At 41.3% G+C, this 54,202-nt stretch carries 65 protein-coding genes, 1 tRNA gene, 3 pseudogenes and 2 other annotated features (1 of these 71 only partly in view); of the genes and pseudogenes, 55 read left to right on the forward strand and 14 right to left on the reverse strand.

The genetic code is table 11. The features are described 5' to 3' along the window. Window positions 1–155 precede the first annotated feature (155 nt). The gene (locus M1F74_RS01970) at window positions 156–1,490 is read left to right on the forward strand and encodes an Nramp family divalent metal transporter (protein WP_213988422.1); all 1,335 of its coding nucleotides are present in this window, start codon (window positions 156–158) and stop codon (window positions 1,488–1,490) included. A 296-nt stretch (window positions 1,491–1,786) separates the two neighbouring features. On the opposite strand, the gene M1F74_RS01975 is transcribed toward M1F74_RS01970, so the two are convergent. The 5 genes from M1F74_RS01975 to M1F74_RS01995 form a co-directional block, all read right to left on the reverse strand. After that, window positions 1,787–2,140, reverse strand: coding sequence for a type II toxin-antitoxin system RelE/ParE family toxin (locus tag M1F74_RS01975; RefSeq protein ID WP_084972165.1), 354 nt, complete (start codon window positions 2,138–2,140; stop codon window positions 1,787–1,789). Further along, the gene (gene relB, locus M1F74_RS01980) at window positions 2,130–2,414 is read right to left on the reverse strand and encodes a type II toxin-antitoxin system RelB/ParD family antitoxin (RefSeq protein ID WP_247946140.1); all 285 of its coding nucleotides are present in this window, start codon (window positions 2,412–2,414) and stop codon (window positions 2,130–2,132) included. The genes M1F74_RS01975 and relB overlap by 11 nt, the downstream gene beginning before the upstream one ends. A 247-nt stretch (window positions 2,415–2,661) precedes the next feature. Further along, complete coding sequence (locus tag M1F74_RS01985; protein ID WP_432654174.1) at window positions 2,662–3,045, reverse strand: plasmid mobilization protein; 384 nt, start codon at window positions 3,043–3,045, stop codon at window positions 2,662–2,664. Between the two features lie 231 nt (window positions 3,046–3,276). Further along, complete coding sequence (locus M1F74_RS01990; protein ID WP_247946142.1) at window positions 3,277–4,122, reverse strand: replication initiation protein; 846 nt, start codon at window positions 4,120–4,122, stop codon at window positions 3,277–3,279. A gap of 328 nt (window positions 4,123–4,450) precedes the next feature. Further along, window positions 4,451–4,729, reverse strand: a complete 279-nt coding sequence (locus M1F74_RS01995) for a hypothetical protein (protein ID WP_015605376.1) — start codon at window positions 4,727–4,729, stop codon at window positions 4,451–4,453. A 147-nt stretch (window positions 4,730–4,876) separates the two neighbouring features. Between M1F74_RS01995 and M1F74_RS02000 the strand changes: the two genes are divergently transcribed. From M1F74_RS02000 to M1F74_RS02015, 4 genes and pseudogenes are all read left to right on the forward strand, one after another. Next, complete coding sequence (locus M1F74_RS02000) at window positions 4,877–5,413, forward strand: helix-turn-helix domain-containing protein (protein WP_247946143.1); 537 nt, start codon at window positions 4,877–4,879, stop codon at window positions 5,411–5,413. Between the two features lie 79 nt (window positions 5,414–5,492). Beyond that, a complete protein-coding gene (locus M1F74_RS02005) occupies window positions 5,493–6,347 on the forward strand; it encodes a tyrosine-type recombinase/integrase (protein ID WP_247946144.1) in 855 nt (284 codons plus the stop codon). A 180-nt stretch (window positions 6,348–6,527) separates the two neighbouring features. Then, the gene (gene tnpA, locus M1F74_RS02010; protein WP_247946145.1) at window positions 6,528–6,953 is read left to right on the forward strand and encodes an IS200/IS605 family transposase; all 426 of its coding nucleotides are present in this window, start codon (window positions 6,528–6,530) and stop codon (window positions 6,951–6,953) included. 140 nt (window positions 6,954–7,093) lie between these two features. Further along, a pseudogene (locus M1F74_RS02015) lies at window positions 7,094–7,405 on the forward strand (tyrosine-type recombinase/integrase); the annotation flags it as partial. Window positions 7,406–7,509: 104 nt separating this feature from the next. On the opposite strand, the gene M1F74_RS02020 reads toward M1F74_RS02015, so the two are convergent. Next, the gene (locus tag M1F74_RS02020) at window positions 7,510–7,752 is read right to left on the reverse strand and encodes a type B 50S ribosomal protein L31 (RefSeq protein WP_000710762.1); all 243 of its coding nucleotides are present in this window, start codon (window positions 7,750–7,752) and stop codon (window positions 7,510–7,512) included. 95 nt (window positions 7,753–7,847) lie between these two features. After that, on the reverse strand, window positions 7,848–8,783 hold the full coding sequence (locus M1F74_RS02025; RefSeq protein WP_247946146.1) for a DHH family phosphoesterase: 936 nt from the start codon (window positions 8,781–8,783) through the stop codon (window positions 7,848–7,850). 103 nt (window positions 8,784–8,886) lie between these two features. Here M1F74_RS02025 and M1F74_RS02030 point away from each other — a divergent pair, with 103 nt between their 5' ends. The 6 genes from M1F74_RS02030 (at window position 8,887) to M1F74_RS02055 (ending at window position 10,988) form a co-directional block, all read left to right on the forward strand. Beyond that, window positions 8,887–9,330, forward strand: a complete 444-nt coding sequence (locus M1F74_RS02030; RefSeq protein ID WP_247946147.1) for a flavodoxin — start codon at window positions 8,887–8,889, stop codon at window positions 9,328–9,330. A gap of 117 nt (window positions 9,331–9,447) precedes the next feature. Next, complete coding sequence (locus M1F74_RS02035; protein WP_247946148.1) at window positions 9,448–9,714, forward strand: chorismate mutase; 267 nt, start codon at window positions 9,448–9,450, stop codon at window positions 9,712–9,714. After that, window positions 9,711–10,085 (forward strand): fluoride efflux transporter CrcB, encoded by a 375-nt coding sequence (gene crcB / locus M1F74_RS02040; protein ID WP_247946149.1) that lies wholly within the window; start codon window positions 9,711–9,713, stop codon window positions 10,083–10,085. The genes M1F74_RS02035 and crcB (M1F74_RS02040) overlap by 4 nt, the downstream gene beginning before the upstream one ends. After that, complete coding sequence (gene crcB / locus M1F74_RS02045) at window positions 10,079–10,408, forward strand: fluoride efflux transporter CrcB (RefSeq protein ID WP_247946150.1); 330 nt, start codon at window positions 10,079–10,081, stop codon at window positions 10,406–10,408. The genes crcB (M1F74_RS02040) and crcB (M1F74_RS02045) overlap by 7 nt, the downstream gene beginning before the upstream one ends. A gap of 118 nt (window positions 10,409–10,526) precedes the next feature. Further along, the gene (gene rplS, locus M1F74_RS02050) at window positions 10,527–10,874 is read left to right on the forward strand and encodes a 50S ribosomal protein L19 (RefSeq protein ID WP_001068669.1); all 348 of its coding nucleotides are present in this window, start codon (window positions 10,527–10,529) and stop codon (window positions 10,872–10,874) included. A 42-nt stretch (window positions 10,875–10,916) separates the two neighbouring features. Then, window positions 10,917–10,988 (forward strand) — tRNA-Arg (locus M1F74_RS02055). Window positions 10,989–11,042: 54 nt separating this feature from the next. Here M1F74_RS02055 and yidA read toward each other — a convergent pair. Together yidA and M1F74_RS02065 are read right to left on the reverse strand one after the other, a co-directional pair. Beyond that, window positions 11,043–11,849 (reverse strand): sugar-phosphatase, encoded by an 807-nt coding sequence (yidA, locus tag M1F74_RS02060; RefSeq protein ID WP_247946151.1) that lies wholly within the window; start codon window positions 11,847–11,849, stop codon window positions 11,043–11,045. A gap of 12 nt (window positions 11,850–11,861) precedes the next feature. Next, entirely contained in the window at window positions 11,862–13,166 is a 1,305-nt protein-coding gene (locus M1F74_RS02065; RefSeq protein WP_247946152.1) for an HD domain-containing protein, read from the reverse strand. Between the two features lie 71 nt (window positions 13,167–13,237). On the opposite strand from M1F74_RS02065, the gene M1F74_RS02070 reads away from it, so the two are divergent. Further along, window positions 13,238–13,615, forward strand: coding sequence for a DUF1934 domain-containing protein (locus M1F74_RS02070; protein ID WP_247946153.1), 378 nt, complete (start codon window positions 13,238–13,240; stop codon window positions 13,613–13,615). Window positions 13,616–13,639: 24 nt separating this feature from the next. On the opposite strand, the gene M1F74_RS02075 is transcribed toward M1F74_RS02070, so the two are convergent. Together M1F74_RS02075 and M1F74_RS02080 are read right to left on the reverse strand one after the other, a co-directional pair. Beyond that, window positions 13,640–14,722 carry a DEAD/DEAH box helicase gene (locus M1F74_RS02075; protein WP_247946154.1) on the reverse strand — a complete coding sequence of 361 codons (1,083 nt, stop codon included), beginning with the start codon at window positions 14,720–14,722 and terminating at the stop codon, window positions 13,640–13,642. Further along, window positions 14,719–15,696, reverse strand: a complete 978-nt coding sequence (locus tag M1F74_RS02080) for a Gfo/Idh/MocA family protein (protein ID WP_247946155.1) — start codon at window positions 15,694–15,696, stop codon at window positions 14,719–14,721. The genes M1F74_RS02075 and M1F74_RS02080 overlap by 4 nt, the downstream gene beginning before the upstream one ends. 155 nt (window positions 15,697–15,851) lie before the next feature. Here M1F74_RS02080 and M1F74_RS02085 point away from each other — a divergent pair, with 155 nt between their 5' ends. From M1F74_RS02085 to rpmA, 4 genes are all read left to right on the forward strand, one after another. Then, window positions 15,852–16,538, forward strand: coding sequence for a YoaK family protein (locus M1F74_RS02085; protein WP_247946156.1), 687 nt, complete (start codon window positions 15,852–15,854; stop codon window positions 16,536–16,538). A 64-nt stretch (window positions 16,539–16,602) separates the two neighbouring features. Then, window positions 16,603–16,722, forward strand: a sequence feature (ribosomal protein L21 leader region). A 34-nt stretch (window positions 16,723–16,756) separates the two neighbouring features. Continuing rightward, window positions 16,757–17,071, forward strand: a complete 315-nt coding sequence (gene rplU, locus M1F74_RS02090) for a 50S ribosomal protein L21 (protein WP_000109141.1) — start codon at window positions 16,757–16,759, stop codon at window positions 17,069–17,071. A 15-nt stretch (window positions 17,072–17,086) separates the two neighbouring features. Next, a complete protein-coding gene (locus M1F74_RS02095) occupies window positions 17,087–17,431 on the forward strand; it encodes a ribosomal-processing cysteine protease Prp (RefSeq protein WP_000613705.1) in 345 nt (114 codons plus the stop codon). 16 nt (window positions 17,432–17,447) lie between these two features. Further along, the gene (rpmA, locus tag M1F74_RS02100) at window positions 17,448–17,741 is read left to right on the forward strand and encodes a 50S ribosomal protein L27 (protein WP_000916509.1); all 294 of its coding nucleotides are present in this window, start codon (window positions 17,448–17,450) and stop codon (window positions 17,739–17,741) included. 143 nt (window positions 17,742–17,884) lie between these two features. Here rpmA and M1F74_RS02105 read toward each other — a convergent pair. Then, window positions 17,885–17,980: pseudogene (locus tag M1F74_RS02105) on the reverse strand (AraC family transcriptional regulator); the annotation flags it as partial. Here M1F74_RS02105 and M1F74_RS02110 point away from each other — a divergent pair. The 16 genes from M1F74_RS02110 (at window position 17,973) to M1F74_RS02185 (ending at window position 31,456) form a co-directional block, all read left to right on the forward strand. Further along, a complete protein-coding gene (locus tag M1F74_RS02110; protein ID WP_009730007.1) occupies window positions 17,973–18,881 on the forward strand; it encodes a LysR family transcriptional regulator in 909 nt (302 codons plus the stop codon). The pseudogene M1F74_RS02105 and the gene M1F74_RS02110 overlap by 8 nt on opposite strands. Further along, the gene (gene lspA / locus M1F74_RS02115) at window positions 18,878–19,345 is read left to right on the forward strand and encodes a signal peptidase II (RefSeq protein ID WP_247946157.1); all 468 of its coding nucleotides are present in this window, start codon (window positions 18,878–18,880) and stop codon (window positions 19,343–19,345) included. The genes M1F74_RS02110 and lspA overlap by 4 nt, the downstream gene beginning before the upstream one ends. Further along, on the forward strand, window positions 19,329–20,219 hold the full coding sequence (locus M1F74_RS02120; RefSeq protein WP_084875449.1) for an RluA family pseudouridine synthase: 891 nt from the start codon (window positions 19,329–19,331) through the stop codon (window positions 20,217–20,219). Before lspA ends, M1F74_RS02120 begins: the two co-directional genes overlap by 17 nt. Before the next feature lie 110 nt (window positions 20,220–20,329). After that, a complete protein-coding gene (gene proB / locus M1F74_RS02125; RefSeq protein ID WP_247946158.1) occupies window positions 20,330–21,439 on the forward strand; it encodes a glutamate 5-kinase in 1,110 nt (369 codons plus the stop codon). A 9-nt stretch (window positions 21,440–21,448) separates the two neighbouring features. Then, the gene (locus tag M1F74_RS02130) at window positions 21,449–22,711 is read left to right on the forward strand and encodes a glutamate-5-semialdehyde dehydrogenase (protein WP_247946159.1); all 1,263 of its coding nucleotides are present in this window, start codon (window positions 21,449–21,451) and stop codon (window positions 22,709–22,711) included. Window positions 22,712–22,714: 3 nt separating this feature from the next. After that, window positions 22,715–23,512, forward strand: a complete 798-nt coding sequence (gene proC, locus M1F74_RS02135) for a pyrroline-5-carboxylate reductase (protein ID WP_247946160.1) — start codon at window positions 22,715–22,717, stop codon at window positions 23,510–23,512. A gap of 120 nt (window positions 23,513–23,632) precedes the next feature. Continuing rightward, window positions 23,633–24,271, forward strand: a complete 639-nt coding sequence (tmk, locus tag M1F74_RS02140) for a dTMP kinase (protein WP_009730013.1) — start codon at window positions 23,633–23,635, stop codon at window positions 24,269–24,271. Then, window positions 24,268–25,158 carry a DNA polymerase III subunit delta' gene (locus tag M1F74_RS02145; protein WP_247946161.1) on the forward strand — a complete coding sequence of 297 codons (891 nt, stop codon included), beginning with the start codon at window positions 24,268–24,270 and terminating at the stop codon, window positions 25,156–25,158. The genes tmk and M1F74_RS02145 overlap by 4 nt, the downstream gene beginning before the upstream one ends. Before the next feature lie 39 nt (window positions 25,159–25,197). Beyond that, entirely contained in the window at window positions 25,198–25,515 is a 318-nt protein-coding gene (gene yabA / locus M1F74_RS02150; protein ID WP_247946162.1) for a DNA replication initiation control protein YabA, read from the forward strand. Between the two features lie 2 nt (window positions 25,516–25,517). Next, on the forward strand, window positions 25,518–26,396 hold the full coding sequence (gene rsmI / locus M1F74_RS02155) for a 16S rRNA (cytidine(1402)-2'-O)-methyltransferase (protein WP_247946163.1): 879 nt from the start codon (window positions 25,518–25,520) through the stop codon (window positions 26,394–26,396). Between the two features lie 133 nt (window positions 26,397–26,529). Further along, the gene (trmFO, locus tag M1F74_RS02160) at window positions 26,530–27,864 is read left to right on the forward strand and encodes a methylenetetrahydrofolate--tRNA-(uracil(54)-C(5))-methyltransferase (FADH(2)-oxidizing) TrmFO (RefSeq protein ID WP_000083710.1); all 1,335 of its coding nucleotides are present in this window, start codon (window positions 26,530–26,532) and stop codon (window positions 27,862–27,864) included. Window positions 27,865–27,947: 83 nt separating this feature from the next. Beyond that, window positions 27,948–28,685, forward strand: a complete 738-nt coding sequence (gene pyrH / locus M1F74_RS02165) for a UMP kinase (protein ID WP_000002996.1) — start codon at window positions 27,948–27,950, stop codon at window positions 28,683–28,685. A gap of 8 nt (window positions 28,686–28,693) precedes the next feature. Further along, entirely contained in the window at window positions 28,694–29,251 is a 558-nt protein-coding gene (frr, locus tag M1F74_RS02170; RefSeq protein WP_247946164.1) for a ribosome recycling factor, read from the forward strand. Between the two features lie 59 nt (window positions 29,252–29,310). After that, window positions 29,311–30,165 carry a CvfB family protein gene (cvfB, locus tag M1F74_RS02175; protein WP_247946165.1) on the forward strand — a complete coding sequence of 285 codons (855 nt, stop codon included), beginning with the start codon at window positions 29,311–29,313 and terminating at the stop codon, window positions 30,163–30,165. Between the two features lie 8 nt (window positions 30,166–30,173). Further along, entirely contained in the window at window positions 30,174–30,389 is a 216-nt protein-coding gene (locus M1F74_RS02180) for a YozE family protein (protein ID WP_001232090.1), read from the forward strand. Window positions 30,390–30,469: 80 nt separating this feature from the next. Further along, window positions 30,470–31,456 (forward strand): PhoH family protein, encoded by a 987-nt coding sequence (locus tag M1F74_RS02185; RefSeq protein ID WP_247946166.1) that lies wholly within the window; start codon window positions 30,470–30,472, stop codon window positions 31,454–31,456. A gap of 57 nt (window positions 31,457–31,513) precedes the next feature. On the opposite strand, the gene ald is transcribed toward M1F74_RS02185, so the two are convergent. Continuing rightward, complete coding sequence (gene ald, locus M1F74_RS02190) at window positions 31,514–32,626, reverse strand: alanine dehydrogenase (RefSeq protein WP_247946167.1); 1,113 nt, start codon at window positions 32,624–32,626, stop codon at window positions 31,514–31,516. A gap of 176 nt (window positions 32,627–32,802) precedes the next feature. Between ald and M1F74_RS02195 the strand changes: the two genes are divergently transcribed. From M1F74_RS02195 to M1F74_RS02300, 22 genes and pseudogenes are all read left to right on the forward strand, one after another. Continuing rightward, window positions 32,803–33,372: a GNAT family N-acetyltransferase gene (locus M1F74_RS02195; protein ID WP_000443758.1), complete on the forward strand. Its 570-nt coding sequence runs from the start codon at window positions 32,803–32,805 to the stop codon at window positions 33,370–33,372. A 66-nt stretch (window positions 33,373–33,438) separates the two neighbouring features. Then, on the forward strand, window positions 33,439–34,089 hold the full coding sequence (locus tag M1F74_RS02200) for a helix-hairpin-helix domain-containing protein (RefSeq protein ID WP_000387314.1): 651 nt from the start codon (window positions 33,439–33,441) through the stop codon (window positions 34,087–34,089). Continuing rightward, window positions 34,073–36,313: a DNA internalization-related competence protein ComEC/Rec2 gene (locus M1F74_RS02205; RefSeq protein WP_247946168.1), complete on the forward strand. Its 2,241-nt coding sequence runs from the start codon at window positions 34,073–34,075 to the stop codon at window positions 36,311–36,313. Before M1F74_RS02200 ends, M1F74_RS02205 begins: the two co-directional genes overlap by 17 nt. Window positions 36,314–36,385: 72 nt before the next feature. After that, window positions 36,386–36,520: a sequence feature (ribosomal protein L20 leader region), on the forward strand. 15 nt (window positions 36,521–36,535) lie between these two features. Beyond that, window positions 36,536–37,066, forward strand: coding sequence for a translation initiation factor IF-3 (infC, locus tag M1F74_RS02210; RefSeq protein WP_000848184.1), 531 nt, complete (start codon window positions 36,536–36,538; stop codon window positions 37,064–37,066). Window positions 37,067–37,098: 32 nt separating this feature from the next. Continuing rightward, on the forward strand, window positions 37,099–37,299 hold the full coding sequence (gene rpmI / locus M1F74_RS02215) for a 50S ribosomal protein L35 (RefSeq protein ID WP_001125942.1): 201 nt from the start codon (window positions 37,099–37,101) through the stop codon (window positions 37,297–37,299). Window positions 37,300–37,350: 51 nt separating this feature from the next. Beyond that, entirely contained in the window at window positions 37,351–37,710 is a 360-nt protein-coding gene (rplT, locus tag M1F74_RS02220) for a 50S ribosomal protein L20 (RefSeq protein WP_000124830.1), read from the forward strand. Between the two features lie 57 nt (window positions 37,711–37,767). Further along, window positions 37,768–38,148 carry a lactoylglutathione lyase gene (gene gloA, locus M1F74_RS02225; RefSeq protein WP_000157150.1) on the forward strand — a complete coding sequence of 127 codons (381 nt, stop codon included), beginning with the start codon at window positions 37,768–37,770 and terminating at the stop codon, window positions 38,146–38,148. Between the two features lie 246 nt (window positions 38,149–38,394). After that, the gene (locus M1F74_RS02230) at window positions 38,395–39,195 is read left to right on the forward strand and encodes a dihydroorotate dehydrogenase electron transfer subunit (protein WP_057488996.1); all 801 of its coding nucleotides are present in this window, start codon (window positions 38,395–38,397) and stop codon (window positions 39,193–39,195) included. Next, a complete protein-coding gene (locus M1F74_RS02235) occupies window positions 39,158–40,144 on the forward strand; it encodes a dihydroorotate dehydrogenase (RefSeq protein WP_247946169.1) in 987 nt (328 codons plus the stop codon). The genes M1F74_RS02230 and M1F74_RS02235 overlap by 38 nt, the downstream gene beginning before the upstream one ends. A gap of 110 nt (window positions 40,145–40,254) precedes the next feature. After that, window positions 40,255–42,507: a glucosaminidase domain-containing protein gene (locus M1F74_RS02240; protein WP_247946170.1), complete on the forward strand. Its 2,253-nt coding sequence runs from the start codon at window positions 40,255–40,257 to the stop codon at window positions 42,505–42,507. 171 nt (window positions 42,508–42,678) lie between these two features. After that, window positions 42,679–43,722: a DNA/RNA non-specific endonuclease gene (locus M1F74_RS02245; protein ID WP_000735450.1), complete on the forward strand. Its 1,044-nt coding sequence runs from the start codon at window positions 42,679–42,681 to the stop codon at window positions 43,720–43,722. 91 nt (window positions 43,723–43,813) lie between these two features. Continuing rightward, entirely contained in the window at window positions 43,814–44,050 is a 237-nt protein-coding gene (locus M1F74_RS02250) for a DUF2829 domain-containing protein (RefSeq protein ID WP_247946171.1), read from the forward strand. After that, on the forward strand, window positions 44,043–44,741 hold the full coding sequence (locus M1F74_RS02255; protein ID WP_247946172.1) for a 3-oxoacyl-ACP reductase: 699 nt from the start codon (window positions 44,043–44,045) through the stop codon (window positions 44,739–44,741). Before M1F74_RS02250 ends, M1F74_RS02255 begins: the two co-directional genes overlap by 8 nt. Window positions 44,742–44,783: 42 nt before the next feature. Continuing rightward, on the forward strand, window positions 44,784–45,119 hold the full coding sequence (locus M1F74_RS02260; RefSeq protein WP_247946173.1) for a hypothetical protein: 336 nt from the start codon (window positions 44,784–44,786) through the stop codon (window positions 45,117–45,119). Between the two features lie 17 nt (window positions 45,120–45,136). Beyond that, a complete protein-coding gene (locus M1F74_RS02265) occupies window positions 45,137–45,559 on the forward strand; it encodes an SMI1/KNR4 family protein (RefSeq protein WP_084875422.1) in 423 nt (140 codons plus the stop codon). Between the two features lie 102 nt (window positions 45,560–45,661). Then, window positions 45,662–45,913: a DUF7716 domain-containing protein gene (locus M1F74_RS02270; protein WP_247946174.1), complete on the forward strand. Its 252-nt coding sequence runs from the start codon at window positions 45,662–45,664 to the stop codon at window positions 45,911–45,913. A 59-nt stretch (window positions 45,914–45,972) separates the two neighbouring features. Then, window positions 45,973–46,578 (forward strand): DUF6707 family protein, encoded by a 606-nt coding sequence (locus M1F74_RS02275; protein ID WP_247946175.1) that lies wholly within the window; start codon window positions 45,973–45,975, stop codon window positions 46,576–46,578. Between the two features lie 41 nt (window positions 46,579–46,619). Continuing rightward, window positions 46,620–47,525 (forward strand): annotated as a pseudogene (locus M1F74_RS02280) (putative PEP-binding protein). Next, window positions 47,467–47,907, forward strand: a complete 441-nt coding sequence (locus M1F74_RS02285; protein WP_000188804.1) for an ASCH domain-containing protein — start codon at window positions 47,467–47,469, stop codon at window positions 47,905–47,907. Before M1F74_RS02280 ends, M1F74_RS02285 begins: the two are co-directional and overlap by 59 nt. A 122-nt stretch (window positions 47,908–48,029) precedes the next feature. Further along, window positions 48,030–50,576 carry a M1 family metallopeptidase gene (locus tag M1F74_RS02290; protein WP_247946176.1) on the forward strand — a complete coding sequence of 849 codons (2,547 nt, stop codon included), beginning with the start codon at window positions 48,030–48,032 and terminating at the stop codon, window positions 50,574–50,576. 109 nt (window positions 50,577–50,685) lie between these two features. Then, window positions 50,686–51,360 carry a two-component system response regulator CiaR gene (ciaR, locus tag M1F74_RS02295; RefSeq protein WP_000590630.1) on the forward strand — a complete coding sequence of 225 codons (675 nt, stop codon included), beginning with the start codon at window positions 50,686–50,688 and terminating at the stop codon, window positions 51,358–51,360. After that, window positions 51,350–52,687, forward strand: a complete 1,338-nt coding sequence (locus M1F74_RS02300) for a sensor histidine kinase (RefSeq protein WP_007521609.1) — start codon at window positions 51,350–51,352, stop codon at window positions 52,685–52,687. Before ciaR ends, M1F74_RS02300 begins: the two co-directional genes overlap by 11 nt. Window positions 52,688–52,750: 63 nt before the next feature. Here the strand turns inward: M1F74_RS02300 and M1F74_RS02305 are convergent, their stop codons facing one another. Next, window positions 52,751–53,035 (reverse strand): DUF3270 domain-containing protein, encoded by a 285-nt coding sequence (locus M1F74_RS02305; RefSeq protein ID WP_084872933.1) that lies wholly within the window; start codon window positions 53,033–53,035, stop codon window positions 52,751–52,753. Window positions 53,036–53,421: 386 nt separating this feature from the next. Here M1F74_RS02305 and M1F74_RS02310 point away from each other — a divergent pair, with 386 nt between their 5' ends. After that, on the forward strand, window positions 53,422–54,202 hold the 5' portion of the coding sequence (locus M1F74_RS02310; RefSeq protein WP_247946214.1) for an ABC transporter permease. 275 nt of this gene lie beyond the right edge of the window; the window shows 781 of its 1,056 coding nt (coding positions 1–781); the start codon lies at window positions 53,422–53,424; its stop codon lies beyond the right edge, outside the window.

Raw genomic sequence — 54,202 nt, forward strand, 5'->3', positions numbered from 1 at the left:
GTGCCTTAAGAAAAATATTAAGGTGCCTTAAGAAAAATAATGAAAAAACTAAATGTTTTTCATATAGTTTTCATTGTTTTAATAGTTTAAAGTCAATCTTATTTTTCTCTAATAGAAAATAATGAAAAAGTAGGTTTAGAAAGAGGTAAGTATCTATGTCTTCTCATAAAAAAGTGTCACTCTCTGAGATTAATCAATCTATCGATACTCCAAATAACAACCATTTTTGGCAAAATCTAAAAGCATTTTTAGGACCTGGCGCTCTTGTAGCAGTTGGTTATATGGATCCTGGAAACTGGATTACTAGTGTGGTTGGTGGTGCTTCTTACAAGTATAGTCTCTTATTCGTCATTTTAATTTCATCCATCATCGCCATGCAGCTACAACAGATGGCTGGAAAGCTCGGTATCGTAACTAAGATGGACCTAGCACAGGCAACAGCTCATCATGCTCCCAAGTGGCTTCGTTATAGTTTATGGGTGATTTTAGAATTAGCTTTAATGGCGACCGACTTAGCCGAGGTTCTAGGCTCAGCGATTGCCTTAAATCTTTTATTTAAAATACCAATTATGGTCGCTATCCTCTTAACCGTTTTAGACGTATTTCTTTTGTTGTTGTTGATGAAATTTGGCTTCAAAAAAATTGAAGCCATTGTTACGACCCTTATTTTAACCATATTAGCCATCTTTACCTATCTGGTGGCTTTATCCAATCCAAGTATTCAGGGTATCTTTGGTGGTTATTTACCGACTCCAACATTATTTGAAACACCATTACCAGGTCATGAAAGCCAATTGACCTTGGCTCTAGGAATTGTGGGGGCGACAGTCATGCCCCATAATCTCTATCTTCATTCATCCCTATCCCAAACAAGGAAAATCAATCACAAAGATAAGAAGGATGTTCGAAAAGCCGTGCGTTTTATGACCTGGGATTCAAATCTTCAGTTGTCTCTAGCCTTTATTGTCAATTCCTTGCTTCTTATTTTAGGGGCATCTCTCTTTTTTGGTCATGCATCTGAAATTTCAGCTTTCTCTCAAATGTACAATGCTTTACAGGATTCGAAGATAGCAGGAGCTATAGCTAGTTCAACTCTGTCAACTTTATTTGCCCTTGCCCTCCTAGCAAGTGGTCAAAATTCGACCATTACAGGCACTTTGACAGGACAGATTGTCATGGAAGGTTTCTTACATCTAAGATTACCTCAGTGGATTATCCGTATCGGTACACGTATTTTTGCCTTGATCCCTGTGATTATAGTCGCCGTCTTGTTTGGACATCAAGAAAAAACCTTGGATCAGTTATTGGTCTATTCACAGGTCTTTCTTTCAATCGCTCTTCCGTTTTCAATTTTTCCCTTGATTTATCTGACCTCTAAGAAGTCACTGATGGGAGAATTTACCAATGCCAAGTGGAATACAATCCTAGGTTACGCAGTTTCAATCATCTTGACCATTCTCAATATCAAGCTTCTTTTCGATATTTTTTAAACTCGTTTGAAATCACTTATAGTGTCAGCGTGAAGGTTGACAAATAGAAAGTAGTAGTGATTGGTTCATAAAAACAAGTACAAAAAAAGAACAGTGGTAACTGTTCTTTTTTATCATTATTTGAGACCGTATTTTACAAAGATATACTCTATAGTGTTTAAATCCTTATTAAATCAACGTTTCTAAAGGGATATAGCTGTAAAATATTATATATATACCGTATTGTTAAACCAAGACGGTACCAAAAAGGTACCAAAAATTAAGGTTTCGGAGCTTATAAAATAATGAAAGTTGTCTCAATCAGTTGAGCTTTTTTTATTGCCTTTTTGTAGCAAAGTGACATAGTCACTTTTAGTGTGGAATAGGTGAGATAAAAAAACGGTGTTTCGATTTTGGTCAATGAAGTAAAGCAAAACATATTGGTCAATAATTTTTCCTCGTGTGGGATACTTACTGTTAATCTTTACTCCGATTTTCTCATCAGCGTCAAAACCTGCTTCAGGAAAAATTTCTAAACTTTTTAAGCTGTCTAAAATTTTAGCCACAGTATTTTTAGCAGATTGAGGAGATAGAAGCACCGTAGCTATATAGTCGTGTATATTGTCGATAGCTTCCTCGACTTCTTTTGAAGCAATCACTTTATAAGCCATAGCTTACCCTCATATTGTCTAGGGAAGTACCTTCTCCTGCCTCGTATTCTCTCAAGGCACGTTCAGATTGAGCTTGTAATTCTTCAATCAACTGTTCTCTATGTAGATCTTCGGCCGTCTTAATAGGCAAATCTTGCTCCAGGACTATTTGCTCTACAAAAAGGCTAATAGCCTCAGTCATGGTCATTCCTTTTTCCTTGATAATGGATCTAGCTTGCTCCATTGTTACTTCATTTATTTTAAAATTGTATTGCTTAGCAAGTGATGTAGTCATGGTATATCTCCAATCTATATCTTATATAGCTAGTATATATCTTTTATACTTTTTAGGCAAGAAAAAACTCTTGAATATAATCCAAGAGTGAAACGAACAGGACCAGTGGTGGCACGGGTTCTTTACAGCCTAAAGCTGAAGGCAGTACCTCACCTGTACTTGAAACAAGTACCTTTGAGCAAACTGTTACCAGTCACCCGACATCATCCTATCCTTATCCATAGTTTAGGATAAATAAGAGAGAATGTCAACAACAATTCTTATCACAACCATGCTCTTGTTCCTTTGTTTGCTTTTCTTGTTTTTGGATAAATTGATTGACTGTATCTTTCAAATATTTTTGCATCTCCAGAATCTGACTCAGCTCATTTAAGCTAACCTGGTCATCTTCATTTACCTTTTTTGCGATCTGATTGACATTGACTCCAATCCGATTGATAGCCTGACGCAATTCTTTTAATTCTTCAAAATTCAAAATTTTGACTTCGCCCATAATTAACATGATTCGGGCAAAGGAATTAAAATTTGTCATTCCAGACTCTGCAACTTTGTTCGAAATGAAGCGAGCCTCTTCGTCCGTTAGTCTGATAAGTTTTTGAACTGGCCTTTTCCGTTTTTCTCCATTTCCCAAAATTATTCACCTCCATTTTGGCATTTTTCGCTTGAGGCCCTCAAGGACCTATTCTTCTGGCAAGCATAGCACTTGGATATCCAAATGCTGTTTTTAAAAAGGTCAGAGATGGTCAGTTTCTAAAACTGACCATTCTTGACTTTTTAAATTTTTGGGGAAATCCCCAATCCCCTAATCCCTGCAAGCAAGAATGTTGTTCTATCACGAGGGAAAAGTTTTAATTAGAATTTCTTATCGTCCCCCATAATAAGCAAGCTGTTTTTCTAATATTGGTCGTTCATGTTTTAATAAATCTTTCATCAATTTCAGATAGTCAATATCAGATGTTTTATAGGTTTCTAAAATCTTTTTATATTTAGTTCTTGTATTTCTATGTAATTTTTGCCAAACATTTTTATTGCGTGTATATGCGACTAGATATATCTGAGTTTCAACTGGCAAATCATCAAATACAAAAGGTTTAAAGATAACAGAGTTAATGACCTCAAATATTTCTTCAACAGAGCGACTCCGGAGCTGAAATTCTAAGCGCCACCAATGCTGGAACTGCTGAGCAAATTTCTTGTCTTCCTCAGAGCCATTTTCTAATTGTTCAACTTTTTTGTTATAGAGTCTAATTTGCTTTTCTGACCTGGAGGCGCCTAGATATTTAGTTTCGAGTTTTCCATTCTGGTCTCTCCATTCTTTGGTAGCAGTAGGGCGGCCTTTCTTTTCAAGAATAAACTCACTACAATCAACTTCAAATATATCAAAAGCTAAATCGACTCGAGAGATTGCAATATCTTCAAGATATGGTATAAGTGTATCTAAGATATTAATATCAATCTGTCGGAGTTTATTGGGGTTAAACTCTATCCTGAAAGGGCGAGCATTAAAGGCTTGTCCTTTTAATTTGTCGTAGTCTAGGAGGAGTCTAACGTGACTTCCGTCCCGAGTGATTGCTCTAAACATATCAGTCATATCAGTCTGTACGATAATGGCTGTATGGTTTTCTATCAAACTTTTGAGATTAAGGAGTTTGATAGGTTTGATATAAGCTGTAATAGTGATGTTGTCCAAGATAACTTTTAATTCCAAATCAACCTCCTTTCTTGTAGAGATCGCCTATCGGCGCCTCTTTTTTGTCTGCGCAAAGACCTCCGTAAAATGACATTCTTGGGGGAGCAACCCCAAGCCGACTTCGTCGGACCATTTTCATTTTGCTACGGTCAAACTTGCCAAAAAACGGGTGCAGTAAATGCACATCAGATGTGCACATAGCGGGCTGTTAGAGGAGCCCGCGTTATAAATTTTGAGAAAGCTCAAAAATTTAGTCTCAAAATCTCATTTTCAAAATATTTTCACAACTATTTTCACAATTATTTTTTTGCAAAAAATTTTTATTAAATAAATTTCTATTTTACTCTCATCTCTCATATTGTTGTAGCCAGGCAGTAACCTTACGTTTATCATATAAGGTCACTCCATCAATCACCATGTGAGGCATGCCCTCACGTTGCCATTTGACAATAGTAGTGGTGGATACATCAAGCCAACGGCACAAGCCTGACATACGAATCATAGGTTTATAGAGTTCTCTATCTTCAAGGGCTTTTTCTATAGCCTTTTGAACCATGTTATCGTAGCGAGCGAGCAACTTCTTTTCAGTTGCTTTGGGTAAGTGGATAGTAAAATCTTCTGCCATATTCTGACCTCTTTCTTTATTGTATAAGTTCCGAAATTAAACAAATTTGTTTAATAATTGAATTTTATTAAACTTTTTTGTTTTTGTCAACTAAAAATATACATATTTGTTTAAAAATGATAAAATAATAGTCTGAAGGGAGTTTTTATGACTAATATTAATAATGTTTTTGGAAAACCACCTACTAGAATAAAAGAAATGATCAAAAAATCTGGAAAAAAGTTAAAGGAGATTAGTCAAGAGTCTGGTGTTCCTTATGGTGCTCTTAGTTCTTATAATCAAGGTACTAGAAAGCCAAAAGAAGAAAATGCAAAAAAACTTGCCGACTACTTCGGAGTCTCCATCCCTTTTTTACTAGGCATAGAACAATCTCCAAATAAGACTGTTAATAGCTGGGAGAATTTAACTGATGATGCAAAAATCACATATCTATACTTGTTAAATATGGCACAGTCTGTTAATGGAATAGAGTTATTAAGTCAAGAAGAGATTCAGAAACTACAGTCTATCCATGAGAAAAGAAGAAAGATTTTAAAGCAATTAAGTGACTTACAAAATCAACTATTCGAACTTGAAAATCAAGAAGAGTCATTACGAAATAGTCTTAATCACGATATTCAAGAATTATTTAATAGAATAGCCAATGAGGAGGGAGAAATAGAATTATCTATCAATGATTTATAAAACGATTTAAACAAATGGTTTAATCAGTAATTTCTTTATTTTATAAGTTCCGAAACCTTAAAAATAAAGGAGAAATTACATGTCTATTATTAAATATAAGGCTAAAAAGTCTAAATCAGGGTATCTTTATAAGGTCAGAATCTACAGGGTAATTGATGGCAAACGTCAGGACTTCTTTAAAAGCGGATTTAAGAGCCGTAGAGAGGCTAGACAGTATGAAGCTATGATTTACCACAAAAAAGCGTCAGGCGACCCCTCAGGGATTCTGAGAGCCTCTGAGAGACGTTTTGATGAAGTTTTTGAGGAATGGTTCAAAACTTATCAAAACACAGTAGAGAGGACGACAAGCGTCCGTACAGATGATTTGTTTAGAATTCATATCTTGCCAGTTCTTGGAAAGATGAAAATTTCCAAAATTACTCCTTGGCAATGCCAAGACTTTATTACCGAAAAAGGTCAGACTTTTAGAAATATCAAACAGGTAAAATCTTATACTAGCCAAGTGTTTGATTTTGCTTTGAAAATGAAATTGATTACAGACAACCCAATGAAGCAAACGATACTCCCCAAAAGAGAGCGGAAGAAGTCAGATAACTTCTTTAGCGTTGAGGAGTTGCATGAGTTTTTAGCTATTATTAGGGCAGAAGAGCCTTATAAAAACTATGCCTTATTTCGTTTGTTGGCCTATAGTGGTTTAAGGAAAGGGGAACTGTATTCTTTGAGGTGGTCTGACATCGATTTTGACAATCAATTACTTTCTATCAGCAAAAACCTAGGTAGAATCAAGGGGAAAGCAGTTGAGAAAAGCACCAAAAACAGGTTTTCAATAAGGCAAATTCCTTTAGATACTGAGACAGTCTTGATTTTGAAAGAGTGGAAACAAAAGAGCAGAAAAGAAAAGGGGCAACTGTCAGTTACCCCATTGATTATGTGACTATTAGTCCGTCTCGCTCCGTAAGGTGCGAGACAAATAAACCACCCGCTATGCGGGTGCGCGTCGAAGGTTATACCAAAAAACTCCAAACGCGATACAATAAAGGTGTTCAAGCCAATTGTAAAGCGAAAGGAGAAAAATATGGCACAAAAGGCACATAGTTTATAACACACAAAGTGGATGTGTAAATATCACATTGTGTTCACCCCTAAGTATAGACGAAAAGTCATTTATAATCAATATCGAAGTAGTTTGGGAGAAATATTCCACCGATTATGTAGTTATAAAGGTGTTGAGATTATCGAAGGACACTTAATGCCTGATCATGTACATATGTTAGTAAGTATTCCACCAAGGATAAGTGTTTCAAGTTTCATGGGTTATTTAAAAGGTAAAAGTGCACTCATGATGTTTGATAAACACGCCAACCTCAAGTACAAGTTTGGCAACCGGCATTTTTGGGCAGAAGGTTACTACGTGAGCACAGTAGGGCTTAATGAAGCCACAATTAAGAAATATATTCAGGAGCAGGAAAAGCATGATATAGCACTAGATAAATTGAGTGTAAAAGAATATGAGGATCCCTTTAGGGATAGTGGTAAGTAGTAGCAAGGCCTCTTTAAGAGGCAAGTGACGAGTCAAGAGCAATGAGGCTTGAACAACGTGAAAGCCAGCGTCTTTAGGCGCTGGCTGGTAATTTGGGCTTATAGCCCTGGTGCAAACCACCCGTTAGACGGGTGGTTATGATTGATAGTGATTACATGTTTACGTTTGTTGGCCGAGATGGAAAGATAGAGCCTTTATATCAGGACTATATTAATAGCGTACTCAAGCGGGTTATCAAAAAGCATAATCTGAAAAAAATTACTCCTCATGGCTTCAGACATACTCATGCTACCTTAATGATTGAAACGGGTGTTGACCCTGTTAATGCAGCAAAAAGGTTAGGTCATGCAAGTAGTCAGATGACCCTGGATACTTATAGCCATTCTACAGTAGCAGGAGAGAAGAAAGCTATCACAAAATTTGTAGATTACCTGGATAGTGCAAAAGGTTAGTTTTCCAAGACGGTACCAAAAACGGTACTAAAAACAAAAAAAGCCAATTCCAATTTCTTGGAAAGGGCTTTGTATCAACGCTTTTAAGCAATAAATGCGGTTGATTATTTGAGACCGTATTTTTTGTTGAAACGATCCACACGTCCATCTGCTTGAGTGAACTTTTGACGTCCAGTGTAGAATGGGTGTGAGTCTGATGAAATTTCCACACGGATCAATGGGTAAGTTTCGCCTTCGAACTCAACAGTTTCGTTAGAGCGTTTAGTTGAACCGCTAAGGAATTTGTAACCAGTAGTTGTGTCCATGAAGACAACTGGGCGATATTCTGGATGGATATCTTTTTTCATTTTGCAATATTTCCTTTCTGCCATGGTCTCTTTGCGAGCCATAGATTGTTACCTTACTAGTCTATCAGATTCTGAAAAGTTTGGCAAGTATTTTATCAGTTTTTAAGTAAGTTTTTTAACTTTTGGTAGATGATTTCGTTTTCTTCTAGACTATAGGAATTGGCGCCACTAGCTAATGGATGTCCTCCTCCGTCGTGTTCTTTGGCAATTTCATTGATAGGGGTAATTTTACTGCGCATACGCACACGGAAGTGACCGTCAGCTTGCTCAACAAAGATGGCCCAAGCCTTAACGGTATCAATTCGACCAGGTGCTCCGACAATCGCAGCCGTTTCAGCATCCGTAACCTTATATTTTTCCAGGATTTCTTGAGTAAGCAGAACGCGTGCAGCTCCATTCTCATCGACTTCTAAGTGATCATAAACATACCCTTGCAGTTTTGCAATCTTGAAGCTCATGGTATCCATTTGACGAGATAATCCAGCAAAGTCAAAATCAATTTCTCGGAGCTGGCCAGCTATTCTAAAGGTACGAGCACTAGTTGACGGGTAGAGAAAACGCCCTGTATCCCCGACAATTCCTGCATAGAGAAGTCGTGCCGCTTCACTAGACAAAGCTAGCTGATTTTCTTGAGCAAATAATGCAATCATCTCACTGGCACTGCTTGAACTTGTATCCACCCAAGATAGGTCACCATAGATATCATCGTTTGGATGGTGATCAATTTTGATGGTGAAAGCAGCTTGTTCGTAGCGTTTATCATCGATACGAGGACGATTCGCTGTATCACAAATAATAGCAAGAGCTCCTTGGTAGTCACTGTCTTGGACAGTATCCATTTCCGCCATCCAGGTTAGAGTGGGTTCGTTAAAACCGACCGCTTTGATAGTCTTTTCTGGGAAATGGTGTGTGAGAAGAGCTTTCAAGCCCACCTGACTCCCTAAGGCATCCGGATCTGGTTTCATATGACGGTGAATGATAATGGTATCGTATTCTTTGATTTTCTCTAAAATTTGCTGGCAAATGTCCATAAATAACCTCAATTCTTTCTCATTTCATTGTAGCATAAGAATTTTTATTTTTAAAATGAAAAAGATATGATATAATGGAGAAAGATAAATTGAGGAGGACGATATGGCATTAGCAAAAATTGTATTTGCCAGTATGACCGGTAATACCGAAGAAATTGCAGATATTGTAGCAGATAAATTGCGTGACTTGGGCTTGGATGTCGATGTGGATGAATGTACGACTGTTGACGCTTCAGACTTCTTGGAGGCGGACATCGCAATCGTTGCGACTTACACTTACGGGGATGGAGAATTGCCCGATGAGATGATGGACTTCTACGAAGACCTAGCTGATCTCAATTTGAATGGCAAAATTTACGGAGTGGTCGGTTCAGGAGATACCTTCTACGACGAATTCTGTAAGGCTGTCGATGACTTTGATCGCGTTTTTGTAGCAACAGGAGCAGAAAAAGGTTCAGAGTGTGTTAAAGTGGACCTTTCTGCTGAAGAAGAAGACATCGAACGTTTGGAACAATTCTCAGAAGAATTGGCTGCAAAAGTAGGATAAGAATCAAACTGCGCTGACTGGAAGAAGTCAGTGCGTTTTTTTATTAGTTTTTTTGGGATTTTACTAGCCTATTTAGAGGCTTTTTGATACAATAATTCAAATAAAGGAGGAGACACTATGGATTTAGATATTATTCGGCAAGAAATTGATCAAATCGACGACCAAATCGTCAAGCTCTTGGAAGAACGAATGCATTTGGTTGAGGGAGTAGTTGCCTATAAGAAAGCCTCAGGAAAACCTATTTTAGACACCAAGCGAGAAGAAGTCATTTTTGAAAAGGTAAGAAGTCGTGTAACCAATAAGAATTACCAAGAAACCATTGTTGCGACTTTTTCAGATATTCTTAAACGTTCGCGTGATTATCAGGAACAAAACATCAAATGAAAAAAGAACAATTGTATCCGCTAGGAATTTTTTTAGCTGCTATGTTGGGAGGCCTTGTCCGCTATTTTGTATCTAGTCAGTTGCCAGCCAGTCCTGACTTTCCATGGGGAACCCTCCTTGTCAATTATCTAGGAATTTTCTGCTTGGTCTATCTGGTAAAAGGCTATCTGGTCTATAAGGGAAGCAGTAAAGGTTTGGTTTTGGCGCTGGGTACAGGCTTTTGCGGTGGTTTAACAACCTTTTCTAGTCTAATGCTTGATGCTGTGAAACTGCTTGATACCGAGCGTTATCTTAGTTTGGGTATCTACCTACTTTTAAGTATTGGCGGAGGCCTGCTCTTGGCTTATTATCTAGGGAGGAAGAAATGGTAATCGTCTATCTTGCAATCGCCTGCGGACTTGGAGCCCTAGTGCGGTATTTCTTTTCCCGATACAATCAATCCTCTAAATTTCCCCTAGGAACTCTCATAGCCAATCTTCTCGGTTGTTTTTTGATTGGCTTGCTCTACAATCATGTGGAGTCTAAGGAAGTTTATGCTATCCTCGCGACAGGTTTCTGTGGTGGGTTGACGACCTTTTCAACTCTGAATGACGAGCTGCAAAGACTGTTAAGTGACAAGAAGGTATTTTATAGCTATTTTCTCTTAACTTACCTAGGCGGTTTTCTAGCGATTTTTTTAGGAATTCTGCTATAAATTTCTTTACTTTTAGGTGGAAATTTGGTAAACTGTATCTTGTGTGTAATGGACGCACAAAAATACAGTTTATCCGCTGAGGAAGGTTCCTCAAGATTGACAAAGATAGGAGAATAAAATGAATCCATTAATCCAAAGCTTGACTGAAGGTCAACTTCGTACAGATATCCCATCATTCCGTCCTGGTGACACTGTTCGTGTACACGCGAAAGTTGTCGAAGGGAACCGTGAACGTATCCAGATTTTTGAAGGTGTTGTTATCGCACGTAAAGGTGCTGGCATCTCAGAAAACTACACAGTTCGTAAAATCTCTAACGGTGTAGGTGTTGAGCGTATCTTCCCAATCCACACTCCACGTGTTGAAAAGATCGAAGTTGTTCGTTACGGTAAAGTACGTCGTGCGAAATTGTACTACTTGCGTGCTCTTCAAGGTAAAGCAGCTCGTATCAAAGAAATCCGTCGTTAATTCGACAAAAAAACTCTGCTTATTCAGCAGAGTTTTTCTCTAGCTCCCTTAGTTCAATGGATATAACAACTCCCTCCTAAGGAGTAGTTGCTGGTTCGATTCCGGCAGGGGGCATATAAACAGTGTAAAAAACCGCTCAGCTGAGCGGTTTTCGTATTTTATCATACTTTACAGCACCCACGTACGGATAGCATGGGCAACGCCAGATTCATCATTTGTTTTAGTGATGTATTTGGCGATTTTTTTGAGTTCTGGATTTCCGTTTTCCATGACTACAGGGTTGCCAACGACTTCCAGCATGGCACGGTCATTCTCTTCGTCCCCGATCGCCATGGTTTCATCTGTGGTCAATCCGAGTTTTTCAGCTAGGTGAGTGATGGCTGAACCCTTGTCTACATTCTTTTTAAGGAGTTCGAGGTAGAAAGGAGCAGATTTGTTGATGGAGTAGCGTTCGTAAAATTCGGCTGGAATCTTTTCAATCGCAGCATCGAGGATTTCTGGTTCGTCGATGAACATACATTTGACGATTTCCTTGTCAGCCATTTCTTCAGGAGTGCGGTAAAAGATAGGCATGTTGACGAGGGTTGATTCGTGCACTGTGTATTTTCCGATATTGCGATTGGCAGTATAGATACCGTCCTTGGTAATAGCGTGCATGTGGACACCGAGTTTGCGACTGAGAAATTCGATATCTAGATAGTCTGCATAGTCCAAGGTTTCACGGATAATCTCATGACCTGTCGCTGTTTCTTGGACAAGACCTCCATTAAAGGTCACAACATAGTCTCCTTCGTCTCTAAGTTGTAAGTCATCAAGGAGTTTGGCAACGCCAGCGATGGGGCGACCGGTTGCAATAACGACTTTGACACCAGCTTTTTTTGCATCTTGGATAGCTGAAAATACTTCAGGTGTGATTTCTTTTTTACTATTGACAAGTGTGCCATCAATATCGACAGCGATTAATTTGATACTCATAAATTTCCTCTATTATTTCTTATTTGGGGTAAAATGATCGTTCTCAATCAAGTGTAAAAATTGCTGGGTAATGCTTGCGAAGATGCTGTTTTGGTCCAACATTTCTTTTGGAAAATAGAAACGATTGTCCCCATGGCGGCTGCCAGCAAGGGATTGGACGATAGGGGACAAGCTAGAGAGTTCTGCCAGTTCACCATTTTTCTGTAGAATCTCAATCTGTGTCCGTGGATTTTCAGATTCGGGACGATAGATATCATAAGGGAGGTCAAAGTTCTTATGAATGGCTGTATAGTAGTCTGGATCAAAACCGATTTCTTCAACCAGTTGTCTCATGGTTGCGAGTTGGTCTTGGTCTTTTTCTGAAAAAGTAATGGATTTAAAGACCTTGCGGTTGACAAAACGTTGCGACAAGTCGGCTAGTATCTTGTCAGGACTGGTCATCCAGAGTTGGAAGTAGGTATTCATCACGCCATCATCAAGTGCTAGATAGTCAGATAGAGTAACTTTCTTTTCAAAAAAAGGTAGCAAATGAGGAGAAGTGCGTGCAAAGAAGTCCTTGTCTTCAGGATAGAGTTCCTTGGCGCGTTTGAGGAGATTTTGTAGGAGAACCTCCATGGCGCGTGTTGCTGGGTGGAAATAAACCTGCATATACATCTGGTAGCGACTGAGAACATAGTCTTCGATGGCGTGCATGCCATTGCGCTGAAAGGCGATACCATTTTCAACAGGACGAATCACTCGGAGGATGCGAGTCAGGTCAAATTCTCCATAAGATGCTCCAGTAAAATAGGAGTCGCGCAAGAGATAATCCATGCGGTCTGCATCAATCTGACTAGAGATGAGCTGTACGACCTGCTTGTTAGAGTAGGTATGGTCAATGACACTAGCTACCTTTTCCGGAAAATCGGGTGCCACTTGTAGCAGAACTTGGTGAATCTCTGTCTCAGGACTTTGGATGATTTCCTGAGTAATGGCCTCATGATCTGTATCAAAAAGATGTTCAAAAGTATGAGAGTAGGCACCATGCCCGAGGTCATGAAGGAGCGCAGCAGTCATGGTCAAGAGAGACTCAGCAGGATCCCATTCTTCAGGATATTTTTCTTCAAAAATCTCCGTGATACGACGAGCAATCTCATAGACCCCCAAACAGTGGGAAAAGCGACTGTGCTCCCCACCATGGAAGGTATAGCTGGAAGTTCCCAGTTGTTTGATACGACGCAGACGTTGAAATTCTTTTGTATTGATCAAGTCATAGATGACCTGATTATTAACATGGATATAATTGTGAACAGGGTCACGGAATACTTTTTCGTTCATATGACCATTATAGCAAAATCCTGCTCTTTTTGGTAAAATAGTAGGACAAGAGACAAGAAAGAGGACTTGATGTGAAAATTCGGATGCGAAATACGATTCAGTTTGATGAACAGTTGGAAGTCATTGATCAACTCTATGACGTGGAAGTATATGAAAAAGGAGATTATGGCTATTTACTCTTTTATAATGAGGAAAAAGAAAAAGTGGTACTCAAGTTTCATCAAGAAGAACTGGTGATGACCCGTTTCTCGAGTCCCAAGACCATTATGAGATTTCTAAAGGATACTGATAGTTTAGCCTATATTCCCACACCTATGGGGATGCAGGAGTTTATCATTCAAACGAATCACTACAAACTGGATGAGCAAAAGATTGAGCTCGCCTATCAACTGCAAAATCAAGAGGGACAACCCTTTGCCAGCTATCAATTAGAAATTACTTGGGGATAAGAAAAAGGTTGGCGAATGCCAACCTTATTTGATATAGAGTTCTTGATTTTTTAGAACAATTTCACGTACACTTGTAAACTTCTTGAGTTTTTTAAGTTCTTCAGGATGGGTTACCAGAGTGATAACATAGCCCTCTTTGCCCATGCGACCTGTACGGCCAGCACGGTGAGTGTAGGTTTCCATATCTCTAGGAACATCAAAGTTTACGACACATTCTAGACTATCGATATCAATCCCACGTGCCAAAAGGTCTGTTGCAAGGAGCAGGGTTAGTTGCTTATCTTTAAACTTTTCTAAGATAACTTTTCTAAATTTGACATTGACATCGCTAGCGAGGGAAACAGCCAAGATATCCCGATACTGTAGTTTTTCCTCTGCGTTTCCAAGGTCTGATAGGCTGTTAAAGAAGACCAGACCACGGAAATCCTCTACATGAGCCAGTTTTCGTAGCATATCCACTCGGTGACGTTGGTCTACCTGCATATAGAAATGTTGGATGTTGTCCAGTTTTTGATCAGAGAGATCAATAGTGCGCGTGTTTGGTGCAATCTTTTCTTGGTCAAACTTGGTCGTCGCACTCATATAGATGAGTTGGTGGTCACGAGGTGCGTAGTGAGTGATTTTCTCGACAAAGTGAATCTGAGAATCATCGAGCAATTGGTCAAATTCATCCAGGATGATGGTTTCCACATTCATCATCTTGATTTTTTTCAATTTAATCAACTCAAAGATACGGCCAGGTGTTCCAATCAGAATTTCTGGTCCTTTTTTAAGACGTTCAATCTGACGTTTCTGACTTGAACCTGATAGGAAGAGTTGAGCTGTTAAACCAATAGCTTCAGCCCAGGTTTTACACACGTCAAAAATCTGTCCAGCTAGTTCTGTATTTGGTGCTAGAATCAAGAGTTGTTGGGCTTTTTTCTTTTGTAGTCTGAGAAGACTTGGCAGGAGGTAAGCGAGGGTCTTACCAGTTCCTGTTGGGCTTACTCCCAGGAGGTTTTCTCCAGCAAGTATAGGCTCAAATAGTTGAGTTTGAATGGGAGTAAATTCTTGGAAACCGAGTTGGTCGCTCAGTTTTTGCCATTCAGTGGGGAGTTTGGTTTTCATTTTTCTGCCTCAAATCTAATGCCAGCAGTCTGGCGCATGGTATAGAGTAGCTCATGAATAGAACTTGCATCATCCAGCCAGTTCTGGTAGAGCGTCTGGTCTGGTTGCTGGATCATGTGTGCAAATGCAGCAACTTCCTCAGTCATCGTATGAGGAGCTTGTTGGATAGGGAGTTGAACTTGATTTCCTCGGTGGTTAGTAAAAATAGCTGAGCGGACATGTTCAATCGTGTTAAGGGTCAAGGTTCCATCTGCTGTGTAAATCTCACAAGGAAGATTGGAAGTGATGTTTTTCCCAGCTTTGATATGAACTTGAAAGTCAGGGTAGAAGAGGATACCGTCTCCATTTAGGTCAATGCTATTGTCAAGCTGTTGAGCATGGTAAGTCGCGTCCTGAGCCTTTCCAAAGAGGCGAATAGCAGCATAGAGAGGATAAATCCCCAAGTCCATAAGGGCTCCACCAGCAAAACGGTCTGAAAAGACATTTGGCGTCTGCCCAGCTAACAAGTCCGGCATCTTGGAAGAATACTTGGCATAGTTGAAATCAGCTCCCAATACTTGCTTGTCTGCCAAAAAAATCTTGATAGTAGTAAAAGCTTCCTCGTGGTAATTACGAGCAGCTTCAAAGATAAAACAGTGATTTTTCTCAGCTGTCTGTCTCAAATCCAGCCATTCTTGTGGCTGCGTGACAGCTGGCTTTTCAAGAATGACGTGCTTACCAGCAGACAAGGCGGTTTGTGCCTGAACAAAATGCAAGGAGTTTGGACTGGCGATATAGACTACATCAAAGGAAGACTTAAAGAAGTCTTCTAATTGATCAAAGAGTTGGACATTTTGATAGCGGGAAGCAAAGGTTGTGGCAGTTTCTAGTTTTCTAGAATAGACTGCGACCAGTTGGTATTCTCCACTAGTATGGGCTGCTTCTATGAAATGATGGCTGATAGCGCCTGTTCCGATGACACCTAATTTAAGCATGGATACTCCTTTTCCGACTTCAAATCCTTCCTTCATTATAACATAGAAAAGAAGGACTATCCAACAGATGGTAAAAATTTTCAAATGGACTACGCATTTCTTGGAGAAAGTGGTACAATATTTAGATAAGTAGATGAAATGAGAAGGGGGAGAAAATGAGATTATTACCAATAAGAAAAATATCACGTCAGTCTAAGAGGCTAGCGCTTTTTTTGACTTTTTGCGCAGGATATGTAGATGCCTATACCTTTATCGTGCGAGGAAATACCCTTGTGGCGGGACAGACTGGAAATGTGGTTTTTCTATCAGTAGGACTCATTCAACACAATGTGTCAGATGCCAGTGCCAAAGTAATGACCTTGCTAGCTTTTATGATGGGGGTCCTTTTATTAACTATCTATAAGGAAAAATTGAGAATTGTTAAAAAGCCAATTTTGTCCGTAATTCCACTTGCAGTCTTGTCCCTAATTATTGGATTTGTGCCGCAAACTGTAGAGAATATCTATCTCGTACCGCCATTGGCCTTCTGTATGGGACTGGTGACAACTGCTTTTGGAGAAGTATCAGGGATTGCCTATAATAATGCTTTTATGACTGGGAATATCAAACGAACCATGTTGGCTTTTGGAGATTATTTTCGGACCAAGCATACGCCTTTCCTACGAGAGGGCCTGATTTTTGTTAGCTTGCTTAGCAGTTTTGTCTTCGGGGTTATTTTTTCAGCTTATTTGACGATTTATTATCTGGAAAAGACAATTTTAGGTATTCCTCTCATGATGAGCATCTTTTACATTAGTATGCTTTTTGCTTCTTGGAGGAAAAAAGGGAAAGAAAAAGCTTAAATTTGATTGATTTTACTTGTAAGAAAAAAGAAGATATGCTATACTTGAAGAGTTGACTATGCACAGTCCTGTGCAACCGCACGAACATCGTTGCTCGTCGTATACAAAATTTAAACTTTGTTATACTTAGAGCTCTTCTTTTAAGTGGTTCGTCCCACGATGCTAGGCGAGTCTTCACAAAAATACGGGGAAACCCTAAAAATCATAGGAGGTGCATAATGAGCACATACGCAATTATCAAAACTGGCGGAAAACAAGTTAAAGTTGAAGTTGGTCAAGCAGTTTACGTTGAAAAATTGAACGTTGAAGCTGGTCAAGAAGTTACTTTTAACGAAGTTGTTCTTGTTGGTGGTGAAAACACTGTTGTCGGAACTCCACTTGTTGCTGGAGCTACTGTAGTTGGAACTGTTGAGAAACAAGGAAAACAAAAGAAAGTTGTTACTTACAAGTACAAACCTAAAAAAGGTAGCCACCGCAAACAAGGTCACCGTCAACCATATACAAAAGTTGTCATCAACGCGATCAACGCTTAATTTTAAGGAGAACACATGATACAAGCAGTCTTTGAGAGAGCCGAAGATGGCGAGCTGAGGAGTGCGGAAATTACTGGACACGCCGAGAGTGGCGAATACGGCTTAGATGTCGTGTGTGCATCGGTTTCTACGCTTGCCATTAACTTTGTCAATTCTATTGAGAAATTTGCAGGCTATGAACCAATCTTAGAATTAAACGAAGATGAAGGTGGCTATCTAAAGGTTGAAATACCAGCGGATCTTCCTTCGCACCAGAGAGAAATGACCCAGTTATTCTTCGAATCATTTTTCTTAGGTATGGCAAACTTATCGGAGAACTCTTCTGAGTTCGTCCAAACCAGAGTTATCACAGAAAACTAACACGGAGGAAAACATTATGTTAAAAATGACTCTTAACAACTTGCAACTTTTCGCCCACAAAAAAGGTGGAGGTTCTACATCAAACGGACGTGATTCACAAGCGAAACGTCTTGGAGCTAAAGCAGCTGACGGACAAACTGTAACAGGTGGATCAATCCTTTACCGTCAACGTGGTACACACATCTATCCAGGTGTAAACGTTGGACGTGGTGGAGACGATACTTTGTTCGCTAAAGTTGAAGGCGTAGTACGCTTTGAACGTAAAGGTCGCGATAAAAAACAAGTTTCTGTTTACCCAATCGCAAAATAAAAAGGTCCAGTGAACCTTTTTATCCCGAGCCTTGAAATGAAAAGGCGAGGAAGCTACAAGTAGCATAAAATCAGGCTTTCCGAGTTTTCGGAGAGCCTTTTTTTGTTTTGATACCCATTTTGAATTTAATAGAGAATAGTTAGATTTAAACTTGCGATGGACACTTTTTTCTTTTTTGGAAAAATTCTGAAATATGGTATAATGAACAGATAGAGAAGTTGGGGGTAAAAGATGAACATTCAACAATTACGCTATGTTGTGGCCATTGCCAATAGTGGTACTTTCCGTGAAGCTGCTGAAAAGATGTATGTTAGTCAGCCGAGTCTGTCTATTTCTGTGCGCGATTTGGAAAAAGAGTTAGGCTTTAAAATTTTCCGTCGGACGAGTTCGGGAACGTTTTTGACTCGTCGTGGTATGGAATTTTATGAGAAAGCGCAAGAATTAGTCAAAGGATTTGATGTTTTTCAAAATCAGTATGCCAATCCTGAGGAAGAAAAGGATGAATTTTCTATTGCCAGTCAGCACTATGACTTCTTGCCACCAACCATTACGGCCTTTTCAGAACGCCATCCTGACTACAAGAACTTTCGTATTTTTGAGTCTACCACAGTTCAAATATTAGACGAAGTAGCCCAAGGACACAGTGAGATTGGGATTATCTACCTCAACAACCAAAATAAAAAGGGCATCATGCAACGGGTTGAAAAGTTAGGTCTCGAAGTCATTGAGTTGATTCCTTTTCATACCCACATCTATCTGCGTGAAGGACATCCCTTGGCGGAAAAAGAAGAACTGGTCATGGAGGATTTAGCTGATTTACCAACAGTTCGTTTCACTCAGGAAAAGGACGAGTACCTATACTATTCAGAGAACTTTGTCGACACCAGCGCGAGCTCGCAGATGTTCAATGTGACGGACCGTGCTACCTTGAATGGTATTTTGGAGCGGACAGATGCCTATGCGACTGGGTCTGGATTTTTAGATAGTGACAGTGTTAATGGGATCACAGTCATTCGCCTCAAGGATAATCTAGATAACCGCATGGTCTATGTCAAACGGGAGGAAGTGGAGCTTAGCCAAGCTGGGACTCTTTTCGTTGAGGTTATGCAAGAATATTTTGATCAGAAGAGGAAATCATGAAAAAAAGAGGAATAGTAGCAGTCATTGTACTGCTTTTGATTGGGCTGGATCAGTGGGTTAAAGCCTATGTTCTCCAGCTGATTCCACTGGGTGAAGTGCGTTCGTGGATACCCAATCTTGTTAGCTTGACCTATCTGCAAAATAGAGGAGCAGCCTTCTCCATGCTGCAAGATCAGCAGTGGTTATTTGCTATCATAACCTTGGTTGTCATGGCAGGTGCCATATGGTATCTACATAAGCACATGGAGGACTCTCTCTGGTTGGTTTTTGGATTGACTCTAATTATCGCGGGAGGTCTGGGCAACTTTATCGACAGAATGAGTCAAGGTTTTGTGGTGGATATGTTTCACCTAGACTTTATCAACTTTGCGATTTTCAATGTTGCTGACAGCTATTTGACAGTTGGTGTCATTGTTTTATTGATTGCAATGCTTAAAGAGGAAGTAAATGGAAATAAAAATTGAAACTGGTGGGCAACGTCTAGACAAGGCTCTGTCTGATCTGACAGAATTGTCACGCAGTCTCGCTAATGAACAAATCAAGGCTGGACAAGTCTTGGTTAATGGGCAAGCCAAGAAAGCAAAATACACTGTCCAAGAGGGGGATATCGTCACCTACCATGTGCCAGAACCAGAGGTTTTAGAGTATGTTGCTGAGGAACTTCCTCTGGAAATTATCTACCAAGATGAGCATGTAGCCGTCGTCAACAAACCTCAAGGGATGGTGGTCCATCCGAGTGCCGGTCATACTAGCGGAACCTTGGTCAATGCCCTCATGTACCATATCAAAGACTTGTCGGGTATCAATGGGGTTCTTCGTCCAGGAATTGTTCACCGTATTGACAAGGATACGTCTGGTCTCCTCATGATTGCAAAAAATGATGAGGCCCACTTGGCGCTTGCCCAAGAACTCAAGGACAAGAAGTCTCTACGTAAGTACTGGGCGATTGTTCATGGCAATCTTCCCAATGATCGTGGTGTGATTGAAGCACCGATTGGTCGGAGCGAAAAAGACCGTAAGAAACAGGCTGTGACTGCTAAAGGGAAACCGGCAGTGACGCGTTTTCACGTCTTGGAACGTTTTGGTGATTATACCTTAGTGGAGTTGCAACTGGAAACAGGGCGTACCCACCAAATTCGTGTTCACATGGCTTATATTGGTCATCCAGTCGCTGGGGATGAGGTCTATGGTCCTCGAAAAACGCTGAAAGGACATGGACAGTTTCTCCATGCTAAAACTCTAGGATTTACCCATCCGAAAACAGGTGAAACCTTGGAGTTTACGGCAGATATTCCAGATATTTTTAAAGAAACCTTGGAGAGATTAAGAAAGAATTAGACGTGATAAAAGAGTTGAGATGCCTTGTCTCAACCTTTTTTATTTCAAGTCTTTTCTATTTTAAAACATTCATGTTATAATGGATAAATATGAAGAATCGGAGTGAGAATATGAAGTACAAACGAATCGTCTTTAAGGTAGGGACCTCCTCCTTGACAAATGAAGACGGGAGTTTATCAAGAAGTAAAGTAAAGGTAATTACCCAGCAATTAGCTATGTTGCATGAAGATGGACATGAGTTGATTTTGGTGTCATCTGGGGCAGTAGCGGCAGGGTTTGGAGCTTTGGGCTTTAAAAAACGTCCGACCAAGATTGCAGATAAGCAGGCTTCGGCCGCAGTAGGCCAAGGTTTGCTCCTAGAAGAATACACAACCAACCTCCTCATGCGCCAAATCGTTTCTGCACAAATCTTGTTGACACAGGATGATTTTGTAGATAAGCGTCGCTATAAGAATGCCCATCAGGCCTTGTCTGTATTGCTTCATCGTGGAGCGATTCCCATCATCAATGAAAATGACAGTGTCGTCATTGACGAACTCAAGGTGGGTGATAATGACACTCTGAGTGCCCAGGTAGCGGCTATGGTGCAGGCAGACCTTTTGGTTCTCTTGACGGATGTGGACGGTCTCTATACTGGAAATCCCAACTCAGATCCAACAGCCAAGCGTTTGGAGAAAATTGAGACTATCAATCGTGAGATTATTGATATGGCTGGTGGAGCTGGTTCGGCAAACGGTACTGGGGGTATGCTGACAAAAATCAAAGCGGCTACGATCGCAACGGAGTCAGGGGTACCAGTCTATATCTGCTCGTCCATGAAATCAGATGCCTTGATTGAGGCAGCTGAAGAAACTAGGGACGGTTCCTTCTTTGTTGCGCAAGAGAAGGGACTTCGTACTCAGAAACAATGGCTGGCTTTCTATGCTCAAAGTCAAGGAACGATTTGGGTAGATGGTGGAGCTGCAGAAGCACTTTCAAAAAACGGAAAAAGTCTCCTTTTATCAGGTGTGGTAGAAGTGGAAGGGAATTTCTCTTACCATGATATTGTCACAGTAGCAGATAAAGAAACAGGTCAATCTCTTGGAAAGGGACGTGTCCAATTTGGCGTTTCAGCCCTAGAAGATATGCTCCGTTCTCAAAAAGTCAAGGGAGTCTTGATTCACCGTGATGACTGGATTTCCATCACTCCTGAAATCCAGCTACTCTTTACAGAATTTTAGAGGTGAACGATGGTAAGTACACAAGAACAATTTGAACAAGTACAAGCTGTTAAAAAATCAATCAATACTGCCAGTGAAGCAGTGAAAAACCAAGCCTTGCTAGCCATGGCAGATCATTTATTGGCAGCTACTGAGGAGATTTTAGTGGCAAATGCCCTCGATATGGAAGCGGCTAAGGGGAAAATCTCAGATGTTATGCTAGACCGTCTTTATTTGGATGCGGGACGTATAGAAGCGATGGCAAGAGGGATTCGTGAAGTGGTTGCTTTACCAGATCCTGTCGGTGAAGTCCTAGAAACAAGTCAGCTTGAAAATGGCTTGGTTATCACCAAAAAACGGGTGGCCATGGGGGTTATTGGTATTATCTATGAAAGCCGTCCAAATGTGACGTCGGATGCGGCTGCCTTGGCTCTCAAGAGTGGTAATGCAGTCGTTCTTCGTAGTGGTAAGGACGCCTACCAAACTGCTCATGCCATTGTCACAGCTTTGAAGAAGGGCTTGGAGACGACTACCATTCATCCAGATGTGATTCAACTAGTGGAAGATACCAGCCGAGAAAGTAGCTATGCCATGATGAAGGCCAAGGGCTATCTAGACCTTCTCATTCCTCGTGGAGGGGCTGGCTTGATCAATGCGGTGGTTGAGAATGCCATTGTACCCGTTATCGAGACAGGAACTGGGATTGTCCATGTCTATGTAGATAAGGATGCAGACGAAGACAAAGCTTTAGCTATCGTCAACAATGCTAAAACCAGCCGTCCTTCTGTCTGCAATGCCATGGAGGTCTTGCTGGTTCATGAAGACAAGGCAGCAAGCTTCCTTCCTCGTTTGGAGCAAGTGCTGGTTGCAGATCGAAAAGAATCTGGACTGGAACCAATTCAATTCCGTCTGGATAGCAAAGCAAGTCAGTTTGTTTCAGGTCGAGCAGCTGAGGTCCAAGACTTTGATACTGAGTTTTTAGACTATGTTCTTGCTATTAAGGTTGTGAGCAGTTTAGAAAAAGCGGTTGCGCATATTGAAGCCCACAGTACCCATCATTCGGATGCGATTGTTACGGAAAATGCTGACGCTGCAGCTTACTTTACAGATCAAGTGGACTCTGCAGCAGTTTATGTTAATGCATCAACACGTTTCACTGACGGTGGGCAGTTTGGTCTCGGGTGTGAAATGGGGATTTCTACTCAGAAACTGCATGCGCGTGGTCCAATGGGCTTGAAAGAGTTGACTAGCTACAAGTATGTGGTTACTGGTAACGGACAGATAAGGGAGTAAGAGATGAAGATTGGATTTATCGGTTTGGGGAATATGGGAGCTAGCTTGGCCAAGGCTGTCTTGCAGGCCAAGACGGGTGCTCAGATTCTCCTTGCCAATCGTAGTCAAGCGAAAGTAGATGCTTTCATTGCCAACTTTGGAGGTCAGGCTTCCAGCAATGACGAAATCTTCGCAGAAGCAGATGTGATTTTTCTAGGTGTTAAGCCTGCTCAGTTTTCTGAACTGCTTTCTCAATACCAGACCATCCTTGAAAAACGAGAAAGTCTTCTTTTGATTTCCATGGGGGCTGGATTGACCTTAGAAAAACTGGCTAGACTTCTTCCCAGTCACCACCGAATCATTCGCATCATGCCCAATACTCCAGTGGCTATCGGCCAAGGAGTGATTAGTTATGCCATGTCAGCAAACTGTCGTGCTGAGGACAGTGAACTCTTTTGTCAATTATTAGCCAAGGCTGGTCTTTTGGTTGAGTTGGGAGATAGTTTAATCGACGCGGCGACAGGTCTCGCAGGTTGTGGACCAGCTTTTGTTTATCTCTTTATCGAGGCTTTGGCAGATGCGGGTGTACAGACAGGATTACCACGAGAAATGGCTTTGAAAACGGCAGCCCAGACAGTAGTCGGCGCTGGACAAATGGTCCTCGAAAGTCAGCAACATCCTGGAGTATTGAAAGACCAAGTTTGTAGCCCAGGAGGTTCGACTATCGCTGGTGTAGCCAGTCTGGAAGAACATGCCTTTAGAGGCACGGTCATGGGCGCAGTTCATCGAGCCTATAAACGAACACAAGAACTAGGTAAATAAGAGGTTGGATGACTCCCAGCCTCTTTTATGGTCGAATGAATGGAGAAGACGCAAAAAGATTGTCACAAAAACCTATTTTTTTGATAGAATAGAAGGTAGAAAAAAAGAAATGAGTTAGACATGTCAAAAGGATTTTTAGTCTCTCTTGAGGGACCAGAGGGAGCAGGAAAAACCAGTGTTTTAGAGGCTCTGCTCCCAATTTTAGAGGAAAAAGGAGTAGAGGTGATGACGACCCGTGAGCCAGGTGGAGTCTTGATTGGGGAGAAGATTCGTCAAGTGATTTTGGATCCAAGTCATACTCAGATGGATCCTAAAACAGAGCTTCTTCTTTATATCGCTAGTCGCAGGCAGCACTTGGTGGAAAAAGTTCTTCCAGCACTTGAAGCTGGTAAGTTGGTCATTATGGACCGCTTCATCGATAGTTCCGTTGCTTATCAGGGATTTGGTCGTGGCTTGGATATTGACGCCATTGACTGGCTCAATCAGTTTGCGACAGATGGCCTCAAACCCGATTTGACACTTTATTTTGACATTGAGGTGGAAGAAGGACTGGCTCGCATAGCTGCTAATAGCAATCGTGAGGTCAATCGTTTGGACTTGGAAGGGTTGGACTTGCACAAAAAAGTCCGTCAAGGCTACCTTTCTCTTCTGGACAGAGAAGGGAATCGTATTGTCAAGATTGATGCCAGTCTTCCTTTGGAGCAAGTTGTGGAAACGACCAAGGCTGTCTTGTTTGAGAGAATGGGATTGGCAAAATGAAACAAGAACAACTAAAGGCTTGGCAACCAGACCAGTTTGACCGCTTTGTCCGTATTTTAGAACAAGACCAGCTCAATCACGCCTATCTCTTTTCAGGTTTCTTTGGAAGTTTGGAAATGGCACAATTTTTGGCTAAGAGCCTCTTTTGTAGGGATAAGGTAGGCGTTTTACCATGTGAGAAATGCCGAAACTGCAAGCTGATTGAACAGGAAGAATTTCCCGATGTTACTTTAATCAAGCCAGTCAATCAGGTCATCAAGACAGAACGGATTCGAGAATTGGTGGGTCAGTTTTCCCAAGCAGGGATTGAAAGCCAGCAACAGGTCTTTATCATCGAGCAGGCGGAGAAAATGCATCCCAACGCAGCCAATTCCCTGCTCAAGGTCATTGAAGAACCTCAGAGTGAAGTTTACATTTTCTTCTTGACTAGCGATGAGGAAAAGATTTTACCGACCATCCGTAGTCGGACTCAGATCTTCCATTTTAAAAAGCAAGAAGAAAAGCTTATCTTGCTCTTAGAACAAATGGGACTGGTTAAGAAAAAGGCGACTCTTTTAGCCCAGTTTTGTCAGTCACGAGCTGAAGCAGAAAAGTTGGCAAACCAGGCAATTTTTTGGACCTTGGTGGATGAAAGTGAACGCCTGCTGACCTGGTTAGTAGCCAAGAAAAAAGAGAGTTATTTGCAGGTAGCTAAATTAGCCAGCTTGGCGGATGACAAGGAAAAACAAGATCAGGTCTTGCGAATCCTCGAAGTGCTCTGTGGACAGGATCTCTTGCAAGAAAGGATTCGACAGATTCTGCAAGATTTGCTAGAAGCTAGAAAAATGTGGCAAGCCAATGTTAGTTTTCAAAACGCCATGGAATATCTGGTCTTGAAAGAAATATAAACTCAAAAATAAACGATAAAGAAAGGAAAGGGCTGGTTTATGGACAAAAAAGAATTATTTGATGCACTAGACGATTTTTCCCAACAGCTACTAGTGACCTTAGCCGATGTGGAAGCCATCAAGAAAAACCTCAAGAGCTTGGTAGAGGAAAATACAGCTCTTCGTTTGGAAAATTCTAAGTTGCGCGAACGCTTGGGTGAGGTGGAAGCAGATGCTCCCATCAAGGCCAAGCATGTTCGTGAAAGCGTCCGTCGGATCTATAAAGACGGATTTCATGTATGTAATGATTTTTATGGGCAACGCCGAGAGCAGGACGAAGAATGTATGTTCTGTGACGAGTTGTTGTACAGGGAGTAGGCATGCAGATTCAAAAAAGTTTTAAGGGACAGTCTCCCTATGGCAAGCTTTACCTAGTAGCAACGCCGATTGGCAATCTGGATGACATGACCTTTCGTGCTATCCAGACCTTGAAAGAGGTGGACTGGATTGCTGCTGAGGACACGCGCAATACTGGTCTTTTACTCAAACATTTTGACATTTCCACTAAGCAGATTAGTTTTCATGAGCACAATGCCAAGGAAAAAATTCCTGACTTAATTGGACTCTTGAAAGCAGGGCAAAGTATTGCTCAGGTATCCGATGCGGGTCTGCCTAGCATCTCGGATCCTGGTCACGATTTAGTCAAGGCAGCCATCGAGGAAGAAATTGCGGTTGTGACTGTTCCAGGTGCCTCTGCAGGAATTTCTGCCTTGATTGCCAGTGGTTTAGCGCCACAGCCACATATCTTTTATGGTTTTTTGCCGAGGAAATCAGGTCAGCAGAAGCAATTTTTTGACTTGAAAAAAGACTATCCTGAAACTCAGATTTTCTATGAATCCCCTCATCGTGTGGCAGATACTTTGGAAAATATGTTAGAAGTCTACGGTGACCGCTCGGTTGTCTTGGTCAGGGAATTGACCAAAATCTATGAAGAATACCAACGCGGTACCATTTCTGAGTTATTAGAAAGCATCGCCGAGACGCCGCTCAAGGGTGAATGCCTACTCATCGTTGAAGGTGCTAGTCAGGATATGGAAGAAAAAGACGAGGAAGATTTGTTCTTAGAAATCCAAGCTCGTATCCAGCAAGGCGTGAAGAAAAATCAAGCCATAAAGGAAGTTGCGAAACTCTACCAGTGGAATAAAAGCCAGCTCTACGCTGCCTATCACGACTGGGAAGAGAAACAATCCAACGACTAAACAGGGAAGTTTTCCTTCTTCCCTTTTTTTGTTATACTAGTAAAAGAAAAATTAGAAAGATTTGTGGGTGTCAAATAGTCTAGTAGCTTGTTTTTATTTGGACTTAGTTTCCACCCAAAGAGGTATTAGTGTCGTGTCTCAATCTTATATCAATGTTATCGGAGCAGGTTTGGCAGGGTCTGAAGCTGCTTATCAAATTGCAGAACGTGGTATTCCAGTTAAACTCTATGAAATGCGTGGTGTCAAGTCAACACCCCAGCACAAAACAGACAATTTTGCAGAGTTAGTTTGTTCCAATTCCTTACGTGGGGATGCTTTGACCAATGCTGTCGGTCTTCTCAAGGAAGAAATGCGTCGCTTGGGTTCTGTCATCTTGGAATCTGCTGAAGCTACACGTGTTCCTGCGGGCGGTGCCCTTGCGGTGGACCGTGACGGTTTCTCCCAAATGGTGACCGAAAAAGTAGCCAACCACCCCTTGATTGAGGTGGTTCGTGATGAAATTACAGAATTGCCGACCGATGTTATTACAGTTGTCGCTACTGGTCCTTTGACCAGCGATGCCCTAGCTGAAAAGATTCATGCCCTTAATGACGGCGATGGTTTCTATTTCTACGACGCGGCGGCGCCGATTATCGACGTTAACACAATCGATATGAGTAAGGTCTATCTCAAGTCTCGTTATGACAAGGGAGAGGCGGCCTACCTCAATGCTCCAATGACCAAGCAAGAGTTTATGGATTTCCATGAAGCCTTGGTCAATGCGGAAGAAGCACCGCTCAATTCCTTTGAAAAAGAAAAATACTTTGAAGGATGTATGCCTATCGAAGTCATGGCCAAGCGTGGCATTAAAACCATGCTTTATGGTCCGATGAAACCAGTCGGTCTGGAGTATCCAGACGACTACACAGGCCCTCGTGACGGGGAGTTCAAAACACCGTATGCAGTTGTCCAGCTTCGTCAGGATAATGCGGCTGGTAGCCTCTACAATATCGTCGGTTTCCAGACCCACCTCAAATGGGGAGAGCAAAAGCGTGTCTTCCAAATGATTCCAGGTCTTGAAAATGCTGAGTTTGTCCGTTATGGAGTCATGCACCGCAATTCTTACATGGATTCACCAAATCTCCTTGAACAGACTTACCGTTCTAAGAAACAACCAAATCTTTTCTTTGCTGGTCAGATGACGGGTGTGGAAGGCTATGTTGAGTCAGCAGCTTCAGGCTTGGTTGCAGGTATTAACGCGGCTCGACTCTTCAAGGGTGAAAGTGAAGCTATTTTCCCAGAGACAACAGCGATTGGAAGTCTGGCTCATTACATTACTCATGCAGATAGCAAGCATTTCCAACCGATGAATGTCAATTTCGGAATTATCAAGGAATTGGAAGGCGAGCGTATCCGTGATAAGAAGGCTCGTTATGAAAAAATTGCAGAGCGTGCTCTTACTGACTTAGAGGAATTTTTAACGGTCTAATTTTTTTCAAAGAATTGCTCATGATACTATAAAAATCTTAGAAATTGTGATAAAATAGGTAGGATAAAAAAAGGAGAGTAAAAATGGCGAATCCCAAGTATAAACGTATTTTAATCAAGTTATCAGGTGAAGCCCTTGCCGGTGAACGTGGCGTAGGGATTGATATCCAGACAGTTCAAACAATCGCAAAAGAGATTCAAGAAGTTCATAGCTTAGGTATCGAAATTGCCCTTGTTATTGGTGGAGGAAATCTCTGGCGTGGGGAACCTGCTGCAGAAGCAGGAATGGACCGTGTTCAGGCAGATTACACTGGAATGCTTGGGACCGTGATGAATGCTCTTGTGATGGCAGATTCATTGCAACAAGTTGGTGTCGATACGCGTGTGCAAACTGCCATTGCGATGCAACAAGTGGCAGAACCTTATGTACGTGGACGTGCCCTTCGCCACCTTGAAAAGGGTCGTATCGTTATCTTTGGTGCTGGGATTGGTTCACCTTACTTCTCAACAGATACAACAGCAGCCCTTCGTGCAGCTGAAATCGAAGCGGATGCCATCCTTATGGCTAAAAATGGCGTAGACGGTGTTTACAATGCCGATCCTAAGAAAGACAAGACAGCTGTTAAGTTTGAAGAATTGACCCACCGTGATGTTATCAATAAAGGTCTTCGTATCATGGACTCAACTGCCTCAACCCTCTCTATGGACAACGACATTGACTTGGTTGTCTTTAACATGAACCAACCAGGCAACATCAAACGTGTCGTATTTGGTGAAAATATCGGAACAACAGTTTCAAACAATATCGAAGAAAAGGAATAAGAAAGATTATGGCTAACGCAATTGTAGAAAAAGCTAAAGAGAGAATGACCCAATCTCATCACTCACTTGCTCGTGAATTTGGAAGTATTCGTGCTGGTCGTGCTAACGCAAGCTTGCTGGATCGTATCCACGTAGAATACTATGGAGTAGAAACTCCTCTTAACCAAATCGCTTCTATCACTATTCCAGAAGCTCGTGTTTTGTTGGTATCGCCATTCGACAAGTCTTCATTGAAAGACATCGAACGTGCCTTGAACGCTTCTGATCTTGGTATTACACCAGCTAATGACGGATCTGTGATCCGCTTGGTTATCCCAGCTCTTACAGAGGAAACTCGTCGTGACCTTGCCAAAGAAGTGAAGAAGGTCGGTGAAAATGCTAAAGTAGCTATTCGTAACATCCGTCGTGATGCTATGGACGAAGCTAAGAAACAAGAAAAAGCAAAAGAAATCACTGAAGACGAATTGAAGACTCTTGAAAAAGACATTCAAAAAGTAACAGACGATGCTGTCAAACACATCGACGACATGACTGCCAATAAAGAAAAAGAACTTTTGGAAGTCTAAAAATAAACAAAAAAACTCAGTTGGCATTGCTGGCTGAGTTTTATTCGAAAGAAGGAAATATGAATACAAATCTTGCAAGTTTTATCGTTGGACTCATCATCGATGAAAATGACCGTTTTTACTTTGTGCAAAAGGATGGTCAAACCTATGCACTTGCCAAGGAAGAAGGTCAACATACAGTAGGAGATACGGTTAAAGGTTTTGCCTACGCGGATATGAAGCAAAAACTCCGTCTGACAACCTTAGAAGTGACTGCCACTCAGGAACAATTTGGTTGGGGAACCGTAACAGAAGTTCGTAAAGACTTGGGTGTCTTTGTGGATACAGGTCTGCCTGATAAGGGAATCGTTGTGTCACTCGATATTCTCCCTGAACTTAAGGAACTCTGGCCTAAGAAAGGTGATAAACTTTACATCCGTCTTGAAGTGGATAAAAAAGACCGAATCTGGGGGCTCTTGGCTTATCAAGAAGACTTCCAACGTCTAGCTCGTCCTGCATATAACAACATGCAGAACCAAAACTGGCCAGCAATTGTTTATCGCCTCAAGCTGTCAGGAACTTTTGTTTACCTGCCAGAAAATAACATGCTTGGCTTTATCCATCCTAGCGAGCGCTATGCAGAGCCACGTTTGGGTCAAGTTTTAGATGCGCGTGTCATTGGTTTCCGCGAGGTTGACCGCACTCTGAACCTTTCTCTCAAACCACGTTCTTTTGAGATGTTGGAAAATGATGCACAGATGATTTTGACTTACTTGGAAAGCAATGGCGGTTTCATGACCTTGAATGATAAGTCTTCTCCAGAGGACATCAAGGCAACCTTTGGCATTTCTAAAGGTCAGTTCAAGAAAGCACTCGGTGGCTTGATGAAGGCTGGCAAAATCAAGCAAGACCAGTTTGGTACAGAGTTAATCTAGGGAGACTTATGAGAAAATCATTTTACACTTGGCTCATGACTGAGCGCAATCCTAAAAGTAACAGTCCCAAAGCCATCCTGGCAGACCTCGCTTTTGGAGAGTCAGCCTTCCCAAAACACACGGGTGATTTTGATGAGGTGAGTCGCTTTTTGGAGGAACATGCCAGTTTCTCTTTCAACCTAGGGGATTTTGATGCCATCTGGCAAGAATATTTAGAACACTAGAGACAATGAGATGAGGCTAGTATTTTAGTGTTCTCTTTGCTATAATAAAAAGAAATAAAAGGATTAGAGAGGTTCTTTATTTGAAGGAACATTCAATAGACATTCAACTGAGTCATCCAGATGACCTGTTTCATCTTTTTGGTTCCAATGAGCGCCATCTTCGTTTGATGGAAGAAGAGCTTGATGTTGTGATTCATGCTCGTACAGAGATTGTGCAGGTTTTGGGAGAAGAAGCTGCATGTGAGGAAGCCCGTCAGGTTATCCAAGCCTTGATGGTCTTGGTGAATCGTGGGATGACCCTTGGTACGCCAGATGTGGTGACGGCTATTAGCATGGTTAAAAACGATGAAATCGACAAGTTTGTCGCCCTTTACGAAGAAGAAATCATCAAGGACAATACTGGGAAACCTATTCGTGTCAAAACCTTGGGTCAAAAGCTTTATGTGGACAGTGTCAAACAGCATGATGTGACCTTTGGAATCGGACCTGCAGGGACAGGGAAGACCTTTCTCGCAGTGACCTTGGCAGTGACAGCCCTCAAACGTGGTCAGGTCAAGCGGATTATCCTGACTCGTCCAGCGGTGGAAGCAGGAGAGAGTCTTGGATTTCTTCCGGGTGATCTCAAGGAGAAGGTGGATCCTTACCTTCGACCTGTTTATGATGCCTTGTATCAGATTCTTGGTAAAGACCAAACGACTCGTCTTATGGAGCGTGAAATCATAGAAATCGCGCCCCTCGCCTACATGCGTGGACGGACCTTGGATGATGCCTTTGTCATTCTCGATGAGGCGCAAAATACGACCATCATGCAGATGAAGATGTTCTTGACTCGTTTAGGTTTTAATTCTAAGATGATTGTCAATGGAGATATCAGTCAGATTGACCTTCCGCGTAACGTCAAGTCAGGTTTGATTGATGCCCAAGAAAAGCTCAAGAACATTCACCAAATTGACTTTGTTCATTTTTCAGCTAAGGATGTGGTTCGCCATCCAGTTGTCGCTCAAATTATCCGAGCCTATGAACCAGCTCCGGCTAAAAATGAAGAAAAGAAGGAAGAGACAGAATAACAAAAGAAGAGCAGTTCCATTTGAACTGCTCTTTTTCTTTTTATCGAGTATTTAGCTTTAAACAAGTTCGTCGATAAACGTATGATCTTTATTGAGGCCTTGAGCAACTGGGAGGCTGGTCAAGTAACCTTGATAAGTGGTTACACCTTGACGCAAGCCCTCATCTTCAGCAATTGCTTGTGCGAATCCTTTGCCAGCCAAAGCATCGATATAAGGAAGAGTGACATTGGTTAGGGCGATGGTTGAAGTACGGGCAACCGCACCAGGGATATTGGCAACGGCATAGTGGAGAACACCGTGTTTCTCATAGACAGGTTCATCGTGCGTTGTCACACGGTCAGCTGTCTCGATAACGCCACCTTGGTCAACGGCAACGTCAACGATGACAGAGCCTGGACGCATTTGTTTGACCATCTCATCTGTCACTAATTTCGGAGCCTTGGCACCAGGGATGAGAACTGCACCAATCACCACATCAGCATCTCTCACACTTGCTTCGATGTTGAATGAATTGGACATAAGAGTTTGGATTTGGTTTCCAAAGACTTCTTCTAGAACTGAGAGTCGTTTGGCACTGATATCTAAAATAGTCACTTGAGCACCGAGTCCAAGGGCAATGCGGGCAGCATGTGTACCGACGACACCACCACCGATGATGGTTACTTTTCCTTTTGAAACACCTGGTACACCACCTAGTAGGACACCAGAGCCACCAGCTTGCTTAGTAAGGAAGTGAGCTCCGATTTGAACCGCCATACGACCTGCAACCTCACTCATAGGAACGAGGAGAGGTAGTTGTCCTTGATTATCACGAACAGTTTCATAGGCAATTCCTGTTGTTTTGGCTGCTAACATAGCATCTGCTAATTCTGGAGCAGCTGCCATGTGCAAGTAGGTGAAGAGGAGAAGATCATTACGCAAATAACCGTATTCAGAAGCTAGTGGTTCTTTTACTTTCACGACTAATTCGGCAGCCCATGCTTCAGCAGCAGTAGCGACAATCTCAGCTCCTTGCTTTTGATAGTCAGCATCAGTAAATCCTGAACCGAGACCAGCATTTGTTTCGATGAGGACACGATGTCCACGACTAACTAAACTATGGACGCCAGCAGGAGTGAGGGCAACGCGGTTTTCATTATTTTTAATTTCTTTTGGGATTCCGATTAACATAGAGATAACCTACCTTTCAATTGACGGGATTGTTTTAGTTGTCACATTTCGGTTCATAAACCAAAAATGTGATGGTTTTATTGTATATGAAACCGCTTCAAAAATCAAGAAAAACTTGTCATCCAAATTTATTTATGCTAGACTAGTGAGAATCAAGATTTAATGGAGGGAAAAGTATGGAATCAATATTTGTGAAATTTGCCCAGTATCCATCTATAGAAACGGAGCGTTTATTGCTCCGACCTGTAACCTTGGATGATGCGGAAGCTATGTTTCAGTATGCCTCAGACAGAGAAAATACACACTACACTTTTCCAACAAATCAAAGCTTAGAAGAAACCAAGAACAACATCGCTCAGTACTACTTGGCCAATCCCTTGGGACGCTGGGGAATCGAACTAAAAAGCAATGGTCAGTTTATCGGAACCATTGACTTACACAAGATTGATCCTGTTCTGAGGAAGGCAGCTATTGGCTACATTATCAATAAAAAGTATTGGAATCAAGGATTGACGACAGAAGCCAATCGTGCGGTGATTGAGCTGGCTTTTGAGCAGATAGGCATGAACAAGTTGACTGCCCTTCACGATAAGGATAATCCCGCATCAGGCAAGGTCATGGAGAAATCAGGTATGCGTTTTTCCCACGAAGAACCTTATGCCAGAATGGACAAAAAAGAGCCAGGACGAATCGTCACAAGAGTTCATTATGTCTTGACCAAGGAAGACTATTTTGCAAATAAATAAGCAGTTGAAAAGAAATTTTCGACTGTTTTTTCTTCCTCTTACGAATAATCTAAGAGAGGAGAAAATATGGAAGCAATTATCGAGAAAATCAAAGAGTATAAAATCATTGTCATCTGTGCAGGTTTGGGTCTGGCCTTAGGCGGCTTTTTCTTGTTAAAACCAACTTCACAAACACCTGTGAAAGAAACAAATTTACAGGCAGAAGTTGCATCTGTTTCAAAGGATTCAACTTCTGAAAAAGAAGTGAAGAAGGAAGAAAAGGAAGAGTCTCCTGAACAAGATTTGATTACAGTAGATGTCAAAGGTGCTGTTAAATCGCCAGGGATTTATGATTTGCCAGTAGGGAGTCGGGTTCATGATGCCGTTCAGAAAGCTGGTGGATTGACAGAGGGGGCAGATAGCAAATCGCTAAATCTCGCTCAGAAAGTCAGTGATGAGGCTCTTGTCTATGTTCCAACTAAGGGAGAAGAAGCAGCTAGTCAGCAGGCTGCCTCTGAAACGACTCCCTCGACAAGTAAAGGAAAGAAGGTCAACCTCAATAAAGCTAGTCTGGAAGAACTCAAGCAGGTCAAGGGACTGGGTGGCAAACGAGCTCAGGATATTATTGACCATCGTGAGGCAAATGGCAAATTCAAGTCGGTAGATGAACTCAAGAAAGTCTCTGGCATTGGCGCTAAGACCATAGAAAAGCTAAAAGATTATGTCACAGTGGATTAAGAATTCCCCTATCCCCCTAATCTATCTGAGTTTTCTGTTACTCTGGCTTTACTATGCCATTTTTGGAGCGTCCTATCTCGCACTGCTAGGTTTTGTTTTTTTGCTTGTCTGTCTCTTTTTCCAATTTCCTTGGAAATCGGCTAGAAAAGTTCTAGCGATTTGTGGAGTTTTTGGATTTTGGTTTCTGTTTCAAACTTGGCAACAGACACAAGCTAGTCAAAACCTAGTGGATTCTGTTGAGAGGGTGCGGATTTTGCCTGACACTATTAAGGTCAATGGAGATAGTCTGTCCTTTCGGGGCAAGGCTGAAGGCCTCACCTTCCAAGTTTACTATAAACTCCAGTCCGAGGAAGAGAAAGAGCACTTTCAGGCCTTAACAGATCTTCATGAGATTGAACTAGAAGGAAAACTGTCCGAGCCAGAAGGGCAGAGGAATTTTGGTGGATTTGACTACCAAGCCTATCTGAAAACTCAAGGGATTTACCAGACACTGACTATCAAGAGCATCCAGTCACTTAAAAAAGTTAGCAGTTGGGATATAGGTGAAAATTTGTCGGCTTTACGTCGAAGGGCTGTAGTTTGGATCAAGACGCACTTTCCAGACCCCATGCGCAACTATATGACGGGGCTCTTGCTGGGACATTTGGACACGGACTTTGAGGAGATGAATGAGCTTTATTCCAGTCTAGGAATTATCCATCTCTTTGCCTTGTCGGGTATGCAGGTGGGCTTTTTCATGGATGCCTTTAAGAAACTCCTCTTACGATTGGGCTTGACCCAAGAAAAGTTGAAGTGGCTGACTTATCCCTTTTCTCTTATCTATGCTGGTCTGACAGGATTTTCAGCATCGGTCATTCGCAGTCTCTTGCAAAAGTTACTGGCCCAACATGGCTACAAGGGCTTGGATAATTTTGCCTTAACAGTCCTTGCCCTCTTTATCATCATGCCCAACTTTTTCTTGACAGCTGGAGGGGTTTTGTCCTGTGCCTACGCCTTTATCTTGACCATGACCAGCAAAGAAGGGGAGGGGCTCAAGGTTGTTGCCAGAGAAAGTTTGGTCATTTCTTTGGGAATATTGCCCATTTTATCCTTTTATTTTGCAGAATTTCAGCCTTGGTCTATCCTTTTGACCTTTGTATTTTCCTTTCTGTTTGATGTGGTCTTTTTGCCACTTTTGTCCATCTTATTTATTCTGTCTTTTGTTTACCCAGTCACTCAGTTTAACCTTGTCTTTGAGTGGTTGGAGAACATCATTCGCTTGGTGTCGCAGCTGGCAAGCAGGCCCCTGGTCTTTGGTCAACCCAACGCATGGCTGTTGATTCTACTGTTAGTTTCATTAGCCTTAGTCTATGACATGAGGAAAAACATTAAAAGACTAGCAGGATTTAGTCTCTTTATTGTGGGTCTCTTTTTCCTGACCAAGCATCCACTTGAAAATGAAATTACCATGCTGGATGTTGGGCAAGGGGAGAGTATTTTCCTACGGGATGTAACTGGGAAAACCATTCTCATAGATGTAGGTGGTAAGGCAGAATCTGATAAGAAAATCGAGGCTTGGCAAGAAAAGTCGACGACCAGCAATGCCCAGCGTACCTTGATTCCCTATCTTAAAAGTCGAGGAGTAGATAAGATTGACCAGCTGATTTTGACCAATACAGACAAGGAACATGTTGGTGATTTACTGGAGGTGACTAAGGCTTTCCATGTTGGGGAGATTTTAGTATCAAAAGGAAGTCTGACACAGAAGGAATTTGTAGCGGAACTAGAAGCAAGTCAAAACAAGGTACGTAGTGTGGCAGCTGGGGAGAATTTCCCGATTTTTGGCAGTTACTTAGAAGTCCTATCTCCAAGGAAGATTGGAGATGGGAATCGTGATGATTCTCTGGTTCTTTATGGAAAACTCTTAGATAAGCACTTTCTCTTCACAGGAAATTTGGAGGAAAAAAGAGAGAAGGATTTGCTGAAGCAATATCCTGACCTAGAGGTGGATGTCTTGAAAGCAGGCCAACATGGTGCTAAAACCTCATCAAATCCAGCTTTCCTAGAAAAAATCAAACCACAAATTACTCTCATTTCAGTCGGAAAGAGCAATCGTACGAAACTTCCCCATCAGGAAACCTTGACACGACTGGAAAGTATCAAGAGTAAAATTTACCGAACTGACCAGCAAGGGGCTATCCGCTTTACAGGGTGGAATAGTTGGAGAATTGAAACGGTTCGATAAAATAGACAAACTTTTCGAAAAATTGACTTTTTATCTTGACAAGGGATAGAAAACTTGGTATCATATAAAAGTTGAGAAAAGCAGAAGTGAGAGCTTCTCGCCTTGTGACATCAAGTTGCCTGGCCCTACGGATGAAAAGTTTCTAAGAAACGCTATCATAACGTGCGGGCTTGTATTATTATTACGAGTCCGCTATTGTTTTTCTCTAATAATAAAAAAGAGGTGAAAACCATAGCAAAGCAAGACTTATTCATCAATGATGAAATTCGTGTACGTGAAGTTCGCTTGATCGGTCTTGAGGGAGAACAGCTAGGCATCAAGCCACTCAGCGAAGCGCAAGCATTGGCTGATAGTGCAAATGTTGACTTAGTATTGATTCAACCCCAAGCAAAACCGCCTGTTGCTAAAATTATGGACTACGGTAAGTTCAAATTTGAGTATCAGAAAAAGCAAAAAGAACAACGTAAAAAACAAAGTGTTGTTACTGTGAAAGAAGTTCGTCTGAGTCCAACTATTGACAAGGGTGACTTTGACACAAAACTTCGCAATGCACGCAAGTTCCTTGAAAAAGGAAATAAAGTTAAGGTATCCATTCGCTTTAAAGGGCGTATGATCACCCATAAAGAGATTGGTGCAAAAGTTTTAGCCGAGTTTGCTGAAGCAACACAAGATATTGCAATCATCGAACAACGAGCTAAGATGGATGGACGCCAAATGTTCATGCAGTTGGCGCCAGCAACTGACAAAAAATAATTGTCAGAAAGTTAAATAAAGGAGAAAAAATCATGCCAAAACAAAAAACACACCGCGCATCAGCTAAACGTTTCAAACGTACAGGTTCTGGTGGACTTAAACGTTTCCGTGCTTACACTTCTCACCGTTTCCACGGAAAAACTAAGAAACAACGTCGTCATCTTCGTAAAGCATCTATGGTGCATTCAGGAGATTTCAAACGTATCAAAGCAATGCTTACTCGCTTGAAATAATAGCCTAACAGTAAGTAAACAATTCTAGGAAATATTTGGAGGAAATAAAACATGGCACGTGTTAAAGGTGGCGTTGTATCACGCAAACGTCGTAAACGTATTCTTAAATTAGCAAAAGGTTACTATGGAGCTAAACACATCTTGTTCCGTACTGCAAAAGAACAAGTAATGAACTCTTACTACTATGCATACCGTGACCGTCGTCAGAAAAAACGTGACTTCCGTAAATTGTGGATCACTCGTATCAATGCGGCAGCTCGTTTGAACGGACTTTCATACTCACAATTGATGCATGGTTTGAAATTGGCTGAAATCGAAGTTAACCGTAAAATGCTTGCTGACTTGGCTGTTAACGATGCAGCAGCTTTCACAGCACTTGCAGATGCAGCTAAAGCAAAACTTGGTAAATAATAATTGATAAGACTGGAACAGGATTGTCCCAGTCTTTTTAAAAATAAAGGAGAATATATGGCTTCAAAAATGTTACACACTTGCTTGCGAGTAGAAAACCTTGAAAAATCAATCGCATTTTATCAAGATGCTTTTGGATTTAAAGAATTGCGTCGCAGAGATTTTCCAGATCATGCTTTTACCATTGTCTATCTAGGACTTGAGGGGGATGACTACGAGTTGGAGTTGACCTATAACTACGATCACGGTCCTTACGTGGTGGGAGATGGCTTTGCCCATATCGCTCTTAGCACACCTGACCTTGAGGCCCTACATCAAGAACATAGCGCTAAAGGCTATGAGGTGACAGCCCCTAATGGACTTCCAGGAACTCAACCAAACTATTACTTTGTCAAGGATCCTGATGGCTACAAGGTCGAAGTCATTCGTGAAAAATAATCCAGTGAAGTCAAGTAGAATGTTCGTTTTCTACTTGACTTTTTTTCTTTGAAAGGGTATACTAATACAAATTTAACCTTTAAGGGGAGTCCAGAGAGACTCACAAGGTGTCAGATAAAAGGACTAGGGGAATCTCTGTGCGGATTTTTTAAGTGTGCGCATGAGTTCTAGCCTAACCCAACTGAGGCCTTGCATTAGCAAGGTCTTTTCTTTATCTGCTTCCCTTAAAATTTAAGGAGGAAAATCATGAATCCCACATGTAAGAAGCGTTTGGGTGCCATTCGTTTGGAAACCATGAAGGTGGTCGCACAAGAGGAAATTGCGCCAGCAATCTTTGAACTAGTCCTAGAAGGGGAGATGGTTGAAGCCATGCGAGCCGGCCAATTTCTTCATCTGCGTGTGCCTGATGACGCCCATCTCTTGCGCCGCCCTATTTCAATTTCGTCTATTGACAAAGCAAACAAGCAGTGTCACCTCATTTATCGGATTGAGGGGGCTGGGACAGCTATTTTTTCAACCTTAAGTCAGGGAGATACTCTTGATGTGATGGGGCCTCAGGGAAATGGTTTTGACTTGTCTGATTTAGACAATCAGAGCCAAGTTCTACTCGTTGGTGGTGGGATTGGTGTTCCACCCTTGCTTGAGGTGGCTAAGGAATTGCATGCGCGTGGGGTGACAGTAGTGACAGTCCTCGGTTTTGCGACTAAGGATGCTGTTATTCTCGAAACCGAATTGGCCCAATATGGTCAGGTCTTTGTAACGACAGATGATGGTTCTTATGGCATCAAGGGAAATGTTTCTGTTGTTATCAATGATTTAGACAGTCAATTTGATGCGGTTTACTCATGTGGGGCACCTGGAATGATGAAGTACATCAATCAAACCTTTTATGATCACCCAAGAGCCTACTTATCTCTGGAATCTCGTATGGCTTGTGGGATGGGTGCTTGCTATGCCTGTGTTCTAAAAGTCCCAGATAGTGAAACCGTCAGCCAACGTGTCTGTGAAGATGGCCCTGTTTTCCGCACAGGAACAGTTGTATTATAAGGAGAAAGTCATGACTACAAATCGTTTACAAGTTTCTCTCCCTGGTTTGAATTTGAAAAATCCAATTATACCAGCATCAGGCTGTTTTGGTTTTGGTCAAGAGTATGCCAAGTACTATGATTTAGACCTTTTAGGCTCCATTATGATCAAGGCGACGACACTTGAACCCCGTTTTGGTAATCCAACTCCTAGAGTAGCTGAGACCCCTGCTGGTATGCTCAATGCAATCGGATTGCAAAATCCAGGTTTAGAAGTTGTTTTAGCTGAGAAATTGCCTTGGCTGGAAAGAGAGTATCCTACGCTTCCTATCATCGCAAATGTTGCAGGCTTTTCAAAACAAGAGTACGCTGCCGTTTCTCGAGGAATTTCCAAGGCAGCAAATGTAAAAGCTATCGAGCTTAATATCTCTTGTCCGAATGTGGATCACGGCAATCATGGACTTTTGATTGGGCAAGATCCTGACTTGGCTTATGAAGTGGTAAAGGCAGCTGTGGAAGCCTCTGATGTGCCAGTCTATGTCAAGCTTACTCCTAGTGTAACAGATATTGTCACCGTCGCCAAAGCCGCAGAAGATGCAGGGGCAAGTGGCTTAACCATGATCAATACTCTAGTCGGTATGCGCTTTAACCTCAAAACTCGCAAACCAATCTTGGCCAATGGAACGGGTGGAATGTCTGGCCCAGCAGTTTTTCCAGTAGCCCTCAAACTCATCCGACAAGTTGCCCAAACAACAGACCTGCCCATCATTGGAATGGGAGGAGTGGATTCGGCAGAGGCTGCACTAGAAATGTATCTGGCTGGAGCGTCTGCCATCGGAGTTGGAACAGCCAACTTTACCAATCCTTATGCCTGTCCTGATATCATCGAAAATTTACCAAAAGTCATGGACAAATATGGCATTAGCAGTTTGGAAGATCTCCGTAAGGAAGTCAAAGCCAGTCTGAGATAAGCTAGGTCTTCCTTATTGTCAACAAGAAATAGAATCTTCATCAATTTGTAATATTTCCGTCTATTAACTATGTTACAATAGGGTTTAGAAAACGTTATTGGAGCATTTAAATGAAACGATGGAAAGTGGCCCTAGTAAGTGCTAGCTTATTGGGGTGTTTTTTTACTGTAGTGGAGGCAGCAAAAGCAGAAGAGGGAACTTGGCAAGGAAAGACCTACCTCAAAGCTGATGGAAAACCAGTAACCAACCAATGGATCTTTGACCAAACGTATCAGAATTGGTTTTATCTTAAGGCTGATGGACAACGTGCAGAAAACGGCTGGCTGACTGTTGCTGGTAAGGACTACTATTTTGATGCTAATGGAATCTTGGCTACAAATACTTGGGTCAACCAATATTATGTCAATGCTAATGGTGCCAAGGTCAAGAATCAATGGGTGTTTGACCAAGAAAAACGGTCCTGGTATTATCTCAAGTCTGATGGTCGGAAAGCTCAAAATGAGTGGATCCAACAAGGTCAGGAAAAATATTACCTTAAAGAAGATGGGAAAATGGCCAAAGATGAGTGGGTCACTCAAGGTGGAAACGAATACTACGTTAATTCTCAAGGTAAAATGCTGAAAAGTACTTGGCTTGGTAAGACCTATTTGTCAGAAAATGGTAATAAGGTCAAACAAGGTTGGATCTATGATGCTAATTATAGCAGTTGGTTCTACATTCAACAAGATGGTACCTATGCTGAAAATGGCTGGCGAACCATAGACGGAAAGGACTACCATTTCAAATTTGGAGGCTATCTTTCTACCGAGCGCTGGATTGGCCGCTTCTATGTTGCAAAGAGTGGAGCCAAACTGAAATCCGAATGGCTCTTTGATAAGAATTACGATTCTTGGTTTTACTTGAAAGCAGACGGTAGCTATGCCGAAAAAGGCTGGGAAACGATTAAAGGTAAAGATTACCATTTCAAATTTGGAGGCTATCTTTCTACTGAACGTTGGATTGACCGCTTCTATGTTGCAAAGAGTGGAGCTAAACTGAAATCCGAATGGCTTTTTGACAAAAATTATAACTCGTGGTTTTACTTGAAAGCAGACGGAACCTATGCTGAAAAAGGCTGGGAAACGATCAAAGGCAAGGATTACCATTTCAAATCCGGTGGCTACCTCTCCACAGAAACTTGGATTGACCGCACCTATGTGACGAGCAGTGGAGCAAAAGCAGGTAAAGGTTGGCTCTTTGATAAGAATTATAACTCTTGGTTCTATATCAACTCTGATGGAAATTATGCTGATAAAGAATGGATCTGGGATAATGGTTACTACTATCTCAAATCTGGCGGTTATATGGCTGCAAGTGAGTGGGTATGGTACAAGAACAATTGGTTCTACTTCAAGTCAAATGGAAAGATGGCTGAGAAAGAGCTTATCTACGATTCATCCGACCAATCATGGTATTACCTTAAATCAGGCGGTTATATGGCAAAAAACGAGACTGTAGATGGTCATACCTTGGATGCTTCCGGTAAATGGCATGTTGCGGATAAAACCAAATATTACAAAGTTAAACCCATTACAGCCTATGTCTACAGTGCATCTGGAGAAATCTTGAGTTACATTAATCAAGGAAGTATTGTTTCACTGGATAGCTCGACGCGAAAAGGCGGCCGACTTGCAGTTTCGATTTCTGGCTTGTCTGGCTATATGAATCAAAGTGATTTGACAGCAGTAGATGAAGGAAGCGAGTTTATCCCTCATTATACTAGTGATGGGAAATTCCTCTACCATGAACTCTCTCCTTATACGAGTATCAAAGTAGCTCCACACACATCTGCAATGATTATTGGTAAGAAGTACTACTCAACTGACGGAGAGCATTTTGATGGCTTTACCATTAAAAATCCTTTCCTTTATAAAAACTTGAGAGAACCAAGTAATTATAGTGCAGCTGAATTGGATAAACTGTATTCGATGATGAACTTGCAGGATAGTCCTCTTGCAGGTAAAGGAGCGACTTTCAAAGAGGCTGAGGAACGCTACGGTGTCAACGCCCTTTACTTGATGGCACATAGCGCTCTTGAAAGTGCGTGGGGACGCAGTCAAATTGCCAGAGATAAGAACAACTTCTTTGGTATTGCAGCCTATGATACTAGCCCATATCTATCAGCCAAGAGCTTTGATGATGTGGACAAAGGAATTCTCGGAGCGGCCAAGTGGATCCGTGAGAACTACATCGACTATGGCAGAGACCACCTTGGAAACAAGGCAACAGGAATGAATGTTCGCTATGCTTCCGATCCATACTGGGGTGAGAAAATAGCTAGCATCATGATGACCATCAACAGCAAACTTGGTGGGAAAGACTAATCAAAAGAAACCAACGGTAACTACTGAAAAGTGGTTATCGTTTTTGTTTTGGACATTGGAGGATAAATAGTATAATAACAGTCTCTTTATTCTTGAATAATTAACAAAATGATAGTAGAATGAAAGAGGGGATATTAATCTAATCACTATATAAAAATAAAGGAGATTTTTATGAAAAAGCTACTATCTTTCTCAATTGCCTTGCTTTCGATCACAACACTAGTTGCTTGTTCTGGACATAAGGTAGAATCAAAGGTTCCAGAAGAAAAAATTGAACAGAAGCAAATTAAGTTCGATGAGAAGTTGTTTAAAGAAGCTGGACTTTTGCCTTTTAAAAATGAAAAGCAGCTAGAACTTGGAGAATTGGATTCTAAATCACGCGCAACGGGTGCTCATATTCAACTTAAGGACAGAGATGAGCCAAATGAGAAGAGAGAGCCTAAGATAAGTTATAACCCGGTTGGTTGGCATAACTATAATTTTTACTATGGAGATGGTTCTAAAAAGGCATGGTTAATGAATCGAGGTCATTTGATTGGGTACCAGTTTAGTGGATTGAATGATGAAAAGAAAAACTTGGTTCCTATGACTAACTGGCTCAATGCTGGAACATATTATGGAACAGATAACACTAATCAAGAAAGCATGCTTTACTATGAAAATCGATTGGACTCCTGGTTGGCCAATCATCCGAACTACTATCTTGACTACAAGGTGACCCCAATCTATCAAAAAGATGAGTTGATTCCGAGACAAATTGAATTACAGTATGTGGGAATAGATGAAAATGGCAAACTCTTGGAAATCAAGTTAGGTGGTAGTAAGGAAAAGGTTGATCAGTATTCAGTGACGCATGTCGTTTTAGACAATGTTTCAGCTAATGCGGAAATCAATTATTTGGATGGTACTGCCAAAAATACAGTTGAAAACAAAGAAGAAAAAGCTAAGAAAGAAGCTGAGGAAAAAGCCAAGAAGGAAGCTGAGGAAAAAGCCAAGAAAGAGGCTGAGGAAAAAGAAGCAGCTGAAAAGAAAGCAAAAGAAGAAGAGCAAGAAAAAGCTCGCCAAGCCGCACAAGAAAAGGAAGAAAGCCAGGAATCAAACTCGCAATCAACAAATTCAGGTGGCTACTTCAGAGATAGAAAAGGGAGATGGCACAGACCAAATGGTAAATTTGCTTCTAAGAAAGAAATCAGAGAAGCTGGATTGCAGTGGTAGGAAGAATTTAGTAGATATACAGTCAAAAAGCCGTTGGGAAACGGTTTTTTGTTATAATTAAACTAAGAATGTAGCATTAAAGGAGAACATCATGACTTTTGAAGAAATCCTGCCTGGGTTAAAGGCCAAGAAAAAATATGTACGCACTGGTTGGGGAGGGGTTGAAAACTATGTCCAACTCTTTGACACTATCGAACAAAACGGGGTTGCACTTGAAGTGACGCCTTATTTTCTAATCAACGTGTCTGGAGAAGGGGAAGGTTTTTCCATGTGGAGCCCGACACCTTGTGATGTTTTGGCGACGGATTGGGTAGAAGTGTATGACTAGACGTGTATTGATTACGGGAGTAAGTTCAGGGATTGGTCTGTCTCAAGCACGACTCTTTTTAGAGAATGGCTATCAAGTTTATGGAGTTGACCAAGGTGAAAATCCACTCTTAGAGCGTGATTTTCACTTTTTACAGAGAGATTTGACCTTGGACTTGGAGCCAATTTTTGACTGGTGTCCTCAGGTGGATGTCTTGTGCAATACTGCTGGAGTTTTGGATGATTTCAAACCACTTTTGGAACAATCAGCCCAGGAAATTCAAGAGATTTTTGAAATCAACTATGTGACTCCTGTTGAGTTGACTCGCTATTATTTGACGCAAATGCTGGAAAATAAAAAAGGAATCATCATCAATATGTGTTCGATTGCTTCAAGTCTAGCTGGCGGAGGTGGTCACGCCTATACCTCGTCTAAGCATGCCTTAGCTGGCTTTACCAAGCAGTTGGCTCTAGACTATGCAGAAGCTGGGATTCAGGTCTTTGGTATCGCTCCGGGAGCGGTCAAGACAGCTATGACCGCTGCGGACTTTGAGCCAGGTGGGTTGGCTGACTGGGTAGCCAATGAAACGCCAATAAAGCGCTGGATTGAGCCAAGTGAAATTGCAAAAGTCAGTCTCTTTTTAGCTAGCGGTCACGCATCTGCCATGCAAGGACAAATTCTGACCATTGATGGTGGTTGGAGTTTGAAGTGATGCTTTGGTACAGTTTGCATTGTTCACTATTGGAGGTTAAAGATGGAACAAGATATATTTGGATTTGAGTTTCCAAGTTTCTACCATCAGTTTTTATTGGAATGGGACGAAGTAGATCCTTATGAGATTGGTGACTCAGGTATCTGTTTATATGCTAAGGAGGATCTCTTAGAGTGTAATGAGACCTATCAGATAGAAGTAGATGAACCAGACTTCTTTATGATTGGTCAAGAGGGAGATTTGGCCTACTTTATCAAGAAAAATGCTGATGATTGCATTTATGAAAATGATTTGGGTGCTTTGGGCTCTTTAGAAATGCAAAAAGTTGCTGCAACTGTCTATGACTTTATTGACAAGGTCTTAGAAAAAAGATTGTAAAAACCGGAGGGATAATTATGCTGAGAGCAACAGATGCGAATGAGGCAATTACAAGAGAAGACCTTTTACAATTTGAGGAGAACCTTGGAAAGAAATTGCCGGAAGCCATGTTAAACTTTTATCTCAAGTACAATGGTGGTCAATCTTGTGTGTCTGGTGTTCATGATGACAAACATCTCTTTCCTTTCAATGCTTTTTATTCATTAGAGGAGATGGAGAAGGCCCTCAACTGGTTTGACGATGAGGTTGTTCCTGCCGGATTCCAGGCTAAAGACCTCCTTCATTTTGCCTATGATCCTGGGTCTGGAAACTATGCTCTGTCTCTAAGGGAAGAAGATTATGGCAAGGTTTACTACTATGTTTTAGAAGAAAGAGCTGAGATTTTTGGTCAATGGCTTTCATTTGAGGCTTTTCTGACTAGTTTTGTGGAAGGTGAGTAGAAATAAAAGGAGCAATCATGCGTAAACACCAATTCTTTTCACTAGCAGATATTTTAGAGCAAGTTAAGTTAGAACAATGTACTCAAGATGACTTTTGCCTCTATGGCAATGATGAAGGGAATTTGGATCTCGATAGCCTTTATTTTGGTGTCGGATTATCCAGTTGTAGTTGATGATAAAGATGTTTACCCTGTGGAAGTAGTAGAGAAAAATCTTAATCTGGTATATTATGGTGAACAGTTGATTGATGTTTTGATTGTAGCCTTGGATGAAAAGCCAGGCGCAAGCCCCCATGACTTGGTCGATGCATTGAATTACTATAATTGGAATGATACGTTTATGCCCTTTGCCTAGTAACTAAGCTGGATTTACATAGTTCCATTAAGTATAGGCGAATACAGTAAGGAGTTAAGATGAAGCTGATAGAAGTATTTGAGCTAGTGGAAAATCATCCAGATTTAAAACCCTATGTAGAAAAGATTTTAAAAAAGCACAAGAAGACCAACTGTTCCTACCTTGAGTCTCTTAATCACCTTGCTTATTTACTCTATCTAGATGGTCAAAAAGAACTAGCTAAAAAGTTGTTAGATATTTTGCTACAAATTCCCTTTGAAGGAGATTATAATAGTTGGACCTTTGTTGAGAGTTCAATAGTCTTGTTGGCCTATATGGAAAAGCAGACGGAAAATCAGGTATCCATCTATCAAAATCTCCTTTTAAGTCCACTAGATTCTGGGGAAGAATCAACTAGAAAAATAAGAAGGAGAGTACATCAGAGATTTTTGAATGGTGATACTTTGGAACAAAAGCTTGCAAAAATCGAGCAAGCTTCAACCCTTACATCTGAGATGGAATGGTGCTTACTTTATTTAGCAGACTTGTTAAAACTTCAGTTGTTTAGTGCGGAATCAACTCTGGACGAGGCGGATATCCAGTCTAAAATAGAAGAACAAATCGAAAGATTACAAAGCTTTATCAAGGAGCAGGGGATGTATGTACTTTTTCCATTTAGGGTATGAGGAAGTGTAGCTAAATTTGAAGGATGGAAAGAGGGGAAGAAATGAAAAACCAGCTAGCCCTTAGTGGCGAGAAAATCGCTGAAAAAGTTTATCCTCAACTATTTCACCACATTGGCATGATTCGTGGGGAATACTTGTTGAGAGAGCTCAACCAAAACATCCTGTTACCAAGTTGTCAGCAATTTGTAAAAGATTATCTAGACACTATTTGCTCCTTGTATTCAGATGAAGAGGTATGGTATCGTTTTTCAGAATTAACGAATACAGAAGCCAATTGTTTAGTGGGAACTAAAGAGTTTTTGGATGAAAATCATCCCTTGTTTGGATACAGAGGAACTAGGCGTTTACTGGCGTGTCCGGATGAATTTCAGGCTGAGGCAAATGTCGTTACAGAAGAGTTTATCAAACCAATCCCAATCTGTCTGTTATTTTTCCTTTTGTCAATGATGCCGACCAATTAAAACAAGCTATTAGAGTATTGCGTGAGTATGGTTTTACCGGGAAAATCGGCACAATGATTGAATTACCGTCAGCTTATTTTGACTTGGACAGGATACTGGAAACTGGTATTTCAAAGATTATAGTTGGAATGAATGATTTGACTTCTTTTGTTTTTGCGACTGTGAGAAATAGTCAATGGCATGATATAGAAAGTCCGATTATGTTAGATATGCTGAGACAGATGCAGGATAAAGCAAGGATGAAAAAAATTGACTTTGCTGTAGCAGGCTATCTGAATGCCTCTTTCATACAACAAATGAATCAGATGGGTATCAAATGCATTATCCACTACAGTTCTATTCCAGAGATTTTTAATTTAGAGATTGACCATCCAGAACACCTCAAACGTGTAAAAAAAGTAAGTAAAAAATTACAAAGGAGCAACCCATGACACCGCAAGAAATGTGGAAAGCATACAAGCAAATCAACTCCTCTATCGGCGATGAGATAGATGCCTGGGCTTTTGGAGTGCAAGCCGATCTCTTGGCAGACTTAGTTCTAAGAGGCGAAAAGACAGCAACCGCCTCAGCCTATGATCTTTATGCAGTTGATAACGAACCACTTCCACGAGAAGGAACATTTGACGTCATTTTAGATGGCCAAGATCGGGCTGTCTGCATTGTCGAAATTACAAAGGTTTCCGTTCAGCCTTTCAATCAAGTTTCTGCTGAACATGCTTTTAAGGAAGGGGAAGGTGATAAATCCCTAGCCTATTGGCGTCAGGTTCATGAAGACTGTTTCGCCGAGTGGCTGAGAGAGGTTGGGCTGGCTTTTACACCTGACAGCAAAGTTGTTTTGGAAGAATTTCGCAAGGTTTACCCTCTGTAGACAGATGGAAGGAAGAAAGTTTTGGAAATCACCGTCCAATCCTTTTTTCTCAAGCAAAACATGATATAATAAGTTTGTTTGAAGAAGAGTAGCAGCTCTTAAACTTAGAATAGGAGAAAACTATGCAAGCAGTTGAACATTTTATTAAGCAATTTGTTCCTGAACATTATGATTTATTTTTAGACTTGAGTCGTGAGACCAAAACGTTTTCTGGTAAGGTGACCATTACTGGTCAAGCACAGAGTGACCGTATTTCCCTTCACCAAAAAGACTTGGAAATCACTTCTGTAGAAGTCGCGGGTCAAGCTCGTCCGTTTACAGTTGACCATGACAATGAAGCCCTTCATATTGAATTGGCTGAGGCTGGTCAAGTTGAACTGGTTATTGCTTTTTCAGGAAAAATCACAGACAACATGACAGGGATTTACCCTTCTTATTACACAGTTGATGGTGTCAAGAAGGAAGTCTTGTCTACTCAGTTCGAGAGCCATTTTGCGCGTGAAGCTTTCCCATGTGTGGATGAGCCCGAAGCCAAAGCAACCTTTGACCTCGCTCTTCGTTTTGACCAAGCAGAAGGTGAATTGGCCTTGTCAAACATGCCAGAGACTGACGTTGAAAACCGCAAGAAAACAGGCATCTGGAAGTTTGAAACAACACCTCGCATGTCTTCTTACTTGTTAGCCTTTGTAGCAGGTGATTTGCAAGGGGTGACCGCTAAAACTAAAAACGGTACCCTCGTAGGTGTCTACTCAACCAAAGCTCACCCATTATCTAACCTTGATTTCTCACTAGATATTGCCGTTCGCTCAATCGAGTTTTACGAAGATTACTACGGAGTTAAATACCCAATCCCTCAATCTCTTCATATCGCCCTCCCTGACTTCTCAGCAGGTGCTATGGAAAACTGGGGTCTGGTGACCTACCGTGAAGTTTACTTGGTTGTGGATGAGAACTCAACCTTTGCTAGCCGTCAACAAGTTGCCCTAGTTGTAGCACATGAGTTGGCTCACCAATGGTTTGGTAACCTCGTGACTATGAAATGGTGGGATGACCTCTGGCTCAATGAAAGCTTCGCTAACATGATGGAATACGTCTGTGTCGATGCCATCGAACCAAGTTGGAATATCTTTGAAGACTTCCAAACAGGTGGTGTTCCAGCGGCACTTAAACGCGATGCGACTGATGGCGTTCAGTCTGTTCACGTTGAAGTCAAACACCCGGATGAAATCAATACTCTCTTTGACGGAGCTATCGTCTATGCCAAAGGAAGCCGTCTCATGCACATGCTTCGTCGTTGGCTCGGCGATGCTGATTTTGCTAAAGGTTTGCATGCCTACTTTGAAAAGCACCAATATGGAAATACCATTGGTCGTGACCTATGGAATGCCCTTGGTCAAGCTTCAGGTCGTGATGTTGCAGCTTTCATGGATTCTTGGTTGGAACAGCCTGGCTATCCAGTTCTCACTGTCAAAGTTGAAAATGATGTCTTGAAGATTTCACAAAAACAATTCTTTATCGGTGAGCATGAAGACAAGAATCGTCTCTGGGTGGTGCCACTCAACAGCAACTGGAAGGGTCTACCAGATACACTTGAAACTGAAAGTATCGAAATCCCTGGCTATGCTGCTCTTCTTGCTGAAAACGAAGGAGCACTTCGTCTCAACACTGAAAATACAGCCCACTACATTACAGACTATCAAGGAGACTTGTTAGAAGCTGTTCTTGCTGACTTAGAAACACTTGATAACACAAGCAAACTGCAAATCGTTCAAGAACGTCGTCTGCTTGCAGAAGCAGGGCATATTTCTTATGCGGACTTGCTCCCAGTCCTTGATAAACTTGCTAAGGAAGAGTCTTATCTGGTGGTTTCAGCTGTTTCTCAAGTGATTTCTGCCCTTGAGCGCTTTATTGATGAAGGAACAGAAACTGAGAAAGCCTTTAACCGTCTGGTTGCTAAATTGGCTCGTCATAACTATGCCCGTCTTGGTTTTGAAGCCAAAGATGGTGAATCGGATGAAGACGAATTGGTTCGTCAGTTGGCTGTTTCTATGATGATTCGCTCAAATGATGCAGAAGCTAGTCAAGTCGCTAGTCAAATCTTTGCAGCTCACAAGGAAAATCTTGCAGGACTTCCAGCAGCAATTCGTGCTCAAGTGCTCATCAATGAAATGAAACACCATGAGACTAAGGACTTGGTCGCAACTTATCTGGACCTCTACACTCATGCGACGGATGCGGTCTTCAAACGCCAGTTGGCAGGAGCTCTTGCATACAGTACAGATGCGGACAATATCCAAACCTTGATCGGCTCATGGAAAGATAAATTTGTGGTGAAACCACAAGACTTGTCTGCTTGGTATTACCAGTTCCTAGATCATCAAACAACTCAAGAAACTGTTTGGGTATGGGCGCGTGAAAACTGGGATTGGATCAAGGCAGCTCTTGGTGGGGACATGAGCTTTGATAGCTTTGTTATCCTACCTGCCCATGTATTTAAGACAGAGCAACGCTTGGCAGAGTACAAGGAATTCTTTGAACCACAACTCTCTGACCTTGCTCTTAGCCGAAACATCCGTATGGGAATCAAGGATATCGCAGCGCGTGTTGACTTGATTAAGCGTGAGAAAGCAGCAGTCGAAACTGTTGTAGCCCAATATGCCAAAGCTTAATTCGTTCAAAATGTAAACAAAAACTCAACTTTCTATCTGAAAAGAAGAGAGAGTTGAGTTTTTTTTAAGGCAATTTTGGTATAATAATCATAATAAGGAGGAGTTTCTGATGATAAAAATCTTATTAGTAGAAGATGACCTAGGTCTGTCAAACTCAGTATTTGACTTTTTAGATGATTTTGCAGATGTCATGCAGGTCTTTGATGGAGAAGAAGGTCTCTACGAAGCTGAAAGTGGCGTCTATGACTTGATTCTGCTTGACCTCATGTTACCTGAAAAAAATGGCTTCCAAGTCTTGAAAGAATTACGTGAAAAAGGAATTACAACCCCTGTCCTTATCATGACCGCTAAGGAAAGTTTGGATGACAAGGGTCATGGATTTGAATTGGGTGCGGATGACTACCTCACCAAACCTTTCTATCTAGAAGAACTCAAAATGCGGATCCAAGCCCTTCTCAAACGTTCAGGTAAGTTTAACGAAAACACCTTGACCTATGGGGATATTGTCGTCAACCTTTCAACGAATGAGGTTAAGGTGGAAGACACGCCTGTGGAACTACTCGGAAAAGAGTTTGAGTTATTGGTTTATTTCCTTCAAAATCAAAATGTTATTCTTCCTAAGACGCAAATTTTTGACCGTCTATGGGGATTTGATAGCGATACGACGATTTCCGTTGTAGAAGTCTATGTTTCAAAAGTTCGTAAGAAATTGAAGGGGACAGCCTTTGCTGAAAATCTTCAAACCTTGCGTAGTGTCGGGTATATATTAAAAGATGTTCAATAAACTAAAAAAAACATGGTATGCGGATGATTTCAGCTATTTCATTCGAAACTTCGGAGTGTTCACCCTGATTTTCTCTGCTATGACCTTGATTATCCTTCAGGTCATGCACTCGAGTCTCTACACCTCTGTAGATGAAAAACTACAAGCCCTTAGTAGTAGTCCTCAAGCGGTTATCCAGTTAGCCCTGAATCGGGCCACCGAAGAGGTCAAGGATATTCAACCCGCAACAGCGGATGCCAGCAAGGCTGAAATCAAGACCAATGTTAGCTCTAATACAGAAGTTTTGCTTTTTGATAAGGATTTTAACCAACTCTTACTGGGCAATCGCTTTTTAGGCTTGGACAAGATCAAGCTGGACAAGAAAGAGTTGAATCACATTCGCCAAATCCAAGTTGTCAATAGCTATGGTCAGGAAGAAACCTACCGAATGGTCTTGATGGAAACCAATTCATCCACTGTTTCAAGTAATGTCAAATATGCGGCGGTTTTAATCAATACCAGCCAGCTTGAGCAAATCAGCCAAAACCACGAGCATTTAATTGTTGTAGTTATGGCTAGTTTCTGGCTCCTATCTTTAATTGCCAGTGTTTACCTGGCACGTGTCAGTGTCAAACCTCTGCTGGAAAGTATGCAAAAGCAGAAGTCCTTTGTTGAAAATGCGAGTCACGAACTGAGAACGCCTTTGGCCGTTTTACAAAATCGTTTAGAGACTCTCTTTCGAAAACCAGAGGCAACGATTATGGAATCCAGCGAAAGCATTGCTTCTAGTCTTGAAGAAGTTCGCAATATGCGCTTCCTCACGACCAATCTTCTCAACCTTGCACGTCGAGATGATGGAATCAAACCAGAAATAGCAGAAGTTTCTCCACAATTCTTTAAAACAACCTTTGCCAACTATGAGTTGATTGCTTCTGAAAATGATCGTGTTTTCAACTATGAAAATCGAATTTATCGTCCATTCATGACCGATCAGTTGCTCCTAAAACAGCTCATGACCATCTTGTTTGATAATGCCATCAAGTATACCGAAGAAGATGGAAAGATTGAGTTTGTGGTCCATGCTACGGATCGCCACCTCTATCTATCCGTAACGGATAACGGAATTGGGATTTCAGCTGCCGATAAGAAGAAAATCTTTGACCGCTTTTATCGTGTAGACAAGGCGAGAACTCGTCAGAAAGGCGGTTTTGGTCTAGGTTTGTCTTTGGCCAAGCAAATTGTTGATGCCTTACGAGGAACGATTACCGTTAAAGATAACAAGCCTAGAGGAACAATTTTTGAAGTTAAGATTGCTATTCAATCTCCTCCCAAACGTAAGAATAAATAAAAAGACAGTTCTATAACTGTCTTTTTTGATAACTAGAAAAGAGGTTGGTACCACTACCAACCTTTATTTTGAAATTTTTCGTTTAATGATCTTTCGTTGGAGTTGGAGGAGTGCCAAGCTTGCCCCTATAGCAGCAACAAATGATAAAGCTGTGTTCAATTTTAAGGCTAAAAAGATAAAACTAAAAAACACCATAAAAATACAAAAACAAGCAATATTTACAAAAAATAAAATTTCTTTTAAATTGGAGCTAACAGGAGCTTCCAGTGTATAGTCTTGATAAAGCGGAGTTTGATTCGATTCGGGAGTTTGTTCAAACTCATAAGCTTCTAATTTTCTTGCGGGCATGATTCTCTCCTTAACAGTACATAACTATTTTATCATTTTTTATGCAGAGAATTATTACAGGATTGTTACAAAACTACTAAAGTCTCTTATCATCTTCTAAGTCACTCTTCTTGACACCCACTAGAGAAAGTGATAGCATGGATGTTACACTTAAAACAGATGACCTGACCTTCTCTATTATAAATATACTGAGAAAGGAAAGGATAACTTATATAAATTGATAGCAAGCTGAGGCTTTTTCCTAAGATGATTTGTTGAGTTGCTACCCTGATTCATTTTAAAAGAATAGGTAGGAGTTGTTTTGAATGGATGGAAGGACAGAGATTCTGTCTATTGGACTGGGTGGCCTTCTTGCTACCTCTGGGGGAAAGTTAAAGGAGATAAGCATGTATCTTGCTATCAAAGAAATAGTACGAAACAAACTTCGATATAGTTTGATCTTAACGACCATTTTTCTTATCGCTTTTATGGTCTTTTTTATGACCAGTCTAGCTCTTGGTCTCGTGCGAAACAACCGAGCCGCTATTGATAACTGGCAAGCAACGGGTGTCGTTTTATCCGACTACGCAAATGATAATTTGACAGCGTCCTTTATTCCTGAAAAGGACTACAAGGATAAAAATTCTGAAGAGGCCGCTCCATTGGGCTATATGTTTGCTGTAACCAATCTAGTCGATGGTAGTGAAAAGGTCAATGTTTCCATTTTTGCTCAAGAGTGGGACTCTTTTATCTCTCCTAGTTTGACGGAGGGTCGTTATCCTGAAAGAGATGATGAGGTTGTTGTGGATCAGTCTTTTGAGAACTATGGGATAAAGCTAGGTGATGCCATTCAGCTTAATGGAAGCGAGGCAAGTTACAAGATTGTAGGCCTGACTCAAGGAAATAAGTTTTTCACCGAGCCTGTTGTCTTTACGAGTCTGACAACTTATTGGACCTTACAAGGAACCTTGAAAGCCAATCGTTCTATCTCTGCCTTGGTATTGAAAAATGACATAGAGGTGGTTGGCGATGGACTGAAACAGATTTCCATTCCAAAAATGATATCGAAAATTCCTGGCTACACACCTCAGGTTAATGTATTTTCAGGGATGATTCTTGCTATGATTGTTATCACAGGCTTGATTGTGGGGATTTTTGTTTATATCATTACCATCCAAAAACTAGGTC

Origin of the sequence: Streptococcus oralis, from assembly GCF_023109315.1 — a bacterium.
Classification (GTDB): domain Bacteria; phylum Bacillota; class Bacilli; order Lactobacillales; family Streptococcaceae; genus Streptococcus; species Streptococcus oralis_BS.

What these genes read in the sequence shown, in the direction of transcription:
- M1F74_RS02250 (WP_247946171.1), top strand. Translation starts at nt 43,814, where the DNA reads ATGACTTTTGAAGAAATCCTGCCTGGGTTAAAGGCCAAGAAAAAATAT.
- tmk (WP_009730013.1), top strand. Translation starts at nt 23,633, where the DNA reads ATGTCAAAAGGATTTTTAGTCTCTCTTGAGGGACCAGAGGGAGCAGGA.
- M1F74_RS01975 (WP_084972165.1), bottom strand. Translation starts at nt 2,140, where the DNA reads ATGGCTTATAAAGTGATTGCTTCAAAAGAAGTCGAGGAAGCTATCGAC.
- M1F74_RS02035 (WP_247946148.1), top strand. Translation starts at nt 9,448, where the DNA reads ATGGATTTAGATATTATTCGGCAAGAAATTGATCAAATCGACGACCAA.
- M1F74_RS02245 (WP_000735450.1), top strand. Translation starts at nt 42,679, where the DNA reads ATGAAAAAGCTACTATCTTTCTCAATTGCCTTGCTTTCGATCACAACA.
- rplS (WP_001068669.1), top strand. Translation starts at nt 10,527, where the DNA reads ATGAATCCATTAATCCAAAGCTTGACTGAAGGTCAACTTCGTACAGAT.
- M1F74_RS01995 (WP_015605376.1), bottom strand. Translation starts at nt 4,729, where the DNA reads ATGGCAGAAGATTTTACTATCCACTTACCCAAAGCAACTGAAAAGAAG.
- M1F74_RS02075 (WP_247946154.1), bottom strand. Translation starts at nt 14,722, where the DNA reads ATGAAAACCAAACTCCCCACTGAATGGCAAAAACTGAGCGACCAACTC.
- rsmI (WP_247946163.1), top strand. Translation starts at nt 25,518, where the DNA reads ATGCAGATTCAAAAAAGTTTTAAGGGACAGTCTCCCTATGGCAAGCTT.
- M1F74_RS02285 (WP_000188804.1), top strand. Translation starts at nt 47,467, where the DNA reads ATGACACCGCAAGAAATGTGGAAAGCATACAAGCAAATCAACTCCTCT.
- yabA (WP_247946162.1), top strand. Translation starts at nt 25,198, where the DNA reads ATGGACAAAAAAGAATTATTTGATGCACTAGACGATTTTTCCCAACAG.
- M1F74_RS02255 (WP_247946172.1), top strand. Translation starts at nt 44,043, where the DNA reads ATGACTAGACGTGTATTGATTACGGGAGTAAGTTCAGGGATTGGTCTG.
- tnpA (WP_247946145.1), top strand. Translation starts at nt 6,528, where the DNA reads ATGTGTAAATATCACATTGTGTTCACCCCTAAGTATAGACGAAAAGTC.
- cvfB (WP_247946165.1), top strand. Translation starts at nt 29,311, where the DNA reads ATGAATACAAATCTTGCAAGTTTTATCGTTGGACTCATCATCGATGAA.
- pyrH (WP_000002996.1), top strand. Translation starts at nt 27,948, where the DNA reads ATGGCGAATCCCAAGTATAAACGTATTTTAATCAAGTTATCAGGTGAA.
- M1F74_RS02130 (WP_247946159.1), top strand. Translation starts at nt 21,449, where the DNA reads ATGGTAAGTACACAAGAACAATTTGAACAAGTACAAGCTGTTAAAAAA.
- M1F74_RS02275 (WP_247946175.1), top strand. Translation starts at nt 45,973, where the DNA reads ATGAAGCTGATAGAAGTATTTGAGCTAGTGGAAAATCATCCAGATTTA.
- M1F74_RS02080 (WP_247946155.1), bottom strand. Translation starts at nt 15,696, where the DNA reads ATGCTTAAATTAGGTGTCATCGGAACAGGCGCTATCAGCCATCATTTC.
- relB (WP_247946140.1), bottom strand. Translation starts at nt 2,414, where the DNA reads ATGACTACATCACTTGCTAAGCAATACAATTTTAAAATAAATGAAGTA.
- M1F74_RS02120 (WP_084875449.1), top strand. Translation starts at nt 19,329, where the DNA reads ATGGAAATAAAAATTGAAACTGGTGGGCAACGTCTAGACAAGGCTCTG.
- proC (WP_247946160.1), top strand. Translation starts at nt 22,715, where the DNA reads ATGAAGATTGGATTTATCGGTTTGGGGAATATGGGAGCTAGCTTGGCC.
- M1F74_RS02305 (WP_084872933.1), bottom strand. Translation starts at nt 53,035, where the DNA reads ATGCCCGCAAGAAAATTAGAAGCTTATGAGTTTGAACAAACTCCCGAA.
- crcB (WP_247946149.1), top strand. Translation starts at nt 9,711, where the DNA reads ATGAAAAAAGAACAATTGTATCCGCTAGGAATTTTTTTAGCTGCTATG.
- M1F74_RS02260 (WP_247946173.1), top strand. Translation starts at nt 44,784, where the DNA reads ATGGAACAAGATATATTTGGATTTGAGTTTCCAAGTTTCTACCATCAG.
- M1F74_RS02270 (WP_247946174.1), top strand. Translation starts at nt 45,662, where the DNA reads ATGGCAATGATGAAGGGAATTTGGATCTCGATAGCCTTTATTTTGGTG.
- gloA (WP_000157150.1), top strand. Translation starts at nt 37,768, where the DNA reads ATGGCTTCAAAAATGTTACACACTTGCTTGCGAGTAGAAAACCTTGAA.
- proB (WP_247946158.1), top strand. Translation starts at nt 20,330, where the DNA reads ATGAAGTACAAACGAATCGTCTTTAAGGTAGGGACCTCCTCCTTGACA.
- M1F74_RS02110 (WP_009730007.1), top strand. Translation starts at nt 17,973, where the DNA reads ATGAACATTCAACAATTACGCTATGTTGTGGCCATTGCCAATAGTGGT.
- M1F74_RS02085 (WP_247946156.1), top strand. Translation starts at nt 15,852, where the DNA reads ATGAGATTATTACCAATAAGAAAAATATCACGTCAGTCTAAGAGGCTA.
- M1F74_RS02240 (WP_247946170.1), top strand. Translation starts at nt 40,255, where the DNA reads ATGAAACGATGGAAAGTGGCCCTAGTAAGTGCTAGCTTATTGGGGTGT.
- rpmI (WP_001125942.1), top strand. Translation starts at nt 37,099, where the DNA reads ATGCCAAAACAAAAAACACACCGCGCATCAGCTAAACGTTTCAAACGT.
- M1F74_RS02265 (WP_084875422.1), top strand. Translation starts at nt 45,137, where the DNA reads ATGCTGAGAGCAACAGATGCGAATGAGGCAATTACAAGAGAAGACCTT.
- M1F74_RS02230 (WP_057488996.1), top strand. Translation starts at nt 38,395, where the DNA reads ATGAATCCCACATGTAAGAAGCGTTTGGGTGCCATTCGTTTGGAAACC.
- M1F74_RS02300 (WP_007521609.1), top strand. Translation starts at nt 51,350, where the DNA reads ATGTTCAATAAACTAAAAAAAACATGGTATGCGGATGATTTCAGCTAT.
- rplU (WP_000109141.1), top strand. Translation starts at nt 16,757, where the DNA reads ATGAGCACATACGCAATTATCAAAACTGGCGGAAAACAAGTTAAAGTT.
- M1F74_RS01970 (WP_213988422.1), top strand. Translation starts at nt 156, where the DNA reads ATGTCTTCTCATAAAAAAGTGTCACTCTCTGAGATTAATCAATCTATC.
- crcB (WP_247946150.1), top strand. Translation starts at nt 10,079, where the DNA reads ATGGTAATCGTCTATCTTGCAATCGCCTGCGGACTTGGAGCCCTAGTG.
- frr (WP_247946164.1), top strand. Translation starts at nt 28,694, where the DNA reads ATGGCTAACGCAATTGTAGAAAAAGCTAAAGAGAGAATGACCCAATCT.
- M1F74_RS02290 (WP_247946176.1), top strand. Translation starts at nt 48,030, where the DNA reads ATGCAAGCAGTTGAACATTTTATTAAGCAATTTGTTCCTGAACATTAT.
- M1F74_RS02030 (WP_247946147.1), top strand. Translation starts at nt 8,887, where the DNA reads ATGGCATTAGCAAAAATTGTATTTGCCAGTATGACCGGTAATACCGAA.
- M1F74_RS02195 (WP_000443758.1), top strand. Translation starts at nt 32,803, where the DNA reads ATGGAATCAATATTTGTGAAATTTGCCCAGTATCCATCTATAGAAACG.
- M1F74_RS02025 (WP_247946146.1), bottom strand. Translation starts at nt 8,783, where the DNA reads ATGGACATTTGCCAGCAAATTTTAGAGAAAATCAAAGAATACGATACC.
- M1F74_RS02020 (WP_000710762.1), bottom strand. Translation starts at nt 7,752, where the DNA reads ATGAAAAAAGATATCCATCCAGAATATCGCCCAGTTGTCTTCATGGAC.
- M1F74_RS02095 (WP_000613705.1), top strand. Translation starts at nt 17,087, where the DNA reads ATGATACAAGCAGTCTTTGAGAGAGCCGAAGATGGCGAGCTGAGGAGT.
- yidA (WP_247946151.1), bottom strand. Translation starts at nt 11,849, where the DNA reads ATGAGTATCAAATTAATCGCTGTCGATATTGATGGCACACTTGTCAAT.
- lspA (WP_247946157.1), top strand. Translation starts at nt 18,878, where the DNA reads ATGAAAAAAAGAGGAATAGTAGCAGTCATTGTACTGCTTTTGATTGGG.
- M1F74_RS02145 (WP_247946161.1), top strand. Translation starts at nt 24,268, where the DNA reads ATGAAACAAGAACAACTAAAGGCTTGGCAACCAGACCAGTTTGACCGC.
- M1F74_RS02205 (WP_247946168.1), top strand. Translation starts at nt 34,073, where the DNA reads ATGTCACAGTGGATTAAGAATTCCCCTATCCCCCTAATCTATCTGAGT.
- ald (WP_247946167.1), bottom strand. Translation starts at nt 32,626, where the DNA reads ATGTTAATCGGAATCCCAAAAGAAATTAAAAATAATGAAAACCGCGTT.
- M1F74_RS02000 (WP_247946143.1), top strand. Translation starts at nt 4,877, where the DNA reads ATGACTAATATTAATAATGTTTTTGGAAAACCACCTACTAGAATAAAA.
- M1F74_RS02200 (WP_000387314.1), top strand. Translation starts at nt 33,439, where the DNA reads ATGGAAGCAATTATCGAGAAAATCAAAGAGTATAAAATCATTGTCATC.
- M1F74_RS02005 (WP_247946144.1), top strand. Translation starts at nt 5,493, where the DNA reads ATGTCTATTATTAAATATAAGGCTAAAAAGTCTAAATCAGGGTATCTT.
- ciaR (WP_000590630.1), top strand. Translation starts at nt 50,686, where the DNA reads ATGATAAAAATCTTATTAGTAGAAGATGACCTAGGTCTGTCAAACTCA.
- M1F74_RS02235 (WP_247946169.1), top strand. Translation starts at nt 39,158, where the DNA reads ATGGCCCTGTTTTCCGCACAGGAACAGTTGTATTATAAGGAGAAAGTC.
- M1F74_RS02180 (WP_001232090.1), top strand. Translation starts at nt 30,174, where the DNA reads ATGAGAAAATCATTTTACACTTGGCTCATGACTGAGCGCAATCCTAAA.
- M1F74_RS02065 (WP_247946152.1), bottom strand. Translation starts at nt 13,166, where the DNA reads ATGAACGAAAAAGTATTCCGTGACCCTGTTCACAATTATATCCATGTT.
- rpmA (WP_000916509.1), top strand. Translation starts at nt 17,448, where the DNA reads ATGTTAAAAATGACTCTTAACAACTTGCAACTTTTCGCCCACAAAAAA.
- rplT (WP_000124830.1), top strand. Translation starts at nt 37,351, where the DNA reads ATGGCACGTGTTAAAGGTGGCGTTGTATCACGCAAACGTCGTAAACGT.